Origin of the sequence: Pseudomonas sp. PB103 (assembly GCF_009764635.1) — a bacterium.
Classification (GTDB): Bacteria; Pseudomonadota; Gammaproteobacteria; order Pseudomonadales; family Pseudomonadaceae; genus Aquipseudomonas.
This window is the reverse complement of the sequence record NZ_RWIL01000172.1, coordinates 1-43820: the sequence shown is the minus strand read 5'-3', so window position 1 is coordinate 43820 and position 43820 is coordinate 1. Positions and strand designations below refer to the sequence as shown.

Sequence of the window (43820 nt, the reverse complement as noted above, 5' to 3'; positions counted from 1 at the left end):
AGGCTGCGATCTTTTGATTTTCAAAACCAACATCAAAAGATCGCAGCCTTCGGCAGCTCCTACGAAAATTTGTCAAACGATCACAAACAGGCCATCCACAACCTGAGCTTGAGCGAGACGCGCGCGCAGATCGTCATCAATGGCGCAATCATCAGGTTTGTACAACCGGACACGACGATAGGCCGCGACCCGATCAATTTCCTGTCCCAGATAATCCCAGACAACTCTTGAACAGGAAGGGGCGCGATGATCAGCAGCCGAAACGCCAAGCTTCAATCCATTTAACCGTGTAATGCAGCTTTTGAAACTTGGAATGAGAATAGTTTGACTGATCTCGTTTAAAGTCAGCGATTCATAATCTACGAAAAAAAGGCGATCTCGCAGGTAATAAGCAACACCTTTATATCGATATCGTTCAAACCCGCCTTCTACCCCAGACATCTGTAACTGCTCATTTCGTTCATACACTATGTCATCGCCTTCTTCCCGCACATGCACAAGTGAACACAGAATGGAACCCGGTTCAGTCATCGCATGGTAGTACTCGTGGTAATACCCCGTGTGAGCCTTCAGTTCTGGTGAGGATTGTTTGCGCAGATGTTTCAAAACTCTTTGTGACACTGTTTCTTCATCGAAGAGCCTGGCTTTGCTGGTTTTTACGCCAATCAATGCAATGAACTGCTCGCTTGGCAGGCGCATTTCAAACTCTTCCACACCAAAAAAATCGCAAATCCGCTTGAGGTTAAAAGGTGCGGGCATACTATTCCCACAAAGATACTTATTAAATTGCCCACGATTAATACGAACCTTCCTACAGACCTCTGCGACAGATCTGTAGTGACTACACAGAAACCTCAAGTTTGCGGAAAAAAATTCACACATAAATCACTCAGCAAGAAACCCAGGAGAACTCACCATAGCAGCAACCAGCATCACATTTGAGCAACTTGCGAAATTGCATCGGATGAAATATGGCTGGATATTACGACTCCTGAAAGGCTTCAGGACTGGCGACACCATTAATTCGCCAGCACTTACAAAGCAAGGAGCTTGGAATGCTAGACATCATCAACGACTTTCTGTCAGGCAAGGTATTAATACCTTTAGTGCTTGGCTTGGGAAGCTACTTCACTGTCCGATCCGGATTTGTTCAGTTGAGGTATTTCCCCCATATGTTTGGCGTATTACACGGCAGTTGGCGCGGCAACAGCCATCACTTGAGTTCATTTCAGGCGCTTATGCTCAGCCTTGCCGGGCGAGTCGGCACGGGTAACATCGTCGGCGTCGGGATCGCGGTAAATATGGGCGGGCCTGGTGCGGTGTTCTGGATGTGGATGACTGCTCTCTTGGGCATGTCGAGTAGCTTTTTCGAATGTACGCTGGGACAGCTCTATAAGCGTAGCGATGGCAAAGGCCTCTATCGAGGGGGCCCGTCCTGGTACATCCAGCACGGTCTGGACAAGCGCTGGCTCGGCATGATCGCAGCCGTACTATTGCTGGTGACTTTTGGATTTGCGATCAACGGCCTCGAATCGCATGCGGTATCTCATTCACTAAAAGATGCGTTTGGCGTAGCACCGATCTGGTCAGGGCTTGCACTTGCGCTGATGCTGGGGGGCGTTTTCATTGGCGGGATAAAGCGCATTGCGGCAGTTGCTGACCTTCTGGTACCTATTAAAGTTCTCGCCTACATCAGCGTGACGGCCTACGTAATGGTTCTGCAGTTCGACCAAGTTCCGGCGATGCTCATGACCATTATTAACAGCGCGTTCGGGCTGGATCAGGCTTATGGCGGGCTGGTTGGCAGCGCAATCATCATGGGGGTGAGACGCGGAGTGTTTTCCAACGAGGCAGGACTGGGAAGCGCCCCCAATGTCGCGTCAGTGGCGAAGATCGGCCACCCGGTTGCACAAGGCGTAGTACAAGCACTGAGTGTTTTCATCGATACTTTCATAATCTGCACCTGTACCGCACTACTGATTTTGCTATCGGGTTTCTACACACCAGGATTTGAAGGTGACGGGATTGCGCTGGCACAAAACTCGCTGGCAGCAGTCGTTGGGGAATGGGGACGAATGTTTATCAGCGTAACACTTGCGCTCTTCGTATTCACGGCGATGCTTTACAACTATTACCTGGGAGAAAACAGCTTGCGGTTCATGTTGGGTGAGCCTCGTAAGACGCTGCTCTTGTACCGTGCGCTAGTACTGATATTAGTCTACTGGGGCTCCGTCGAAGACCTGTCCACTGTTCTGGCTTTTGCAGACATCACCATGACGCTGCTCGCGCTTGTCAACTTGGTAGCGATGTTCTTGCTCTTCAAAATAAGCATGCGTGTTGTGCGCGACTATGACGAACAACGCCGCGCCGGAATCAAGAAGCCCATTTTCGACTCAAGCAAATTCCCGGATCTGGATATCGATCTTTTGGCATGGCCGCCGGGATATAGCTGCCCAGACATAAATACTCATAGCGAGAACGTTATTTCTTCGAGCACCCGCAAACAGACTGCCAAACGTTAAACAGAACATGCAAAGTCATTAAATCAATTAATGGCTTTGCAGCTATTGCATCAAATGTACCTAAGAATAAAATCTCAAGAACCATGCTTTCTTCGAGCCGTCACGCCCAGAACAAACAGAAGGACTTTATCCCATGAATCGCTTTTACCCCCTCAAGGCAAATGCAACTAATACTCCAACATACTTTATAGACTCGCATGCCACACCCAATCAGTTATTTGAAGACGCTTGTTTCAGAATTCGCGCTTCCGCGGGCCTTTTGGAGGCTTTCACATTAGTCACCATCAAGGGCACCAACGATTCTGATTTTTATAAACTAATACTTTCAGCGTACGTGCTACTTCAGGACGGCGTCGACACGCTGGAACAGATCACCTTCAAAGGAGGAGTCATTCATGTATAAAATCGTGACCCAAGAAATGCTCAGAGCTGCTTTGGTTAAAGCAGTTGAAATCAAGCTGATACCCAAGCACTCGTTGCTGGCCGATTATTTAAAAAGCGGGGTACAACTCGAACAAGTCATTCAAGCGGCACTTGAGGCGCAACCGAAAATAGCCAAGTTTTGTGGGCTGAGATGTATGGCCTCAGAGGATCTTTCACCCGAGAGTAAAAAAGCGCTGGCAATCCCCACCGCTGATATGCGCCACTAGCGCCATTGATTGAGACCGCGCCACAGCGCGGCGCACCTGGAGACCCCGTTATGAGCGAGAGCGTGTTTGCCGATCGCATCGTGCAGAACCTGCTCGACACCGACTTCTACAAATTGACGATGATGCAGGCGGTGCTGCACAACTACCCCAACGTCGAAGTCGAATGGGAGTTTCGTTGCCGTAACAGCGAGGATCTGCGCCCGTATCTGGCCGAGATCCGCTACCAGATCGAGCGACTGGCCGAGTTGAGCCTGAGCGCCGACCAGTTGAATTTCCTTGAACGCATCAGCTTCCTGAAACCGGACTTCCTGCGTTTCCTCGGGCTGTTCCGCTTCAACCTGCGCTACGTGCACACCGGCATCGAGAACGGCGAGCTGTTCATCCGTCTGCGCGGGCCATGGCTGCATGTAATCCTTTACGAAGTGCCACTGCTGGCGATCGTCAGCGAAGTGCGCAACCGCTATCGCTACCGCGAAACCGTGCTCGAACAGGCGCGCGAGCAGCTCTATCGCAAGTTCGACTGGCTGACCGCCAACGCCTCGGCCGACGAATTGTCGCAACTGCAGGTCGCCGATTTCGGCACCCGCCGCCGGTTTTCCTATCGCGTGCAGGAAGAAGTGGTGAACGTGCTCAAGCACGATTTCCCCGGGCGTTTTGTCGGCACCAGTAACGTGCATCTTTCCCGCGAACTGGACATGAAACCGCTGGGCACCATGGCCCATGAATGGATCATGGCCCACCAGCAACTCGGCCCACGGCTGATCGACAGCCAGATCGCTGCGCTTGATTGCTGGGTGCGCGAGTACCGAGGTTTGCTGGGGATCGCCCTCACCGACTGCATCACCACCGATGCCTTCCTCGGCGATTTCGATCTGTTTTTCGCCAAGCTGTTCGATGGCCTGCGCCACGACTCCGGGGATCCGGTGGTGTGGGGCGAAAAATGCATCGCGCATTACCACAAGCTCGGCATCGACCCGATGAGCAAGACGCTGGTGTTCTCCGACAGCCTGACCCTGCCCAAGTCGCTGGAGATCTTCCGCGCGCTGCACGGTCGGATCAACGTCAGCTTCGGCATCGGTACCAACCTCACCTGTGACATTCCGGGTGTCGAACCGATGAGCATCGTGCTTAAAATGACCGCCTGCAACGGCCAACCGGTGGCGAAGATCTCCGACGAGCCAGGCAAGTCCCACTGCAAAGACCCGAATTTCGTCGCCTATTTGCGACACGTGTTCCAGGTTCCTGCCGATTCCCGTCTATCTAGCAAGGAGTGAATTCATGCAAGCCGTACAGCGTGAGATTGCGCAGCAGCTCAAGGTGCAACCGCCGTTCGCCGACTACCAGGCCCTGCAGGCCGAAGTCGCCCGGCGCATCGCCTTTATTCAGGATTGCCTGGTCAATTCCGGGCTCAAGACGCTGGTGTTGGGCATCAGCGGCGGCGTCGACTCACTGACCGCAGGCTTGCTGGCCCAGCGCGCGATGCGCGAACTGCGTGACCAGACCGGCGACAACGACTACAAATTCATCGCCGTGCGCCTGCCGTACGAAACCCAGTTCGACGAGCACGACGCCCAGGCCTCGGTGGATTTCATCGCCCCCGACGAACGCCACACCGTCAACATCGGCCCGGCCGTGAAGTCGCTGGCCAGTGAAGTCGCAGCCTTTGAAGGCAAGCACGCGGTTTCGGTGGATTTCGTCCTCGGCAACACCAAGGCGCGGATGCGCATGGTTGCTCAGTACACCATCGCCGGCGCGGCGCACGGTCTGGTGATCGGCACCGACCACGCGGCGGAAGCGGTGATGGGCTTCTTCACCAAGTTCGGCGACGGTGCCTGCGATCTGGCGCCGCTGAGCGGTCTGGTGAAAAATCAGGTGCGCGCGGTTGCCCGCAGCTTTGGCGCGCCGGAGTCGCTGGTCGAGAAAGTCCCGACGGCGGATCTGGAAGACCTGTCGCCGGGCAAACCCGACGAAGCGTCCCACGGCGTGACCTATGCCGAAATCGACGCCTTCCTGCATGGCGAGCCGGTGCGCCAAGAAGCGTTCGACATCATCGTCGCAACCTACAACAAAACCCATCACAAACGCGTAATGCCATTCGCCCCGTAAGTTGCAAGCCCCTGTAGGAGCTGTCGAGTGAAACGAGGCTGCGATCTTTTGATCCGGCTTTGAAGATCAAGAGCAAAAGATCGCAGCCTGCGGCAGCTCCTACAGAAAACAAAAAAGCGTCCCGAGGGACGCTTTTTTTATGCCTGACTCAATTACTTGACGGTAATCGTGCCTTTCATCATCGAGATGTGGCCAGGGAACGAGCAGAAGAAGCCGTAGCCGCCGTCTGCAATCTTCGCCACGTCGAAGGTAAGCGAGTCGGTTTCCTTGGCGCCGATGATCTTGGTGTGAGCAATGATGCGCGCGTCACCTTCCGGCAGGTAGTTCTTGTCGATACCGGCGGCCAGGCCAGCGGTAGCGATTGGCTGCATGTCAGCTTCTTTGCTGATCACCAGGTTATGGCCCATGACGTTCTTCGGCAGGCTGCCGGAGTGGGTCAGTTCGACGGTGAAGGTCTTGCAGCTCTTGTCGATCACGATTTCCTTGGTGTTGAAGGACATCTGATCGGTGGAGTCAACGGTGGTTTTGCACTCGGCAGCCATCAATTGGCTGCTGGCCAGGGCCAGCAGGGATACCGCAACAACTTTGGAAAACATGGTGAATCTCCAAGGCAGGGTTAACAAAAACACTAATGGTGGAAAGACTGCCTGAAATCTTCGCAAGTTCCTATGACTTGAGTCAAAAATTGTATACAACTTTCAGGCTATGACACTCATCGAGACAATCTAACGGCCAGATTCCCCGGCCCGCCCTATGATCGGCGCATCTACTGAGACGGAGTGCCTGTCATGTTCTTTAACGGTCTGTTGTGCAGTTTGCTCGCCGCCTACGCCTGTGGCGCCAGCGGTACCTTTGAATCACCGGAGCGCGAAGTTTAGTCCTTGGATCGAGGCCTGCCAGCCATTACCCTGTGACGGATTGACCCAGGAGGAAGGCATGTCTGTGAAATCCGTGTGTGTATTTTGTGGTGCCAACGCCGGCACCGTCCCGGCTTACACCGAAGCCGCCATCGCCCTTGGCCAAGCCCTCGCCGAGCGTAAGCTGACGCTGGTTTACGGCGGTGGCGCCGTGGGTTTGATGGGAATTGTCGCCGACGCTGCCCTGGCCGCCGGCGGCGAAGTGATCGGCATCATTCCGCAGAGCCTGATGGACAAAGAGATTGGCCATAAAAGCCTGACACGCCTGGAAGTGGTCGACGGCATGCACGCGCGCAAGGCGCGGATGGCTGAACTCAGCGATGCGTTCATCGCCCTGCCCGGCGGCCTCGGCACGCTGGAAGAGTTGTTCGAAGTCTGGACCTGGGGCCAGCTCGGTTACCACGGCAAACCGCTGGGGCTGCTGGAAGTGAACGGTTTTTACAGCAAACTCACTGCTTTTCTTGACCACATCGTCGGCGAAGGCTTCGTTCGTGCGCCACACCGTGACATGCTGCAAGTGAGCGAATCGCCGCAAACGCTGCTCGATGCCCTGGATAACTGGAAGCCGACCGTCACGCCAAAATGGGTCGACCAAAAACCCGGCTAACCGCAAGGCACCGATACAGGGCAGAATACGCGCCGCTCAACCTCACCTTCGACCAAGAGGAACGCCCATGGCCAAACCCAATTACTCCTTCGCCAAACGTCAACGAGACCTGGCAAAGGAACAGAAGAAAGAGGAAAAGCTTCAGCGCAAGAAACAAACAGCTGAAGAAGCAGCACTGAACCCTGAGGGTGAAGTGGCAACAGAAGATGATGTTGATGCAACTGAAGCACCGAAAGATCAGGCGCCCGACGCCTGAGCCCCACCGGGTTTGATGATCGAATCAGACCCTGCGGATTTGTGACGGGGCTGGCGGTTTCACCGCCGGCCCTCACAGCCCTTCCCCTCAGAATTTGCCACAAAACCCTGTGGGAGCAGGCTTGCCCGCGATGATTGCGGCACAGCCAAAAAAGTCATCACAGACACTCCGCCATCGCGGGCAAGCCCGCTCCCACAGGGTGCTTTATCACTCATTGATTGGCATTACGGTGACGCGCACTTCCGGGTCGTGATTGCCGCCGCCAAGGATCACCCCGCGCAACGGCGATACATCGGAAAAATCCCGCCCCCACGCCAATGTGATGTGTTCCAGCGCCGGTTGCACATTGTTGGTCGGATCAAAATCCACCCAACCCGACACCGGACAAAACACCGATACCCAGGCATGCGACGCATCGGCGCCGATCAAGCGTGGCTGCCCCGGTGGCGGCTGAGTCAGTAGATAACCACTGACGTAACGCGCCGCCAAACCTCGCGAGCGCACACACGCCAGCATCAAATGAGCAAAGTCCTGACAGACCCCGCGACGCCGCTCCAGCACTTCCACCAGCGGCGTCGCCACCTGGGTCGCTTCGGCATCAAAAGTGAATTCGCTGAAAATCTTCTGCATCAAGGCTTGCACGCCGAGCATCAATGGCTGCCCAGGTGGAAAGCAGCTTTGCGAGAACTCGACGAAGCTGCGCTTCAAATGTACATACGGTGACTGGAACCGATAGCGACACGCCTCAAGTATTTCGGCGGACAACGGCTGGCTGCTGTAGGTCAACGCATCGCGGGTCTGCTCCCATGCCGGCGACTGCTTGAAATCCAGTGCAGGCCGCGCCAGCACTTCCACGGTCAGCCGTGCATTGACCTGCAATTCATCGTGCGGCCGTTCGAAGGCCAATCGGGTCAGCGGATTGCCAAACACATCCAGTTCATCTCGCCGCGCCGTCGGCTCCGGACTGATCAACAACGCTTGTTCAGTGCAGCGCTGCCAGGCGCACTCGCGCGGCCACAGGTGCGCCAGTTGCTGCGCCAGCGATACCGGGCTGTCGTAGTGATAACAGGTGTCGTGGAAGATCTGGTAATGCGCACTCATCAGACGGACACCGTACGCTGGCTGACATCATCGACATGGGCAAAATGTCTCAACGCCAGACGATCCGAGACTTGGCCGCTGGCCTCGGCGATGGCTTGCAACAGATCCGCCAGGCCATCGAGGGCCGCACGCACACTGTTCTCGCCGAACAACGGGTTTTCCAGGCAGCCCAGATCGAACCGCGCCAGACGCTCGACCAACTGCGGCAATCCCGCCTCCCTTGGCGCACCGAAATCATCGTTCAAACGTTTCAAGGTACGCGTCACCAATTTCAACTGGAACAACACCGCGTGCGGGTTTTGCTCATCGAGCAGCAATAGATCAAGCACTGGAATCAATTGCGCCACCGCCAGATAACGCGAGCGATAGGTGATGCTGCTGTTGCCCAGTTCCAGCAGCCATTCGAGCCCCGACTGATCGAACGCGCCGGCGCCGCGCAGAAATGCCGCCAGACTGCTGCTGAGAAATTGCAGACGCTCAATACGTCGACCAATCATCAGAAAGCGCCAGCCTTCGTCGCGGGTCATGTCATCCAGGGCAAAACCGGACAACGCCGCCAGCGACATTACCAGACGGTTGAGAAAATCCAGCAACTCGCCGAAATCCGGCTCGTCGGTGTCCAGCTCAGTGGCTTCGCGCTGCAATTCGACCAGTGCCTGCCAGTTCTCCCGCGAAAGCTTGCCGCGCACCTGCGAGGCGGCCCACTGCAAGCGTTGCAGGTTGGAGCGCAGGCTGAACGACCAGTCATCGCCGAGCAGTGCGGCCAGCAAACGTTCAGGCAACTCACCTTCGTCCGGTAATAGCGTCAGTCGCTCGCCGAGGTCGACGGCTGCCTGCAAGGCTTGCGGGTCATCGCCATCGACATACCGCGCGAGCATGATCCGCAGCAGCCGCGCACTGTCGTCGCAGCGTTCGCAATAACGGCCGAACCAGAACAGGTTTTCCACCACCCGCGACGGCAGATAGGGATCGCGCCTCACAAGATCATGCACGCCAACATTGCGCTGGGTTTTCCATTGTTCGCCGCTCGGCGCCCGCTCGCCCAGCACCCAGGTGTCCTTGCTTGCGCCGCCGCGCTGCATCGACACCACCTCGGCATCAGCCTCGGCGGCCACCCGGGTCAGGCCACCGGGCAGCACACGATAACCGTCGCGACTGGCGACGGCGTACATGCGCATGCCGATCGCCCGGGGTTGCAGTTGACCGTTCTCGGCCTGCCAGATCGGCGCGTGGGACAGTTGCGCCAATTCTTGCGCCACGTAGGCATAAGGCCGCGCTTGCATGCGCAAAGCCAGATCCTGGCGCTGTTTTTCGCTCAGATCCCGGCCAAATACGGGCGCAAAAGTCTGTGAGGGAAACGCCGGTTTGATCAACAGTTCCGGAAGTTTTTCCAGCGCCTGTGCCAGCACCGGCGCCTCGCCGCACCACCACGTGGCAATCGACGGCAGGATCAGTTCTTCGCCGAACAGGTATTGGTTGATCTTCGGCAGAAACCCCAGCAAACCCGGCGACTCCAGCACCCCGCTACCCAATGCGTTGGTCACCAGCACGCGGCCCTGACGCACCGCTTCGAGCAGACCGGGAACGCCGAGCGCCGAGTCCGTGCGCAGCTCCAGCGGATCGCAGAAGTCATCGTCGAGTCGGCGCATGATCGCGTGTACGCGGCGCAATCCGCTGAGGGTTTTCAGGTAGACCGTGGCATCGCGCACGGTCAGGTCGCCGCCCTCGACCAGGGGATAACCGAGCTGGCGGGCGAGATACAAATGTTCGAAGTAGCTTTCGTTGAAGCGTCCCGGCGTGAGCAAGACCACCAGCGGCGCGTCATCGCCGCTCGGCGCCTGACGCACGAGGGTTTCCTGCAAGGTGCGAAAGAAACCGGCCAGGTGCTGCACCTTCAGATCGCGGTACAACTCGGGAAAGGCACGGGAGACAATGGTGCGATTTTCCAGCGCATAACCGGCACCCGAGGGTGCCTGGGTGCGATCAGCCGTCACCCACCAGCGGCCGTCTGGCGTGCGCGCCAGATCCACCGCGTAAAGATGCAGAAAAGCCCCTTCCGGCGGCGCAATGCCCTGACACGGCCAGAGAAAATTGTTGTGGCCGAAGACCAGTTCCGCCGGCAGCAACCCTTCGCTGATCAGCTTTTGCGGGCCGTAGAGATCGGCCAACACGGCATTCAGAAGACGCGCACGCTGAGCGATGCCGGCCGACAGCTGCTGCCACTCATCCGCCGCAATCACATGCGGCAGCAAATCCAGTTCCCACGGCCGATCTGCGCCTTTGGGGTCGGCATAAACGTTATAGGTGACGCCGTTTTCCTGAATCTGTCGCGCCAGCAACGCCTGCCGCTGCATCAACTGCGCCGGGGTGCTGCGCTGCAACTGATCGAACAGCCGCTGCCAGTGCGGGCGCACCGCGCCACTGCCGTCGAGCAGTTCATGATAAGTGCCCGCCGTCAGCGGGTAGCGGTCTAGCAGGTCAGGCATGGAAAGCTCGGCAGACAGCAGGGAACGGTCAGACTAACGCAGGCACATGACGTGCGGATAGACGAAAAATCCGCATGTCGTGTAGGCCTTAGAAACGTCGTAAATCGATTGTCATTGGCAGCTCGTCACTGATTTCCACGTTCGGTATAGGAAGTTTCCCCGGCGTGTGTCCGACGCGGAAGAATCGCGCCATACGCCGGCTCTCTGCTTCGTTGGCATTGACCGGCAACGTCTCGTAATTACGCCCGCCGGGATGAGCGACGTGGTACTGACAGCCGCCCAGCGAGCGTCCCATCCAGGTATCGAGCAGGTCGAACACCAGCGGTGCGTGGACAGGTATCGTCGGTTGCAGGCAGTTGGCCGGTTGCCAGGCGCGGTAACGCACACCGGCGACGAATTCACCGACGCGCCCGCTCGGGTGCAACGGCACCGCGACGCCATTACAGGTCAGCAGATAACGCTGCGGCGGCAGCCCTTTGACCTTGACCTGCAAGCGCTCCAGCGATGAATCGACATAACGCACCGTGCCGCCTGCCGCGCCCTCCTCGCCCAACACGTGCCAAGGCTCCAGCGCCTGACGCAATTCCAGTTCAATGCCGTTGACGGCGTAATCGCCAACCTTGGGGAACCGAAACTCCAGGTGCGCGGCGAACCATTCGGCCCGCAGCGGATAACCGGCGTTGTTCAGTTCGACGATAACGTCAGCGAAATCCTGCTCGATAAAGTGCGGCAACAAGAAGCGATCGTGTAGCTCGGTGCCCCAGCGCGCCAGTTTCGGCGGCGCATAAGGTTCACGCCAGAATCGTGCGACCAACGCCCGCAGCAATAACTGTTGAGCCAGGCTCATGCGCGCATGCGGCGGCATTTCGAATGCACGCAACTCCAGCAAGCCGAGACGCCCGGTGGCGCCATCCGGCGAATACAGTTTGTCGATGCAGAACTCGGCACGATGAGTGTTGCCAGTGACGTCGATCAGCAAATTGCGCAGCAGTCGATCGACCAGCCACGGCGCGCACTCCTCGCCCGGTTCCGGCATCTGCGCGAAAGCGATTTCCAGCTCATACAGCGCATCATTGCGCGCCTCGTCAACGCGTGGCGCCTGCGACGTCGGGCCGATGAACAAACCGGAAAACAGATACGACAGCGAAGGATGGTTGTGCCAGTAGCTGATCAGACTGCGCAGCAGATCAGGGCGGCGCAGGAACGGCGAATCCGCCGGCGTCGCGCCACCGAGCACAAAGTGGTTACCGCCGCCGGTACCGGTGTGGCGGCCGTCGATCATGAACTTCTCGGTGGTGAGCCGCGTCTGCCGCGCTTCTTCATAGAGGAATTCGGTGCGCTCGACCAACTCGTCCCAGGTCGCCGACGGCTGTACGTTGACCTCGATCACGCCAGGGTCCGGGGTGATGCGGAAGTTGCTCAGGCGCGGGTCGCTCGGCGGCTCGTAGCCTTCCAGCAGTACCGGACAATGCAGTTCTTCGGCGGTGGCCTCGATCGCTGCAACCAGCTCTAGATAATCCTCGACCCGCTCCAGCGGTGGCATGAACAGGTACAACCGCCCCTCGCGGGCTTCGGCACAGAACGCGGTGCGGGTCAGCCAATCGGCGGATTCGTCGATTTTTGGGGCCCGCTCGTCAACCAGCGCCGGTTCGCCGTGACGGTTGAGCTGCGCGGTTTTCGGCAGCTCGGGAAAATCCTGATTCGGATCCTGTGGATGAATAAACGGGTATTCGGCAGCCTTTACCCACGGCTGCGAACCGAGCGGCAGACGATGGCCCAGTGGCGAATCCCCCGGCACCAAGCGGCAATGCTCGTCTCGCAGGTACCAGCGTCCGCTTTGCCATTGATCGCCCTTGGCTGTGCGCGCTAACGGCAGCACTTGGCCGATCACCTTGTTCAGGCCCTGACTGAAGACCTTGCGCAGGCGTGCGCGCTCCAGCGGTTCCTCCAGACGTGAATCTTCGGCACTGACGTTGCTCGGCAACGTGCCCTCGCGCCAGAGGTAATAGAAGTTGTCTTCGTAGGCCGGGAACACAAAACGTGTAGGCAGTTTCAGGCGTTCGGCGACACTGGCGAGAAAACGCCCGGCCAACTCACCCGTGGCACCGTAATCCTGTTGTTCGTCAGCAATCAGCGCGTCGTTGTGCCAGATCGGTATGCCGTCGCGGCGCCAATAGCAATTGAGCGACCAGCGCGGCAGTTGCTCGCCGGGATACCACTTGCCCTGACCGAAATGCACCAGGCCCTCCGGCGCGTAGTGCTTGCGCATGCGCTGGAACAGTTCGGCGGAGAGCCGGCGTTTATCGTCACCCAATGCAGCGGTGTTCCACTCGGCGCCATCGGGGTCATCGATAGAGACGAAAGTCGGCTCGCCGCCCATGGTCAGGCGTACGTCGTCTGCCAGTAGATCGGCATCGATCTGCCGGCCCAGTGCCTGAATCGCCAGCCATTGCTCATCGGTGTAAGGCTTGGTGACGCGCGGCGCCTCCCATATTCGTTCCACCGACATTTCGTGGCTGAACACGCATTCGCACGGTTCGACCAAGCCACTGATCGGCGCCGCCGAGGACGGATCGGGACTACAGGCCAACGGGATATGCCCTTCACCGGCGAACAACCCGGACGTGGCGTCCAGACCAATCCAGCCAGCACCCGGCAAGTACACCTCACACCAGGCGTGCAGGTCGGTGAAATCCACGTCGGTGCCGGACGGCCCGTCGAGACTTTTCACGTCGGCCGTCAGTTGAATCAGATAGCCGGAGACAAATCGCGCAGCCAAGCCGAGGTTGCGCAGCAATTGCACCAGCAACCACGCCGAGTCGCGGCACGAGCCGGACGCATGTTCGAGGGTGTGCTCCGGGGTTTGCACGCCGGGCTCCATGCGAATCAGGTAGCCGATGTCTTCGCTCAGGCGCTGATTGAGCGCCACAAGGAAGTCCACTGCCGGCAGCGGCGTGCGGTCGATGGCGTCCAGATACGCTTTGAATTTCGGTGTCAGCGGCAGGGTTTCGAGGTACGGCGCCAGTTCCTTGCGCTCATCGGCGGCGTAGGCGAAGGGGATTTTCTCGGCGTAGGGTTCGAGGAAGAAGTCGAAGGGATTGAACACGGCCATTTCGGCCAGCAGATCGACTTCGATGCGCAATTCATCGGTTTTCTCCGGGAACACCAGCCGCGCGAGGTAGTTGCCCTGCGGGTCTTGCTGCCAGTTGATGAAATGCTGCTCGGGCGAGACTTTCAGCGCATACGACAGAATCCGCGTGCGGCTGTGGGCGGCCGGGCGCAGGCGAACGATCTGCGGGCCGAGTTCGACAGCGCGGTCGTAGCGGTAATGCGTGACGTGATGCAATGCGACATGAATCGACACGGCGTGCCTCCTGCGAGCCTAAGCGTATTCGAAAGCGCGCAAGACTTATGCCATGCAGAGGCTTGGGCGCTTTCCCGGAATGCTCAGGGCAGTACAGCACCAAAATCGGGCGATGCGGGGAAATGGTTGGGCGAAGTTGCGCCTAAATGTGGCGAGCAGGTGTTGATGAGGTGTTTGAGCTGGCCCCATCGCTGGCAAGCCAGCTCCCACAGGTATCTCTGTCGCTCAGAGATCGGCGGCCATTAAAAATCCCTGTGGGAGCTGGCTTGCCAGCGATGGGGCCAGTTGAATCACCACATTTCCTGAGGCCTGAAACGCAAAACGCCAACCCGAAGGTTGGCGTTTGCTTTAGCGCGGTACGACCGGCTTGCGGGTCGGCTTCGGCCCTTTGCCTTTCGCGGCGTCCTTACGTTCCTTGGCCGCCTGCTGGTTGCGGGCGAACGCCGCAGCCTTGGCCTGTTCACGCTTGTCCCAAGGATTACCACCATCACTGGCACGTGGCGGCAAGCCGGTGTGCTGGGTGAGGATCTTGGTGGTCTTCTCTTTGCCTTCCTTCGCCACTTTATGGCTGCCGGCCGGCGTCGAGTTCTTGCGACGGGCGCTCTGGTAGCTGTCGGTGGTCGGCTGGTGCGTCGGGATCAACTGATCCTTGCCCGAACCGATCAAGTCGGCGCGACCCATGCGGATCAACGCTTCACGCAGCATCGGCCAGCCTTTCGGGTCGTGATAACGCAAAAACGCCTTGTGCAGACGACGCTGCTCTTCGCTCTTGACGATGGTCACGCCGTCGCTCTTGTAAGTGACCTTGCGCAGCGGGTTCTTGCCCGAGTGGTACATCGCGGTGGCGGTGGCCATCGGCGACGGGTAGAACGCCTGCACCTGGTCAGCGCGGAAGCCATTGCCCTTGAGCCACAGGGCGAGGTTCATCATGTCTTCGTCGGTGGTGCCCGGGTGGGCGGCGATGAAGTACGGAATCAGGTACTGCTCTTTGCCCGCTTCCTTGGTGTACTTCTCGAACATGCGCTTGAACTTGTCATAGCTGCCAATGCCCGGTTTCATCATCTGGTTGAGCGGACCTTCCTCGGTGTGTTCCGGGGCGATCTTCAGGTAACCACCGACGTGGTGGGTCACCAGCTCTTTGACGTACTCCGGCGACTCGACCGCGAGGTCGTAACGCAGGCCGGAAGCGATCAGAATCTTCTTCACACCCGGCAAGGCACGGGCGCTGCGGTACAGCTGAATCAGCGACGAGTGGTCGGTGTTCAGGTTAGGGCAGATGCCCGGGAACACGCAGGACGGCTTGCGGCACGCCGATTCGATTTCCGGCGTCTTGCAGGCGATGCGGTACATGTTCGCGGTCGGGCCGCCGAGGTCGGAGATGACGCCGGTGAAGCCCGGGACCTTGTCGCGAATCTCTTCGATTTCGCGAATGATCGACTCTTCGGAACGGTTCTGGATGATCCGGCCCTCGTGCTCGGTGATCGAGCAGAAGGTGCAGCCACCGAAGCAGCCACGCATGATGTTCACCGAGAAACGGATCATGTCGTAAGCCGGAATCTTCTCTTTGCCGTACGCCGGGTGCGGAACACGGGCGTAAGGCATGCCGAACACGTAGTCCATTTCTTCGGTGGTCATCGGAATCGGCGGCGGGTTGAACCAGACGTCGACTTCGCCGTGCTTCTGCACCAGCGCACGGGCGTTGCCCGGGTTGGTTTCCAGGTGCAACACGCGGTTGGCGTGGGCATACAGAACGGCGTCGCCACGCACTTTTTCAACCGACGGCAGACGAATCACGGTCTTGTCGCGGGTCATGCGCGGGCTGGCCAGAATCTGTACGACCTTGGCTTCCTGCGGATCTTCAACCGGACCTTTTTCCTGCTCGATGGCGCAGGCCTGGGTGTCCTGGGTATTCACGTACGGGTTGATGATCTTGTCGACCTTGCCCGGACGGTCGATGCGCGTCGAGTCGACTTCGTACCAGTCTTTCGGCGTATCGCGACGGATGAACGCGGTGCCGCGGACGTCGGTGATGTCTTCGATCTTGTGACCGTAGGACAGACGCTGGGCGACTTCGACAATCGCACGCTCGGCGTTGCCGTACAGCAGAATGTCGGCGCAGGCGTCGATCAGGATCGAGTTACGCACGCGATCCTGCCAGTAGTCATAGTGGGCGATGCGACGCAGGGAAGCTTCAATGCCGCCGAGGACGATCGGCACATTTTTGTAAGCCTCTTTGCAGCGCTGGCTGTAGACCAGGCTCGCGCGGTCCGGACGCTTGCCGGCCATGCCGCCAGGCGTGTAGGCGTCGTCGGAACGGATTTTCTTGTCGGCGGTGTAGCGGTTGATCATCGAGTCCATGTTGCCGGCCGCGACGCCGAAGAACAGGTTCGGCTCGCCGAGCTTCATGAAGTCGTCTTTGGACTGCCAGTTTGGCTGGGCGATGATCCCGACGCGGAAGCCTTGCGACTCCAGCAGCCGGCCGATGATCGCCATGCCGAACGAGGGGTGATCGACGTAGGCATCACCGGTGACGATGATGATGTCGCAGGAATCCCAGCCAAGCTGATCCATCTCCTCCCTGCTCATCGGCAGGAATGGCGCTGGCCCGAAACATTCGGCCCAGTACTTTGGATAGTCAAATAACGGCTTGGCTGCTTGCATGTCGATAACCGGTGTTGGCTTTCATTGAATTTCGCGGGCGCGGAATATAGCACAAATTTTGACCAATTCCGACGGCTGTGGTCGGAAATTGGTGGCGACCCTATCGCTGGCAAGCCAGCTCCCACAGGACCGATGCGATCCCTGTGGAAGCTGGCTTGCCAGCGATGGGGCCCTTCAGGACGCTAAATTACTCGTCGTCGTCGAAGTTATAGCTGCCCGGCGCAAGGTTTTCGAAACGGGTGTACTTACCGATAAACGCCAGGCGGATAAAGCCGATTGGCCCGTTCCGTTGCTTACCGATAATGATTTCGGCGATGCCTTTATGCTCGGTTTCCGGGTGATACACCTCGTCCCGGTATACGAACATGATCACGTCAGCATCCTGCTCGATCGCTCCGGATTCCCGGAGGTCGGAGTTGATTGGACGTTTGTTCGGCCGCTGCTCCAAGGAACGGTTGAGCTGCGACAACGCCACCACCGGGCAGTTGAATTCCTTGGCCAAGGCTTTCAGGGAACGCGAGATCTCAGAAATCTCGTTGGTCCGGTTGTCGCCGCCGGAACCCGGGATCTGCATCAACTGCAGGTAGTCGATCATGATCAGGCCGATCTCACCGTGTTCACGCGCCAGGCGCCGGGTCCGCGCACGCATTTCCGACGGGCTGATACCAGCCGTGTCGTCGATGAACAGTTTGCGGTCATTGAGCAGGTTGACCGCCGAGGTCAGGCGCGGCCAGTCGTCGTCTTCCAGTTGGCCGGAACGCACCTTGGTCTGGTCGATGCGGCCCAGCGAGGAGAGCATACGCATGACCAGCGATTCGCCTGGCATCTCGAGGGAATACACCAGAACGGCTTTGTCGCTGCGCAATACGGCGTTTTCCACCAGGTTCATCGCGAAGGTGGTTTTACCCATCGACGGACGACCGGCGACGATGATCAGGTCGGACGGTTGCAGGCCGCTGGTTTTCTCATCGAGGTCGGTATAACCGGTGGACAGGCCGGTAATGGCGTTGTCGGTGTTGAACAAGGTGTCGATGCGATCGATGGCCTTGGTCAGCAATTCGTTCACACCCACCGGGCCACCGGTTTTCGGCCGGGCCTCGGCAATTGCGAAGATCTGGCGCTCGGCTTCGTCGAGGATTTCCTCGGCGGTGCGCCCTTCCGGGTTGAAGGCACTGTCGGCGATCTCGGTGCTGATGCCGATCAGTTGGCGCAACGTCGCACGCTGGCGGACGATCTGCGCATAGGCCTTAATGTTGGCGACGGACGGCGTGTTTTTCGCCAGTTCACCAAGGTAACCGAGACCGCCGACTTGCGAGGTCTGACCTTCCTTGTCCAATTGCTCGGCAAGGGTCACGACGTCGATCGGCGAGTTCTGATCGGCCAGTTTGGCGATCGCACGGAAGATCAGGCGGTGGTCATGTCGATAGAAATCGCCGTCGGAGACTTGATCGAGCACACGTTCCCAGGCGTTGTTGTCCAGCATCAGACCACCGAGTACGGCCTGTTCGGCCTCGATGGAATGCGGCGGCACCTTCAGGGCAGCGGTTTGCAGATCGTATTGCTCGGGAGCGGAGATATCGTTCATGGCCACTTGAGTTTGGTTGAAAATCAGGAATTGCAGAAAGACAAAGGGCACGACCTGTAAACAGGATCGTGCCCGATGTTAACCGTCTGACGGACAAGCCGCCAGCCGATCAGGTGTTGCTTAAGCTGCTACCACGACAACGCGTACGGTGGCTTCAACTTCGGCGTGCAGGTGCACAGCCACGTCGAATTCACCCACGTTGCGGATGGTGCCGTTCGGCAGACGAACTTCGCTTTTCGCAACTTCAACGCCGGAGGCGGTCAGTGCGTCAGCGATGTCGTGAGTACCGATCGAACCGAACAGCTTGCCTTCGTCGCCAGCGGTGGCAGTGATGGTCACTTCCAGCTCGGCCAGTTGGGCAGCACGGCTTTCAGCCGATGCTTTACGGTCTGCAGCAGCTTTTTCCAGCTCGGCACGACGCTCTTCGAACGCAGCGATGTTCGCTGGGGTCGCGGCGGTAGCTTTACCGTAAGGCAGCAGGTAGTTACGACCGTAACCGGCCTTAACGTTTACTTTGTCACCCAGGTTGCCCAGGTTGGTGACTTTTTCCAGAAGGATCAGTTGCATGTGAAAATCCTCTAACTTTTAACCTTCACCGTTCGCGCTGTCGGTGTCTTTCGACACGTGACGACCGCGAAAATCAATCAGGCTGTCGACAATGGCCAAGACCACGAGCAACGGATAGATCAGCTGCATGAACAGCAACAGCGTGACGTACAACCCCACCAGCCAGAAACCGGCCAGTCGCTTCTGCCCGACCAGCCCGTGAATCAGGGCCAGTCCGGCGAACACCAGCGGTACACTGCACAACGGCGTCAACATGGCCATCTGTGCACCGAGATTCGGGCCCAGAAGCATCAACGCCAGCAGTAACATCGCCGGCCCCAGCGGGATCCGGATGGCGCGAAACTCGCGACCAAAACCACCCGGGTTGTACAACAACGCCTGCCAATGACGCCCGACAATCAGGCTCAGCACGCTGACGATCTGCAACAAAGCCGCAATCAGTCCGGTCAGGACTGGCGCAATCAGGGACGCGAAACGCGCTTGCTCTTCGACCGACAATTGCTTGTAGGTCTCACCGAGAAGCGCAGGCATGACCTTTATCAAGGCTTGCGCGAGCATCTCGATCTGGGCTGCAAACGCTGCCCCGAGCACCACCGAAAACACCACCCCTACCGCCACGCTGACCAGCAGCGTGCGAACCCAGGATTCACTTGCGCGCAAAACCAACGCAAGTCCCGAAGACCCCAGCAGCACCAGAAGTGCCCGTGGATCATCGGCGTACAACCACCAGACCAAGGCCGGCAGCAGTCCCAGGGACAGAACGCCAAGAGCGTCCGTCAATCCGCGCCGCAGCAGCACAAGGCTCCCGGCGGCAGCGCCCAACCAATACAACAACGGCAATGTTGCACATCCGGCCACTACAAGAGTGGCCTGCATGCGGCCGCGCATGATGAACTCAGCTAAGGCACGCATGCATTCAATCCTTTGCTACTTGTCGACTGCCCGGTCTCAGCGGCCGTGGCTGTCGGTGTAGGCCAGCAGGGCCAGGAAGCGGGCGCGCTTGATAGCGGTGGCCAGCTGACGCTGATAACGAGCTTTGGTACCGGTGATGCGGCTTGGAACGATTTTGCCGGTCTCGGATACGTAGGCTTTCAGAGTGTTGAGATCTTTGTAATCGATCTCCTTCACGTCTTCAGCGGTGAAGCGGCAGAATTTACGACGACGGAAGAAACGTGCCATTTGATAGGCTCCTTAAAAGGTCCGTGGATTACTCGTCAGCGTTATCGCTGTTGTCGCTGTCATCACTATCAGCGCTATCAGCGCCTTCGTGCTCAGGACGGTCGCGACGCTCACGGCGCTCACTGCGGTTTTCTTCAGCCTTGAGCATCTCGGATTGGCCGGTAACGGCTTCTTCGCGACGGATGACCAGGTTACGGATCACTGCATCGTTGTAGCGGAAGTTGTCTTCCAGCTCGGCCAGGGCCTTGCCAGTGCACTCAACGTTCAGCATCACGTAGTGAGCCTTGTGAACATTGTTGATTGCGTAGGCCAGTTGACGACGGCCCCAATCTTCCAGACGGTGGATTTTGCCGCCGTCTTCTTCGATCAGCTTGGTGTAACGCTCAACCATGCCGCCGACTTGCTCGCTTTGATCCGGGTGGACCAAAAAGATGATTTCGTAATGACGCATGAATGCTCCTTACGGGTTGTAGCCTGCCGCTCAAAAACGGTCAGACAAGGAGTGAATGACACTTATGGACTTGCTGGCGCGGGGCACATGCGTGCCTGCCGTCACAGCAAGGGGCGCAATTGTAGAGAAGGGACAGAAGAGGTGCAAGGCAATTGGCGATTATTTGAACAATCACCAAAGAACAGCTGTAGGAGCTGCCGAAGGCTGCGATCTTTTGATTTTGTTTGTAAAGACAAGATCAAAAGATCGCAGCCTGCGGCAGCTCCTACAGGGGGCTTATTTCTTGGCAGCAGGCTTGGCTTTTACGCCGCGTTGGCGCTGGGCTTCGAACAGGCACACGCCGGTGGCGACCGAGACGTTGAGGCTGCTGACGCTACCGGCCATCGGCAGTTTCACCAGGTAGTCACAGTGCTCGCGAGTCAGGCGACGCATGCCTTTGCCTTCGGCGCCCATGATCAGAATGGTCGGGCCCGTCAGATCCTGGTCGTAAATGCTGACTTCAGCTTCGCCTGCCGTGCCGACAACCCACAGACCGCGCTGCTGAAGTTTTTCCAGCGTACGCGCAAGGTTGGTTACAGCGACCAACGGAATCACTTCCGCCGCGCCGCAAGCGACTTTACGCACCACCGGAGTCAAGGTTGCCGACTTGTCTTTCGGCACGATCACCGCCAGCGCACCGGCCGCATCGGCCGAGCGCAGGCAGGCACCGAGGTTGTGCGGATCGGTCACGCCGTCGAGCACCAGCAGCAACGGTGCGCCGTCAGTGCGATCAAGTAGCTCGTCGAGCATCGCTTCGCCCCAGACCTGGCTCGGGCTGACTTCCGCGACCACGCCCTGATGCACGCCTTCAACCCAGGCATCCATTTCGCGGCGCTCGGCCTGACCGACCTGGACACGATTTTCGTTGGCCAGCTCAACCAGCGTCTGCACGCGCGGATCGTTGCGGCTTTCCGCCAGCCAGATCTGTTTGACGCGCTTCGGGTGGTGACGCAGCAACGCTTCTACCGCGTGAACGCCGTAGATTTTTTCCAACTGACTCATGACTTCGCCTTCGGTTTACGTGCCCCGCCACTTTTGGCTGGAGCAGAACCCGCTTTTGGCGGGCCTTTACGGTGTTTGCTCGGTTTTGCTGGCTTGCTGCCGGAGGCCTTTTCAGGCGCCGACCGCCCGGTCTTTCCCCCAGGCGCCGCTTTACCACCGTTTTTGGCGTCGGAAAGCAGAGCCTTCTTCATTTCACGGCTTTTACGCAGCTCGGCGTTTTTCGCCACAGCGTCGCTTGGGCGATAGGCTTCAGCAGCTTTCTCTTTGGCCGGACGACGACCAGCGGTTTTCGCTGGCGCCGCTTCGGCTTTTTCCTTCGCGGCTGGCGCGGCAGTTTCAGCACCACGCTTCTTGCGACCGATCGGCGCGCTGATGGTTTTTTCAGCCATCTCGAAGTCGATCTTGCGTTCGTCGAGGTCAACGCGCATGACGCGCACTTCAACGGTATCGCCAAGACGGAAGCTACGACCGGTGCGCTCGCCCGCCAGGCGGTGATGCACAGGATCGAAGTGGTAGTAATCGCCCGGCAGCGCGGTGACGTGCACCAGGCCTTCGACGTAGATATCGGTCAGTTCAACGAACAGACCAAAACCGGTCACCGCCGTGATCACGCCAGGGAACGACTCGCCCACGCGATCCTTCATGAACTCGCACTTGAGCCAGTTCACCACGTCGCGGGTCGCTTCGTCGGCACGGCGCTCGCTCATCGAGCACTGCTCGCCGAGTTGCTCCAGCGCCGCTTCGTCGTACGGATAGATGCGCGCTTTCGGAATGGTCATCGCGCCGGCACGGCGAACGTGCGGGGTGTCCTGTTTCGAATGGATCACGCTGCGGATCGCGCGGTGCGTGAGCAAATCCGGGTAACGACGGATCGGCGAAGTGAAGTGGGTATAGGCTTCGTAATTCAGGCCGAAGTGGCCCTGATTGTCAGCGCTGTACACCGCTTGGCTCAGCGATCGCAGCATCACGGTCTGGATCAAGTGGAAATCCGGACGATCCTTGATGCTCGCCAGCAGTGCCTGGTAGTCCTTCGGCGAAGGACCGTCCTTGCCTTTGTGCAGGGAAAGACCGAGTTCGCCGAGGAAGGCGCGGAGTTTTTCCAGACGCTCCGGTGGCGGGCCGTCGTGGACGCGGTACAGCGCAGGAATTTCGTGCTTCTTGAGGAATTCGGCGGTGGCCACGTTGGCCGCCAGCATGCATTCTTCGATCAGCTTGTGCGCATCGTTACGGGTGGTCGGACGGATTTCGGCAATCTTGCGCTCGGTACCGAAGATGATCCGGGTTTCCTGCGTTTCGAAATCGATCGCGCCACGTACGTGACGAGCAGCCAACAGAACCTTGTACAGCGCATACAGCTGTTTGAGGTGCGGCAGAACGTCGTTGTACTCACCGCGAAGCTGACGCGCCTCGGTGATTTTCGGCGTTTCCAGCATCGCGCTGACTTTGTTGTACGTCAGACGAGCGTGGGAGTGGATCACCGCCTCATAGAAGCAGTAGTCGGTCATTTCGCCGGACTTGGAGATGGTCATCTCGCAAACCATGGCCAGACGATCGACGTGCGGGTTCAGAGAGCACAGGCCGTTGGACAACTGCTCAGGCAGCATCGGCACCACGCGCTCGGGGAAATACACCGAGTTGCCGCGCACTTGCGCTTCGTTGTCCAGCGCCGAACCGATTTTCACGTAACTGGAAACGTCGGCAATCGCCACGTACAACTTCCAGCCGCCGGAGAACAGGCGCAGCTTGCCCGGTTTGGCTTCGCAGTAAACAGCATCGTCGAAGTCGCGGGCATCTTCGCCGTCGATGGTGACGAACGGCAGATGGCGCAGGTCGACGCGCTTCTCTTTGTCTTTTTCTTCGACTTCCGGCTTGAGCTTGGCCGCTTCTTTCAGTACGGCTTCAGGCCAGACGTGCGGAATGTCGTAGGTGCGCAGGGCGACATCGATTTCCATGCCCGGCGCCATGTAGTTGCCGACCACTTCGACCACGTCGCCTTGTGGCTGGAAGCGCGGCGTCGGCCAGTGGGTGATTTTCACCTCGACGAACTGACCGATCTGCGCGTTGGCGTTGCGACCCGGCGTGACCAGCACTTCTTGCTGGATCTTCGGGTTGTCGGCAACGACGAAACCGATGCCGCCTTCTTCAAAGTAGCGACCGACGATGGTTTCGTGAGCACGCGACACAACTTCGACGATAACGCCTTCACGGCGACCACGACGATCAAGACCGGAAACACGGGCCAGCGCACGATCACCGTCGAACACCAGACGCATTTGCGCCGGGCTCATGAACAGGTCATCGCTGCCGTCGTCCGGCACCAGGAAGCCGAAACCGTCACGGTGACCGCTGATGCGACCGAGGATCAGGTCAAGCTTGTCGACCGGCGCGTAGGTGCCACGACGGGTGTAGATCAGTTGTGCGTCGCGCTCCATGGCGCGCAGACGGCGGCGCAGGGCTTCGATCTGGTCTTCGGTGGTCAGACCGAACTCTTCGACCAGTTGCTCGCGGGCAGCAGGCGAACCCCGATCGGCGAGGTGCGCCAGGATCAGTTCGCGGCTAGGAATAGGGTTTTCATATTTTTCCGCTTCACGAGCGGCCTCGGGATCGAGGGACTGCCAATCGGCCATTAGAGAGTTTTCACCTTGTCTATATGCGGGTTAGTTTGGCATAGGCGCCATGAAACGGGAAATTTCCGACTCTATAAGGCCCATATCAGGGCCTGCAGCGTCACTTGGAAGCCGTTTTGAACACCGCCGGTAAAAAAAATCATGTTTTTTGCTGAGAGGGGTTTACAGTTAAAAAGACGCTCCGTATAGTGCGCGCCATCGACGACGCACAGCGTTGCCGATACTGCCCAGATGGTGAAATTGGTAGACACGCCAGCTTCAGGTGCTGGTGACCGCAAGGTCGTGGAAGTTCGAGTCTTCTTCTGGGCACCAATTTCGAGATTGAGACTAGATCAGTTTCAAGGCTCACACAAAAACCCGCGAAAGCGGGTTTTTTGCATTCTAAGCCCGGGTTTTCTTAAAACTGATTTATTAAAATTAAATCAGGGGTTTACAGATCAAAAGACGCTCCGTATAGTGCGCCACATCAACAGCGGCAACGCTGGCGATGATTGCCCAGATGGTGAAATTGGTAGACACGCCAGCTTCAGGTGCTGGTGACCGCAAGGTCGTGGAAGTTCGAGTCTTCTTCTGGGCACCAATTCAAATCCAAGGTTACGACCATGGATTTCACAAAAACCCGCGAAAGCGGGTTTTTGCGTTTCTGCCTTCCCGAAAACCAGAATCCCCCTGTAGGAGCTGCCGAAGGCTGCGATCTCTTGATCTTGTTTTTCCAAAGAGCAAGATCAAAAGATCGCAGCCTTCGGCAGCTCCTACATTTCAGCGTAGCCCGCCGTATCAGAGCTGGCCGCCTCTCGCAAGGCGCACTTGAGAAACAATATCGTTTATCATTGTTGCAAGTTTTTGCAATGCGACAGTGAGGAACCCTGCGAATGACGTTTCGAAATACCCTGCGCCGAGGCCTGACCTTCACCCTCCTCGGCCTGGCGCTCGCCACTCCCCTCACCCAGGCTGCCGATGCGGTTTCCCTGACTCTCTATAACGGCCAGCACAAGGAAGTCGGCGACGCGATCGCCAAAGCCTTCGAAGCCAAGACCGGCATTCACGTCAATGTCCGCAAAGGCAGCAGCAACCAGCTCGCCAGCCAGGTCATCGAAGAGGGCAACCGCTCCCCCGCCGACGTGATCTACACCGAAGAATCGCCGCCACTGAACAATCTCGGCGAACTCGGCCTGCTGGCAAAAACCGATGACGCCACTTTGGCCGTCCTGCCGGAAAAATACGTGGCCGGCAACGGCACCTGGATCGGCGTCACAGCGCGCGTTCGCGTGGTTGCCTACAACCCGAAACTGGTCGATGAAAAAGACCTGCCGAAATCGGTGATGGAATTCTCTGATCCGCAGTGGCAAGGCAAAGTCGGCTTCGTACCGACCAGCGGCGCATTCCAGGAACAGGCCGTCGCCATCATCAAGATGCACGGTCGCGACGCCGCCGAAGAATGGCTGACTGGCCTGCGCGCGTTCGGCAAGACCTACAGCAACAACATGGTCGCCCTCAAAGCCGTGGAAAACGGCGAAGTCGCTACCGTGCTGGTGAACAACTACTACTGGTTCGCCCTGCAACGCGAGAAAGGCAAACTCGACTCGAAACTGCATTACTTCACTGGCGGCGACGTCGGTGGCTTGATCACCGTATCCAGTGCTGCCGTGCTGAAATCCAGCAAACATCCAAAAGAAGCCCAGCAATTTCTTGCCTACATGGCCAGCGAAGAAGGTCAGCGCGTGATCACTCAGACCACCGCCGAATACCCGCTGCACAAAGGCATGGAATCGGATCGCGGGCTCAAGCCGTTCAGCGAACTGGAAGCACCGAACGTAACCCCGGCCGACTTGGGTAATGCCGAAGAAGCGCTGGAACTGGAACGTGAAGTTGGCTTGAACTGATGGCCGCATCGTTATCCGCCCCCGCCGCGCGCGGGGGTTACGTACCAAAGCGCAAGCGGCCATCGATCTGGCTGGTAATGCCGGTGTTGCTGCTGGTAGTACTGAGCTTGCTGCCGCTGGCCTACGTCGGACTGAAAGCCTGGCAGGCCGGCTGGGCCGAGGCGCTGCACTTGTTGTGGCGCCCGTATGTGTTCGGCCTGCTGCGCAATACCTTGGCATTGATGGTTGGCGTAACCCTCACCTGCGGCGTGATTGGTCTGTCGCTCGCCTGGCTGCTGGAGCGCAGCAATTTGCCCGGCCGGCGTCTATGGGGCGTGATTCTGTGCCTGCCGTTCGCAGTACCGGCATTTGTCAGCAGTTTCACCTGGGTTTCGCTGAGCGCGCAGTTCGAAGGGCTGGGCGGGGCGATTCTGGTGATGAGCCTGTCGAAATACCCGCTGATCTTTCTGCCGGTAGCGGCAACCCTGCGCAATCTTGATCCGTCGCTTGAAGAGTCTGCCCGCACGCTGGGGCAGAATCGCTGGGGGGTGTTTTTCCGCGTCACCCTGCCGCTGCTTTGGCCGTCGTTGTTGGCCGGTTCGCTGTTGATTGCTTTGCACATGCTGGTGGAATTCGGCGCGCTGTCGATCATCGGCCTGCAAACCTTCACCACGGCGATCTATCAACAGTTCGAACTGGAATTCAGTAACGCCAACGCGGCGATGCTTTCGGCGGTGCTGCTGGCGCTGTGCCTGGTGTTGTTGTGGCTGGAGCTGCGTGTGCGCGGCAAAGGCCGGCATGTGCGCACCGGCCAAGGCGCAGCGCGTCAGGCTGAACAGGTTCGGCTGGGGCCATGGGCCACGGTCGGTCAGTTGTATTGCCTGATGCTGGCGATTGTCGGCAGCGGGATTCCACTGGGCATGCTGGCCTACTGGCTCGCGGTCGGTTCGTCGGCAGCGTTTCCGGTGGCGGCGATTACTGAAGCATTGCTGTCGTCGCTGGCACTGTCGCTCGGTGGCGCGGCGCTGTGCCTGGTACTGGCGGTGCCGGTCGGGTTGTTGGTGGTGCGTTACAAAGGCCAACTGGCGATCTGGGCCGAACGCCTGCCATATCTGTTACACGCGTTGCCGGGCCTGGTGATTGCGCTGACGCTGGTGTATTTCGCCCTGCATTACGTGCCGGCGCTGTACCAGACTTCAGGATTGCTGCTGATCGCTTATGCGCTGCTGTTTCTGCCATTGGCGCAGGCACCGATCCGTACGGCGCTGAACAAAGCTGCGCCGCAGCTGGAAGAGGCTGCACGCACGCTGGGCGCTTCGTCGTTCACGGCGTTTTGCCGAGTGACGCTGCCGATCATCTTCCCGGCATTGGGCGCGGCGTTTGCGCTGGTGTTTCTCGATGCGATGAAGGAATTGACGGCGACGCTGCTGTTGAGTCCGACCGGGCTTAATACGCTGGCGACCGAGGTCTGGGCACATACCGCGAACGTCGAGTTTGCGGCGGCGGCGCCTTATGCGGCGTTGTTGATTTTGGTTTCCGGGTTGCCGGTTTATCTGTTGACGACGCGGATGTATTTGAGCCGCTAAAAGATCGCAGCCTGCGGCAGCTCCTAAATGGGATTAATGTAGGAGCTGCCGCAGGCTGCGATCTTTTAATCTTAAGCCCTGAACTGCCCCAGGCTTGCCTTCAGTTGCGCCGCCAGACCATCCAGCACCTTGCCACTGGCCGTAGTTTCCACCACTGCCTGCGCCGCCTTCTCGGCCTGCGCATGAATCGTCTCGACTCGCCCGCGCACCGCCTGCGCACCCTGCGCCTGATGCGCTGCAGCCTGCGTCGCCAGGCCAATCGCCGCGTGCACCTGCTCGACCGACGTCTGCACCGATTGCTGCAACCGCGCGCTGTCACGCAACACCAGCAAACCTTCGCTGGCCTGACGCCCGGCCTGACCGATCGCCTCGACCGCCTCACGCGCGCCCTGCTGCAAAGCGACGATGTGCGCCTGAATATCGCCGGTAGAACTTTGCGTCTTGCTCGCGAGCGCCCGAACCTCGTCCGCTACCACGGCAAAACCACGCCCGGTTTCGCCAGCGCGCGCCGCTTCGATCGCAGCGTTCAGCGCTAGCAGATTGGTCTGCTCGGCAATCCCGTGGATCACCGTCAGCACCACTTCGATCTGCTCACTCTGCTGCGCCAGTCGCTCAATGACTTTCGCCCCGGTATCAACCTGCCCCGCCAGCGCCTCGATCAGGCTGCCGACCTTGGCGGAGGTGCGAGTGTTTTCATCCGTGGCCTGACGAATATCCACCACCTGCTTCAGCGCCGCCTGCATGGCATGGCTTTCCGATTGCGCCTCATCAGCCATTTGCGACAGCGCGCGCAGACTTTCCGCCACTTCGTCACGCTGCATCCCGGCCGCCGCATCGGCACCGGCATTGCGCAGAGTCATTGCGCCAATTTCGACGCCGGTGCGCTGCGCGACATCGCCCGCCTCGCGCACGATCGGCTGCAACTTATCCACAAAGCGATTGACCGCCGCGGCCATGTCGCCGATTTCGTCCTTGCTGTTGATCTGCACACGCTTGGTCAGATCGCCCTCGCCCGCCGCCAGGTCATCCATGGCCGCGTTAAGCATCTTCAGGCGATTGACCACGCGATGGCCCAACACCACGGCCAGCAACAGCAGCACGCCGCAGCCAACCAGCGCCAGGCCCAAGCCGATTCTCCAGCGCAGGGTCGCCGCTGCTTCTTGCACCGTGCTCGCGGTATTGGCCTTCATCTCGGCGGCGGTGGATTGCGCCGACTGCAGACGCGCCTGCATCGCCGTGGCGCTGTCCGCTGCAGCGCCTTTGAGGCTGTCGCCGACCAGTTGATCGCTGCTGGCGATCAGCGCCGAGAAACGCTTGTCCAGCGCTGCCAGATCAGTTTCCACCGAAGCCGTGGAAACGCCCATCAGCACCTTGCCGATTTCCACGCCATTGGGGTTGATCGAGGCTTCGAGGTAGTAGACCGACGGATCGTTTTTCGCCGCATCCAGCACTTTATCCAGCGCACGCTCGCCCTGGCCTTTTTCCAGCAAGGCCTTGTTGATCGGGTTTTCGCGATTGAGATAACGGGTCAAGTGCTGGCCGGTGGCGTCGTCGTAGACCACGAACAGCACATTGGGATTGCGCTGGGCCCGGCGGGCGAATTCAGACAGGGTCGGCACGTCGCTGTCCCACATGGCGCGCGGTGCGACAGAGGCCAGCAACTGCGCCATGTCATTGGCCGAATCCTTCAGATCCTTTTCCAATGTCGTACGCAGTTGCGCCTGCTCGTCCTTCAGCCGCGAGGACAGACCAGCAGTCAGGCGCTGTCGGGTACTGGCGGACAACGCGTCGAGGCTCGACGTGACTTCACGCCCCGCCTGCTCCAACTCGCCCGAGAGTTTCTGGCTGTCGGCGCCGAGGCGCACAGCCAAATCAGCTTCCAGCGCCGTGACGGTGCTCCGTGTCAGGGCGACGGCCACCAACACTTGCACCAAAAGAGCGATACCAAGGGTAACGAATACCGGGCGCAACAAACGGCTTTGTAACAGTGAGAGAACGGCCGACACTGTGAATACCTCTACTTCTGACGCCATTAATTTGATGGCACTCTTGTAGGAAGATTCACAGCAAAGGTCATGCCGTCCAACAGGCATAAACGACAAAGGCCCCGATTAAGGGGCCTTTGTTTTTTACATCAACGACTTATCAAGCGAACGGATGGCGCAGAACGATGGTTTCGTTGCGGTCCGGGCCCGTCGAAATAATGTCGATCGGTGCGCCGATCAACTCTTCGACGCGTTTGATGTAGGCACGAGCGTTAGCTGGCAGCTCTTCCAGGGTCTTGGCGCCCACGGTCGATTCGGTCCAGCCCGGCACTTCTTCGTACACAGGCTGCAGGCCTACGTAGCTGTCAGCGTCGGTCGGAGCAACTGCATTGCCTTCGGCGTCTTTGTAGCCGACGCAGATGTTGATGGTTTCCAGGCCGTCGAGTACGTCCAGCTTGGTCAGGCAGATGCCCGAGATGCTGTTCACATCGATCGCGCGACGCAGGATAACGGCGTCGAACCAGCCGCAACGACGGGCACGGCCGGTGGTAGCACCGAACTCGTGACCTTGCTTGGCCAAGTGTGCACCGACGTCGTCGAACAGCTCAGTCGGGAACGGGCCCGAACCGACGCGAGTGGTGTAAGCCTTGGTGATGCCCAGGATGTAGTCCAGGAACATCGGGCCAACGCCCGAACCGGTCGCCACGCCACCAGCGGTGGTGTTGGAGCTGGTCACGTACGGGTAGGTGCCGTGGTCGATGTCGAGCAACGAACCCTGGGCACCTTCGAACATGATGTCTTTGCCGGCGCGACGCAGGTCGTGCAGCTCGGCAGTGACGTCGAGCATCAGCGGCTTGAGCAGCTCAGCGTATTCCTTGCACTCGGCCAGGGTCTTTTCGAACTCGATGGCCGGCTCTTTGTAGTAACCGACCAGCATGAAGTTGTGGTAATCCACCAGTTCACGCAGCTTGTCTTCAAAGCGCGGCATGTTCAGCAGGTCGCCGACACGCAGGCCACGACGAGCGACCTTGTCTTCGTAAGCCGGGCCGATGCCGCGACCGGTTGTACCGATCTTCAGCTCGCCACGGGCCTTTTCACGGGCCTGGTCCAGCGCCACGTGGAAGGACAGGATCAGCGGGCAGGACGGGCTGATACGCAGACGCTCGCGCACCGGTACGCCTTTCTCTTCCAGCTTGGTGATCTCGCGCAGCAGGGCGTCAGGTGCAACCACCACGCCGTTGCCGATCAGGCACTGCACGCCTTCGCGCAGCACGCCCGACGGGATCAGGTGCAGGACGGTTTTTTCGCCGTCGATCACCAATGTGTGACCAGCGTTGTGGCCACCTTGGTAGCGCACTACGGCGGCAGCATGTTCGGTCAGCAGATCAACGATCTTGCCTTTGCCCTCATCACCCCATTGGGTGCCCAGGACTACGACATTCTTACCCATAACACTTGTCCTCATTCGCGCAAACTTGGTGCCGGCGATGGCCGGCAGGAAAACTCAAGAAGCCAGTGGCGATACTTGCCAAAGCCCGTTCTGCTGAATCAATTGCCGGTCGCAGTCCGCATCACGGGCGGCGGCCAAAGGTTGCCCAGGCAAAGCCTGAACGACACGCTGACCCTCACTGCGCAACTGGCAAACCTGCTGCCAGAGTGCCGCATCCGTACTGTCAGGCATCCAGATACCGCCAGACGGTAGCTCGATCTCAGCACGCCCCAGGGTCACCAGGGTTTTCAAATCGGTGGAGAAGCCTGTCGCCGGACGGGCGCGACCAAAATCCGCGCCGATGTCGTCGTAGCGACCGCCCTGAGCGATGGACTGGCCAACGCCCGGCACGAACACCGCGAACACCACACCGGTGTGGTAGTGGTAGCCACGCAGCTCGCCCAGATCAAAGTACAGCGGCAGCTCCGGGAAACGTGCCGACAGACGCTCGGCGATCGCCAGCAAATCTTCCAGTGCCGCCAGCACCGGCGCCGGCGCATTGGCCAGACGCTCGCGCGCAGCGCTCAACACTTCACGGCCGCCGCACAGATCAACCAGCGCACGTAACATGCCGGACAGGTCGGCCGGCAGGCCTTCGGTCAAGGTAATGACCTCGTCGATGGCCTTGCGTTGCAACGCATCGAACAACTGCTGCTCGACTTCACCGGACAGACCGGCGGCGCGCGCCAGACCACGGTAGATACCGACATGACCGAGGTCCATGTGCACATCCGGCACATCGGCCAGTTGCAACATGGCCAGCATCAGGCTGATCACTTCAACGTCGCTGCTCGGGCTGGCGTCGCCGTACAACTCGGCGCCCAACTGGATCGGGCTGCGCGAGGACGACAATGCCCGCGGCTGCGCATGCAGCACGCTGCCGGCATAGCACAGACGGCTAGGGCCTTCGCGACGCAGGGTGTGCGCATCAATGCGCGCCACTTGCGGCGTGATGTCGGCACGGAAACCCATCTGCCGGCCCGATTGCGGGTCAATGACCTTGAAGGTACGCAGATCCAGGTCCTGGCCCGCGCCGGTCAGCAGGGATTCCAGGTACTCGATATGGGGAGTCACGACAAACTCGTAACCCCAGCTCTGGAACAGATCCAACACCTGACGACGCGCGACTTCAATGCGCGCCGCTTCCGGTGGCAGTACTTCTTCGATGCCATCTGGCAGCAGCCAGCGGTCTACCGTTGCCATTACGCCATTCCCCTTTGATCCGGGCGGCCAGCCTGCGGGCGAGCCTTGAGTGAAGCAGAAAATGACCGATCCGTTCAAAACGCACGCGCATGAACGACGCGGCGAAAGGCCTGTTACCGGCTTCGCCCATCACTTTCCTCGAAATACTCTCGGGCCATTCAACCCGATGCCTGCAACAAAAAACAGCAATCAAACGTGCAGACGCAAAAAAGCCGGGAATTTCCCGGCTGCCGCATCATACACACGTTTTCCCAAAGGATCACCCCGCCCGAGGTTTTAGCCGCCGGGCGGAATGATTCAGGTCAACGCCGTATCAAGGCTTGGACTTTTCCAGGTAACGGAAGAAGTCGCTGCTTGGGTCGAGGACCAGGACGTCGGATTTGTTCGCGAAGCTTTCACGGTAGGCGCGCAGGCTACGGTAGAAACCGTAGAACTCCTGATCCTGACCATAGGCCTTGGAGTAGATCGCAGCGGCCTGGGCATCACCGTCACCGCGAATCTCTTCGGATTCACGATAGGCTTCAGCCAGCAGCACGCGGCGTTGACGATCAGCGTCGGCACGGATGCCTTCAGCCAGCTCGTTACCCTTGGCGCGGTGCTCGCGAGCTTCACGCTCACGCTCGGTGCTCATACGTTCGAACACGCTGCGGTTGACTTCTTTTGGCAGATCGATGGCCTTGACCCGGACATCGACGACTTCGATACCCAGCTCTTTTTCCGCCATTTTGTTCAGCGAGGCAGTGATGTCAGCCATCAGCGCGTCACGCTCACCCGACACCACTTCGTGCAGGGTGCGCTTGCCGAACTGGTCACGCAGACCGGATTCCAGACGACGCGACAGACGCTCGTCGGCGATTTGCTTGAGGCCGGAAGTTGCGGTGTAGAAGCGCTCGGCATCTTTCACGCGCCACTTGGCGTAGGCATCGACCATGACGGCTTTCTTTTCCAGCGTCAGGAAGCGCTGCGTCGGTGCATCCAGCGTCATCAGCCGTGCGTCGAATTTACGCACCTGGTTAACGTAAGGCACTTTCACATGCAGGCCCGGCTGAACATCGGCCTGAACCACACGACCGAATTGCAGCAGCACCGCACGCTCGGTCTGAGCGACGATGTAGAAGCAGTTCCAGCCAACCAGTAGCACGACGACGCCAACAATAAGGGCGATCAGCGATTTATTGCTCATCAGCGGGTCTCCCTTGTGCGCGACTGCGGCAGGTCAGTGACGTGCGGCGTGACATCCGTGTTGCTGGCGGCAGCCGAACCGGTGACCGGCGCATTGCTGCCCGAGCTGTTCTGAATCATTTTGTCCAACGGCAGGTAAAGCAGGTTGCTCTGGCCGTTCTTGTTACCGGTCACGAGTACCTTGCTGGTGTTGCTGAAGACTTCCTGCATGGTGTCCAGGTACAGACGCTGACGGGTCACTTCAGGGGCCTTGCGATACTCGGCGACCAGTTTAGTGAAGCGATCAGCCTCACCCTTGGCGCGCGAGACCGTTTCGTCGCGGTAACCGTTGGCATCCTCAAGGATACGCTGGGCCTGACCACGGGCTTCCGGCACGACGCCGTTGGCGTAGGTTTCAGCCTGGTTGCGCGAACGCTGCTCGTCTTCACGGGCGCGGATCACGTCATCGAAGGCTTCTTGCACTTCACGCGGTGCCGCTGCGCTCTGTACGTTGACCTGAGTGACGGTGATACCGGTGCGATAGGTATCGAGGAAGCGTTGCAGACGCTCCTTGATTTCGCTGGCCATCAGCTCACGACCTTCGGTCAGCACCTGGTCCATGGCGGTGGAACCCACCACGTGGCGCAGGGCGCTGTCGGTCGCGTGCTGCAGGCTGATTTCCGGCTGATCAACGTTCAGCACGAAATCCTGCAGATTGCTGATCTTGTACTGCACGGTCAGCGGCACTTCGACGATGTTCTCGTCTTCGGTCAGCATCTGGCCCTGCTTGGTGTACGCCCGCTCACGCGTGACGTTTTCCATGTACTTCTTGTCGATCGGCGGGAAATAGATGTTCAGGCCCGGACCAACCGTCTCGTAGTACTTGCCGAAGCGCAGCACCACGGCTTGCTCCTGCTCGTCGACCACATACACCGCGCTGTACAGCCAGACAGCCGCGAGCACGACCAGGCCGATGCCGAGCAGGGCGCCGAAGCCACCACCACTGCGACCCGAACCACCGCCGTCATCACCGCGTTTCTTACCACCACCGAACAACCCGTTCAGGCTTTCCTGCAGCTTTCGGAAGGCCTCGTCGAGATCCGGTGGCCCCTTGCGGTCGCCGTTATTGCGGCGCTTGCCACCCCAAGGATCCTGATTATTCGAGTTGCCACCCGGCTCATTCCAAGCCATAGCGCTCTCCATCTGATAAAGCAAAGACGCACCCACGGCGCGCCGACCAATGCTACAGAATGCCTGCCGTTACGGCACAACCGCTTCTTCAGGCTTTTATTGCAAAGTGTGTTGCTCGATGAATTCCATCGGCTGCAATCCTTCGCGGCTTACCAGTCGATTCAACTCGACACGGGGCAAACGAACGGCCAGCAAACTGATGCCTTCTTCGTCGTGTTCTTCTTTCTGCACCGCACCGAGTTCGAAAAACTGCGCACGCAGTCGCGCGAATCGTTGCGGCAAGCGCAAGGTACCGATAAACAAATCACCGCCGAGCAACTCGGCAATGGCTTGCTCAAGCAATTCCAGACCACTGCCATCACGCGCCGACAGCCAGACCCGCTGGGGCTTGCCGTTTTCGTCGCGCTGGATTTGTGGCTCAACGCCTTCAAGCAAATCGAGTTTGTTATAGACCTCGAGGATCGGCAAGTCCTGGGCTCCGATCTCGCCCAGCACCAGCATCACCTGCTCGATCTGCAACATGCGATCCGGTTCGGCCGCATCGATCACGTGCAACAGCAGGTCGGAATTGCTCGACTCTTCGAGCGTAGACCGAAATGCCTCGACCAGCTTGTGCGGCAAGTGACGAATGAAGCCCACCGTGTCCGCCAGGACAATCGGCCCCAAGTCGTCCAGATCCAGACGGCGCAGGGTCGGATCGAGCGTGGCGAACAACTGGTCGGCTGCGTACACGTCGGATTTCGTCACGTTGTTGAAGAGTGTGGATTTGCCGGCGTTGGTATAGCCCACCAGCGACACGGTAGGAATGTCCGCACGGGAGCGGCCGCGACGCGATTGCTCGCGCTGGCTGCGCACTTTCTCCAGCCGGCCCTTGATCTGACGCAGGCGCACCCGCAGCAGACGACGGTCGGTTTCGAGTTGGGTTTCACCCGGGCCGCGCATGCCAATACCGCCACCTTGACGCTCAAGGTGAGTCCAGCCACGAACCAGGCGGGTGCTCATGTGGTCAAGCTGGGCCAGTTCGACCTGGAGCTTGCCTTCATGGGTACGGGCGCGTTGGGCGAAGATATCGAGAATCAGACCGGTACGGTCGATCACGCGACACTCGAAAACACGTTCGAGGTTACGTTCCTGACTGGGCGTGAGGATGTGATTGAAAATCACCAGATCGGCTTCTTCAGCCTTGACCAGGTCGCGCAGCTCCTCGACCTTGCCGCTGCCGATCAGGAATTTGGCGGTTGGCCGATGACGCGGCACGTTAAAAAACGCAACGGTCTCGGCGCCCGCCGAATTAGCCAATTCCTGAAACTCCTGCGGATCTTCGCGCGCCTCAGGGTCCTGTCCATCCAAGTGAACGAGGATCACTCGTTCACCACCACCGTGGCGCTCAAAGAACAAAGGAGACTCCTATCAGGCGTTACCTGGCTCAGCGTCACCTGCTTCGGATTCGGTTGCGCTAGGCAGACGAATTGGACGAACCGGCACGACTGTCGAGATAGCGTGTTTGTAAACCATCTGGCTCACGGTGTTCTTCAGCAGGATCACGAACTGGTCGAACGACTCGATCGTGCCTTGCAGTTTGATACCGTTGACCAGGTAGATGGAAACCCCAACTTTCTCTTTACGTAAAGTATTCAAGTAAGGGTCTTGTAGCGAATGCCCTTTTGACATGTGCCGCACTCCTTTAAGGATTCAATAATAAAAAATAGGTAATTCAGATGGCTTTGGCCGTCACACCCCCAAGGATAGACGGCAATTGCAAGGACTCAGCTCAATATGGAGATGGTCCCAAGGTATTTCAAGGCGCGTGGCAGATTGTCGCAATCAAGACTGTCCAGCCAGTGTAAATCTTCCCAGCTGCGCAGCCAGGTGAACTGGCGTTTGGCCAATTGGCGCGTGGCGATGATGCCGCGCTCTTGCATTTCGGCCAACGTCAGCTTGCCATCCAGGTAATCCCAGACTTGGCGGTAACCTACTGCACGTATAGACGGCAACCCGGCATGCAGGTCACTTCTTTTACGCAGGGCTACGACCTCGTCGATGAATCCCTGTTCCAACATATTTGTGAATCTTTGTTTAATGCGCTCGTGCAATACCTGACGATTTGCCGGGGCAATGGCCAAGTTCGCGACAGTATAGGGCAATTGTTGCAGTCCCGAAGCGGCTGCTTCAGTACTTTGCGCAGATTGTTGCTGACGCAGGGCGGTCATGCTCTGACCGCTGACCCGATAAACTTCCAGCGCCCGACTCAAGCGCTGCGGATCGTTCGGGTGAATCCGCGCCGCCGACACCGGGTCGATGATCGCCAATTGATCGTGCAAGGCTTGCCAGCCAAGGCGTGCAGCTTCTTCTTCGATCTGCGCGCGGATCTCCGCATCGGCCGCTGGCATATCCGCCAGACCTTCAACCAAAGCCTTGTAATAGAGCATCGTGCCGCCGACCAGCAGCGGAATTTTTCCGCGTGCGGTGATTTCAGCCATGGCTTGCAGGGCATCGCGACGGAAATCCGCAGCCGAATAGGCTTCGGCCGGGTCGAGGATGTCGATCAAACGGTGCGGATATTCGGCCAGCAGTTCTTTCGAAGGCTTGGCGGTACCGATGTCCATGCCGCGATAGACCAACGCCGAATCGACACTGATCAGCTCGCACGGCAGCACCTTGGTCAGCTCGATGGCCAGATCGGTCTTGCCCGCAGCGGTCGGGCCCATCAGAAAAATCGCTGGAGGGAGCTGATTCATCAACGACCGCGCAGGAACAGTTTGTCCAGATCGTCCAGGCCCAGTTGGGTCCAGGTCGGTCGGCCATGGTTGCATTGACCGCTGCGCTCGGTGTTTTCCATGTCGCGCAGCAGGCCGTTCATTTCCGGCAGGGCCAGGCGCCGGTTGGCGCGGATCGCGCCGTGGCAGGCCATGGTGCCGAGCAATTCGTTGAGGTGTGCCTGAATCCGGTCGCTGGTGCCGTATTCCATCAAGTCCGACAGCACGTCACCGACCAGGCGGTTGGCTTCGGCCTGCTTCAACAAGGCCGGAATCTGACGGATCGCCAGGGTTTCCGGGCCCAGACGCTGTAATTCAAAGCCCAGACGCTGGAACCATGCCGCGTGCTCTTCAGCACAATCGGCTTCGCGCTGACTGACGGCCAGCGACTCCGGCACCAGCAATGGCTGGCCGCTCAAGCCTTCGCTGGCCATGGCGATCTTCAAGCGTTCATACATGATTCGCTCGTGCGCGGCGTGCATGTCCACCAAAACCAGGCCTTGAGCGTTCTCAGACAGAATGTAGATGCCCTTGAGTTGCGCCAATGCGTAACCAAGCGGTGGAATGTCTTCCTGACCGGCGGGCAGCGCGTTGGCGTTGGCTTCAGGCAACGGCGCGAAAAACTCGCGATATGCCGCCTGCGCCTCGGCAGCCGGCGGCATGCCTGACTGCGGCCGCGGCGTGTACTGATACTGGTAAGCGCCGCCAGCGCTGGCACCGGACGAGGTATTGAACGCCGGTTGCGCCTGCGATTGCTCCAGCAGCGCATTGGCCGCCAGACGCATTTCACCTTGCGGGCCGAATTCCCCGGCATCGAGGCCGCTTGGACGAACGATGGCGGTGGTTACTGAGCCGGCCAGTTGGTCTTCCGGACGCACATCACCCAACGCGCGATGCAGCGTGCCATACAGGAAGTCATGCACCATGCGCCCGTCACGGAAGCGCACTTCGTGTTTGGTCGGGTGCACGTTGACGTCGACGGCTGCCGGATCGACCTCGAAAAACAACGCAAACGTCGGGTGGCGACCATTGAACAGCACGTCGCGATAGGCCTGGCGCACCGCATGGGCGACCAGTTTGTCGCGCACTGCCCGGCCATTCACAAAGAAATACTGCAAATCCGCTTGGCTGCGGTTGAAGGTCGGCAAACCGACCCAGCCCCACAGGTGCAAGCCGTTGCGCTCGATCTCGATGGGCAGTGCCTGCTCAAGGAACCCCGAGCCGCAGATCGCCGCCACACGCCGGGCGCGGGCCGCATCATCGTGGGCCTCGTGCAGGCTGAGGATGGTTTTGCCGTTGTGGCGTAGATGGAACGCGACGTCAAAACGCGCCAGCGCCAGACGCTTGATCACTTCTTGCAGGTGATCGAATTCGGTTTTTTCGGTCTTGAGGAATTTGCGCCGCGCCGGAGTGTTGAAGAACAGGTCACGGACTTCCACCGAGGTGCCGACCGGATGCGCCGCCGGTTGCACCCGCGGCGCCATGTCACGGCCTTCGGTTTCGACCTGCCAGGCTTGCTCGGCATCGCGGGTACGCGAGGTCAGCGTCAGCCGCGCCACGGAGCTGATCGACGCCAGTGCCTCACCCCGGAAACCGAGGCTCATCACTTGTTCGAGGTCTTCGAGGTTGCGGATCTTGCTGGTGGCGTGACGGGCCAGCGCCAGCGGCAGGTCATCGGCGGAAATGCCGCTGCCATCGTCGCGTACGCGCAGCAGTTTGACGCCGCCCTGCTCGACGTCGACATCAATGCGCTTGGCGCCGGAGTCGAGGCTGTTTTCCAGCAACTCCTTGATCACCGAAGCCGGACGTTCAACCACCTCACCGGCGGCAATCTGGTTCGCCAGCCGTGGGCTGAGCAGTTCGATGCGCGCGGCAGCGTTCAGCACTTCGTTCATTCTTTGGACGCCAGTTCGGTGCCAGGAATGGTCAGGTGCTGGCCGACTTTCAGCTCATCGCTTTTCAGGTTGTTCGCACTGCGCAATGTGGCCGGCGACACCTGATAGCGCACACCGATCATCGCCAGCGTTTCACCCGGGCCGACGCGGTGATCACGCGGGCCTTGGGCGATCTTGCCGGAGTCACGCAGCCAGGCAATGTAGGTGCCCGGTGGCGGATTCTGCTGGAAGAACTGCCGCACGCCGCTGCTGATCGAGCGCGCCAGCGCTTGCTGGTGGCCCGAGGCCGAGAGCTTGTTGGCTTCGTTGGCGTTGGAGATGAAGCCGGTTTCGACCAGGATCGACGGGATGTCCGGCGACTTCAGCACCATGAACCCGGCCTGCTCCACACGCTGTTTGTGCAGCGGCGTGACGCGACCGATGTTGGTCAGGACTTTCTGGCCGACGTTAAGGCTGGAGGTCAGCGAGGCAGTCATCGACAGATCGAGCAGCACGCCCGCGAGCATGCGGTCCTTGTCGTCGAGGCTGACGTTGCCGGCACCACCGATCAGGTCGGAACGGTTTTCGCTGTCGGCCAGCCAACGCGCGGTCTCCGAGGTGGCGCCGCGATCAGACAGGGCAAACACCGAGGCGCCAAAAGCGGCCGCCGAAGGCGCGGCGTCGGCGTGAATCGATACGAACAGGTCAGCGCCCTTCTTGCGGGCGATTTCGGTACGGCCACGCAACGGGATGAAGTAGTCGCCAGTACGGGTCAGTTCGGCGCGGAAGCCTTTCATGCCGTTGACCTGACGCTGCAATTCGCGAGCGATCTGCAACACCACATCTTTCTCACGCTGACCGCGCGAGCCGGATGCACCCGGGTCTTCGCCACCGTGGCCGGCGTCGATCACCACAATAATGTCGCGCTTGCCGGCCGGGGCTGGCGGCAACTTGATCGCCGGCTCTGTCGGGGTCACTGGCACGGCTGGTACGGTTGCGACCGAAGGTGTCGGCGCAGGTGCAGGTTCGGCATCGGCTGCGTTATCGAACAGATCGACCACCAGACGGTTGCCGTATTGGCCATTCGGCGCCAGCGAGAAGCTTTTCGGGGTGACGGCTTTCTTCAGGTCAATGACCACCCGCAGATCGGTCGGCGTGCGCTGAGCCGAACGCATCGCGGTGATCGGCGTGTTGGCGGTCTGCACATTCAATGGCGCACCGAGGGTCGCACCATTGATGTCGATCACCAGCCGATCCGGCGCGGTCAGGGTGAAGACGCTGTGCTGCACCGGTCCACTGAGGTCGAAGACCAGTCGCGTGTTATCCGGCGCTCGCCACAAGCGCACGCTGTTGACCTTTGAATCGGCCACAGCGTTGACGGTTACTGCCATCAACAACAGTCCAACGGCAGCCACCAACGCGCGAAAGCGCATACCTAACCCCATCATTTAATTGGATTCCAATGCCAAAGCGGCACACCAGGCCTCGCCACGCGAGCCCTGGGATAAAATTTTCAGCGAACGCCCGCTGTCTTGCGGGCTAATGGTAATGGTCAGGTCAGGCTTTGGCAAAAAGCCTGCACCTTTATCGGGCCACTCGATCAGGCACAGGGCATCGTCTTCGAAATAGTCGCGGATGCCGAGAAACTCAAGTTCTTCCGGATCGACCAATCGATACAGGTCGAAGTGGAAGGCGCGGACGTCGCCGATCTCGTAGGGCTCAACCAGGGTGAAGGTCGGACTTTTTACTGCGCCGACATGACCGAGCCCACGAATGATGCCCCGCGACAGCGTGGTTTTGCCCATCCCCAGATTGCCTTCAAGAAAAATCAGGCCATGGCCCTGGGTCACGCGGGCGATCCGTGCGCCAAAGTCGCTCATGGCCTGTTCATCGGCCAGGTACAGGGTTACTTCAGACACGGTGCTTGCTCCTCCAACAACTGACGAATGGCTGGAATCAGATCACTGGCCGCCAGCCCACGGCCCAATTTGCCTTGTTGCATCCCCGCATTGGCGTGCAGCCAGACCGCCAGGCAAGCGGCATCAAAACCGTCCATGCCTTGCGCCAGCAGCGCACCGGTCACACCGGCCAACACATCACCGAGTCCCGCAGTGGCCATGGCGGGATGCCCTTGGTGACACAACGCCAGACGGCCATCGGGATGAGCAATCAGGCTGCCCGCGCCTTTGAGCACGACCACCGCTGAATATTTTTTGCTCAATGCCAGCGCCGCCGCCGGTCGATCCGCCTGCACCTGCGCGGTGCTGATTCCCAGCAACCGCGCCGCTTCACCCGGATGCGGCGTGATCACGCAGTCCTTGGGCAGATCAACGAAACCACTAGCGAGCAGGTTCAGTGCGTCGGCGTCCCACACTTGCGGCAATGCCGCATTGGCTGCCGCCGACAACAACGCACGCCCCCAACTGGCCTGCCCCAACCCCGGCCCCACCACCAGCACAGAGACTTTCTCCAGCAAAGCCATCAACTGATTGGCTGAAGAAGTCCCGAGCGCCATCCCTTCTGGCACTCGCGTCAACGCTGCCGGGACATGTTCAGGACGGGTCGCCAGCGAAACCATGCCCGCGCCGCTGCGCAGGGCCGTTTCGGTGCTGAGTAAAATCGCCCCGCCAAAACCGTGATCGCCACCGATCAACAGCACGTGGCCGAAACGGCCCTTGTGCGCAGCCGGCGCACGCGTCGCCAACTTTGGAAGATTAGCCGCGTTAAGCCGCTGAGCGATGAGCGGTAGGTCACGATAGATGTCGGCACTGGCCTGTAAATCGTTAAACAGCAATTCACCGATATGATCCGCCGCGTCCCCGGTGAACAGGCCGATTTTCAGGCCAATGAAGGTCACCGTCAGATCGGCTCGCACGGCGACACCCCGCACGTGACCGGTGTCAGCGCTCAGTCCGGAAGGGATATCGACGGCCGTCACCGGCAGACCGCTGGCGTTGATGGCCTTGATCGCCGACACGTAAGGCTCGCGCACATCCCCGCTCAGACCCGTACCGAGCAATGCATCGAGAATGATCCCGCGCAGTTCGCTCTGAGCCTGCCAGCCCTGGACCGCGACACCTTCCGCCAATGCCTCGGCATGGGCCAGTGCAGCATCGCCCTGCAGGCGCTGCGGATCGCCGACCGCCAAAACGTGTACGTTCCACCCGGCTCGCCGGGCCATGGCCGCGACCAGGTAACCGTCACCGGCATTGTTGCCATGTCCGGTCAGCACCGTCAGCTCAGTCGCCGATGGCCATTGCCGAACCAATGCTCGCCAGGTCGCATGCGCGGCGCGCTGCATCAATTCGAAGCCCGGCGTGCCGGCGGCAATCAGCCGTGCATCGAGTTCGCGCACCTGTGCGGCGCCATACAGCGCGTCGGGTAATTGATCTTTCGTGTGCGGCATGCGTCTTCGGGCTCCGATGTCTGGCAGAATTATACGCATCTCAGCTCCGGTTTCTCTCGCCTCATGTCCGCCATCACCACAGACCTGCCCGCCCTCGCCCAATCGATCAAGGATTGGGGCCGCGAGCTGGGCTTTCAGCAAGTCGGCATCAGCGGTCTGGATCTCGCCGAGCACGAGCAACACCTCGCGCGCTGGCTCGAGGCCGGCTACCACGGCGAAATGGATTACATGGGCGCCCACGGCAGCAAACGTTCGCACCCGGAAGAACTGGTGCCGGGCACCTTGCGCGTGGTTTCGCTGCGCATGGACTACCTGCCCGGCGACACCGAAATGGCCAAACGCCTGGCCCAACCGGAAAAAGCCTACGTCTCGCGTTATGCCTTGGGCCGCGATTACCACAAATTGATCCGTAAACGCGTTCAACAATTGGCCGACAAGATTCAATCCGAGATCGGTCCGTTCGGTTTCCGTGCCTTTGTCGACAGCGCGCCGGTGCTGGAAAAAGCCATCGCCGAACAGGCTGGACTGGGCTGGATCGGTAAAAACACCTTGGTATTGAATCGCAAGGCTGGCAGTTATTTCTTCCTCAGCGAATTGTTCGTCGATCTGCCGTTACCGGTGGATGAGCCGCACAGCACTGAACATTGCGGCCGCTGCACCGCGTGCCTCGACATCTGCCCGACCAACGCGTTCGTCGGCCCGTATGTGCTGGACGCGCGCCGCTGCATTTCGTACCTGACCATCGAACTGAAAAACGCAATTCCTGAAGACCTGCGCCCGCTGATCGGCAACCGCGTGTTCGGCTGCGACGACTGCCAGATCGCCTGCCCGTGGAACCGCTTCGCCAAACCTTCCGGCGAAAGCGACTTCAAGCCACGGCACAATCTCGACAACGCGGAACTGGCTGAGTTGTTTATGTGGGACGAGGATAAATTCCTCAGCAGCACCGAAGGCTCACCGCTGCGCCGCGCCGGGTATGAGCGCTGGTTGCGTAATCTGGCAGTGGGGCTCGGTAACGCGCCGTCGAGCATTCCGGTGCTGGAAGCGTTGAAGGCGCGGCGGGACTATCCGTCAGAGCTGGTACAAGAACACGTCGAATGGGCCCTGAAACAACACGGAGTCATGTAGGAGCTGCCGCAGGCTGCGATCTTTTGATCTTGAACGTCAAAAGATCGCAGCCTGCGGCA

At 59.4% G+C, this 43820-nt stretch carries 36 protein-coding genes and 2 tRNA genes; 13 read left to right on the top strand and 25 right to left on the bottom strand.

Annotation, left to right across the window (positions count from 1 at the left end):
• Window positions 1–72 precede the first annotated feature (72 nt).
• Window positions 73–882 (bottom strand): helix-turn-helix transcriptional regulator, encoded by an 810-nt coding sequence (locus EJA70_RS29790; protein WP_158836131.1) that lies wholly within the window; start codon window positions 880–882, stop codon window positions 73–75.
• 173 nt (window positions 883–1055) lie between these two features.
• Here EJA70_RS29790 and EJA70_RS29785 point away from each other — a divergent pair, with 173 nt between their 5' ends.
• The 5 genes from EJA70_RS29785 to nadE all read left to right on the top strand — a co-directional run bounded on the left by EJA70_RS29785 (window position 1056) and on the right by nadE (window position 5278).
• On the top strand, window positions 1056–2522 hold the full coding sequence (locus EJA70_RS29785) for a sodium:alanine symporter family protein (RefSeq protein WP_158836129.1): 1467 nt from the start codon (window positions 1056–1058) through the stop codon (window positions 2520–2522).
• A gap of 133 nt (window positions 2523–2655) precedes the next feature.
• A complete protein-coding gene (locus tag EJA70_RS29780) occupies window positions 2656–2925 on the top strand; it encodes a hypothetical protein (RefSeq protein ID WP_158836127.1) in 270 nt (89 codons plus the stop codon).
• Entirely contained in the window at window positions 2918–3172 is a 255-nt protein-coding gene (locus EJA70_RS29775) for a hypothetical protein (RefSeq protein ID WP_008078293.1), read from the top strand. Before EJA70_RS29780 ends, EJA70_RS29775 begins: the two co-directional genes overlap by 8 nt.
• A gap of 50 nt (window positions 3173–3222) precedes the next feature.
• The gene (gene pncB, locus EJA70_RS29770) at window positions 3223–4446 is read left to right on the top strand and encodes a nicotinate phosphoribosyltransferase (RefSeq protein WP_008078294.1); all 1224 of its coding nucleotides are present in this window, start codon (window positions 3223–3225) and stop codon (window positions 4444–4446) included.
• Between the two features lie 4 nt (window positions 4447–4450).
• Window positions 4451–5278 carry an ammonia-dependent NAD(+) synthetase gene (gene nadE / locus EJA70_RS29765; RefSeq protein WP_158836125.1) on the top strand — a complete coding sequence of 276 codons (828 nt, stop codon included), beginning with the start codon at window positions 4451–4453 and terminating at the stop codon, window positions 5276–5278.
• Between the two features lie 152 nt (window positions 5279–5430).
• Here the strand turns inward: nadE and azu are convergent, their stop codons facing one another.
• Window positions 5431–5874 (bottom strand): azurin, encoded by a 444-nt coding sequence (gene azu / locus EJA70_RS29760; RefSeq protein WP_008078296.1) that lies wholly within the window; start codon window positions 5872–5874, stop codon window positions 5431–5433.
• A 340-nt stretch (window positions 5875–6214) separates the two neighbouring features.
• Between azu and EJA70_RS29755 the strand changes: the two genes are divergently transcribed.
• Entirely contained in the window at window positions 6215–6802 is a 588-nt protein-coding gene (locus EJA70_RS29755) for a TIGR00730 family Rossman fold protein (protein ID WP_008078297.1), read from the top strand.
• Between the two features lie 67 nt (window positions 6803–6869).
• A complete protein-coding gene (locus EJA70_RS29750) occupies window positions 6870–7058 on the top strand; it encodes a hypothetical protein (RefSeq protein WP_158836123.1) in 189 nt (62 codons plus the stop codon).
• A gap of 207 nt (window positions 7059–7265) precedes the next feature.
• Here EJA70_RS29750 and EJA70_RS29745 read toward each other — a convergent pair whose 3' ends face one another.
• From EJA70_RS29745 to rnr, 11 genes are all read right to left on the bottom strand, one after another.
• Window positions 7266–8159, bottom strand: a complete 894-nt coding sequence (locus tag EJA70_RS29745) for a transglutaminase family protein (RefSeq protein ID WP_158836121.1) — start codon at window positions 8157–8159, stop codon at window positions 7266–7268.
• Window positions 8159–10645, bottom strand: a complete 2487-nt coding sequence (locus EJA70_RS29740; RefSeq protein WP_158836119.1) for a circularly permuted type 2 ATP-grasp protein — start codon at window positions 10643–10645, stop codon at window positions 8159–8161. Before EJA70_RS29740 ends, EJA70_RS29745 begins: the two co-directional genes overlap by 1 nt.
• Window positions 10646–10733: 88 nt before the next feature.
• Window positions 10734–14009, bottom strand: a complete 3276-nt coding sequence (locus EJA70_RS29735) for a DUF2126 domain-containing protein (protein ID WP_158836117.1) — start codon at window positions 14007–14009, stop codon at window positions 10734–10736.
• Between the two features lie 348 nt (window positions 14010–14357).
• Entirely contained in the window at window positions 14358–16670 is a 2313-nt protein-coding gene (locus tag EJA70_RS29730) for a YgiQ family radical SAM protein (RefSeq protein ID WP_158836115.1), read from the bottom strand.
• Between the two features lie 187 nt (window positions 16671–16857).
• Window positions 16858–18255, bottom strand: a complete 1398-nt coding sequence (gene dnaB, locus EJA70_RS29725; protein ID WP_158836112.1) for a replicative DNA helicase — start codon at window positions 18253–18255, stop codon at window positions 16858–16860.
• 120 nt (window positions 18256–18375) lie between these two features.
• Window positions 18376–18822: a 50S ribosomal protein L9 gene (rplI, locus tag EJA70_RS29720; RefSeq protein WP_008078307.1), complete on the bottom strand. Its 447-nt coding sequence runs from the start codon at window positions 18820–18822 to the stop codon at window positions 18376–18378.
• 18 nt (window positions 18823–18840) lie between these two features.
• Complete coding sequence (locus tag EJA70_RS29715; RefSeq protein ID WP_008078309.1) at window positions 18841–19734, bottom strand: hypothetical protein; 894 nt, start codon at window positions 19732–19734, stop codon at window positions 18841–18843.
• Between the two features lie 36 nt (window positions 19735–19770).
• Window positions 19771–20001, bottom strand: coding sequence for a 30S ribosomal protein S18 (gene rpsR / locus EJA70_RS29710; protein WP_002551829.1), 231 nt, complete (start codon window positions 19999–20001; stop codon window positions 19771–19773).
• 28 nt (window positions 20002–20029) lie between these two features.
• Window positions 20030–20452, bottom strand: a complete 423-nt coding sequence (gene rpsF / locus EJA70_RS29705) for a 30S ribosomal protein S6 (protein ID WP_003236224.1) — start codon at window positions 20450–20452, stop codon at window positions 20030–20032.
• Between the two features lie 276 nt (window positions 20453–20728).
• Complete coding sequence (gene rlmB / locus EJA70_RS29700) at window positions 20729–21493, bottom strand: 23S rRNA (guanosine(2251)-2'-O)-methyltransferase RlmB (RefSeq protein WP_008078316.1); 765 nt, start codon at window positions 21491–21493, stop codon at window positions 20729–20731.
• Window positions 21490–24120: a ribonuclease R gene (gene rnr / locus EJA70_RS29695; protein ID WP_064388637.1), complete on the bottom strand. Its 2631-nt coding sequence runs from the start codon at window positions 24118–24120 to the stop codon at window positions 21490–21492. Before rnr ends, rlmB begins: the two co-directional genes overlap by 4 nt.
• Window positions 24121–24345: 225 nt before the next feature.
• On the opposite strand from rnr, the gene EJA70_RS29690 reads away from it, so the two are divergent.
• The 5 genes from EJA70_RS29690 (at window position 24346) to EJA70_RS29670 (ending at window position 27568) form a co-directional block, all read left to right on the top strand.
• Window positions 24346–24432: transfer RNA gene (locus tag EJA70_RS29690), tRNA-Leu, on the top strand.
• A gap of 181 nt (window positions 24433–24613) precedes the next feature.
• Window positions 24614–24700: transfer RNA gene (locus EJA70_RS29685), tRNA-Leu, on the top strand.
• A 22-nt stretch (window positions 24701–24722) separates the two neighbouring features.
• Window positions 24723–24980 (top strand): hypothetical protein, encoded by a 258-nt coding sequence (locus EJA70_RS29680; RefSeq protein WP_158836110.1) that lies wholly within the window; start codon window positions 24723–24725, stop codon window positions 24978–24980.
• A gap of 12 nt (window positions 24981–24992) precedes the next feature.
• Complete coding sequence (locus EJA70_RS29675) at window positions 24993–26003, top strand: extracellular solute-binding protein (RefSeq protein WP_158836108.1); 1011 nt, start codon at window positions 24993–24995, stop codon at window positions 26001–26003.
• Window positions 26003–27568 carry an iron ABC transporter permease gene (locus tag EJA70_RS29670; RefSeq protein ID WP_158836106.1) on the top strand — a complete coding sequence of 522 codons (1566 nt, stop codon included), beginning with the start codon at window positions 26003–26005 and terminating at the stop codon, window positions 27566–27568. Before EJA70_RS29675 ends, EJA70_RS29670 begins: the two co-directional genes overlap by 1 nt.
• A 71-nt stretch (window positions 27569–27639) precedes the next feature.
• Here the strand turns inward: EJA70_RS29670 and EJA70_RS29665 are convergent, their stop codons facing one another.
• The 12 genes from EJA70_RS29665 to EJA70_RS29610 form a co-directional block, all read right to left on the bottom strand.
• Window positions 27640–29574 (bottom strand): methyl-accepting chemotaxis protein, encoded by a 1935-nt coding sequence (locus tag EJA70_RS29665; protein WP_158836104.1) that lies wholly within the window; start codon window positions 29572–29574, stop codon window positions 27640–27642.
• Between the two features lie 139 nt (window positions 29575–29713).
• Window positions 29714–31003 carry an adenylosuccinate synthase gene (locus tag EJA70_RS29660; protein ID WP_007915835.1) on the bottom strand — a complete coding sequence of 430 codons (1290 nt, stop codon included), beginning with the start codon at window positions 31001–31003 and terminating at the stop codon, window positions 29714–29716.
• A 54-nt stretch (window positions 31004–31057) separates the two neighbouring features.
• Window positions 31058–32245 carry an ATP phosphoribosyltransferase regulatory subunit gene (locus EJA70_RS29655; protein ID WP_007915833.1) on the bottom strand — a complete coding sequence of 396 codons (1188 nt, stop codon included), beginning with the start codon at window positions 32243–32245 and terminating at the stop codon, window positions 31058–31060.
• A gap of 313 nt (window positions 32246–32558) precedes the next feature.
• A complete protein-coding gene (gene hflC / locus EJA70_RS29650) occupies window positions 32559–33428 on the bottom strand; it encodes a protease modulator HflC (RefSeq protein WP_008078329.1) in 870 nt (289 codons plus the stop codon).
• Window positions 33428–34597 (bottom strand): FtsH protease activity modulator HflK, encoded by a 1170-nt coding sequence (hflK, locus tag EJA70_RS29645; protein ID WP_008078330.1) that lies wholly within the window; start codon window positions 34595–34597, stop codon window positions 33428–33430. Before hflK ends, hflC begins: the two co-directional genes overlap by 1 nt.
• 96 nt (window positions 34598–34693) lie before the next feature.
• Window positions 34694–35995 carry a ribosome rescue GTPase HflX gene (gene hflX / locus EJA70_RS29640; protein ID WP_158836102.1) on the bottom strand — a complete coding sequence of 434 codons (1302 nt, stop codon included), beginning with the start codon at window positions 35993–35995 and terminating at the stop codon, window positions 34694–34696.
• A gap of 12 nt (window positions 35996–36007) precedes the next feature.
• On the bottom strand, window positions 36008–36268 hold the full coding sequence (gene hfq, locus EJA70_RS29635) for an RNA chaperone Hfq (protein WP_007902656.1): 261 nt from the start codon (window positions 36266–36268) through the stop codon (window positions 36008–36010).
• 95 nt (window positions 36269–36363) lie between these two features.
• Window positions 36364–37335 carry a tRNA (adenosine(37)-N6)-dimethylallyltransferase MiaA gene (gene miaA, locus EJA70_RS29630; RefSeq protein WP_158836100.1) on the bottom strand — a complete coding sequence of 324 codons (972 nt, stop codon included), beginning with the start codon at window positions 37333–37335 and terminating at the stop codon, window positions 36364–36366.
• The gene (mutL, locus tag EJA70_RS29625; protein ID WP_178117043.1) at window positions 37335–39236 is read right to left on the bottom strand and encodes a DNA mismatch repair endonuclease MutL; all 1902 of its coding nucleotides are present in this window, start codon (window positions 39234–39236) and stop codon (window positions 37335–37337) included. Before mutL ends, miaA begins: the two co-directional genes overlap by 1 nt.
• An 8-nt stretch (window positions 39237–39244) precedes the next feature.
• Window positions 39245–40672: an N-acetylmuramoyl-L-alanine amidase gene (locus tag EJA70_RS29620; RefSeq protein ID WP_202949183.1), complete on the bottom strand. Its 1428-nt coding sequence runs from the start codon at window positions 40670–40672 to the stop codon at window positions 39245–39247.
• Window positions 40673–40675: 3 nt separating this feature from the next.
• The gene (gene tsaE, locus EJA70_RS29615) at window positions 40676–41146 is read right to left on the bottom strand and encodes a tRNA (adenosine(37)-N6)-threonylcarbamoyltransferase complex ATPase subunit type 1 TsaE (protein ID WP_007967425.1); all 471 of its coding nucleotides are present in this window, start codon (window positions 41144–41146) and stop codon (window positions 40676–40678) included.
• Window positions 41134–42633, bottom strand: coding sequence for an NAD(P)H-hydrate dehydratase (locus tag EJA70_RS29610; RefSeq protein WP_158836096.1), 1500 nt, complete (start codon window positions 42631–42633; stop codon window positions 41134–41136). The genes tsaE and EJA70_RS29610 overlap by 13 nt, the downstream gene beginning before the upstream one ends.
• Before the next feature lie 63 nt (window positions 42634–42696).
• Between EJA70_RS29610 and queG the strand changes: the two genes are divergently transcribed.
• Complete coding sequence (gene queG, locus EJA70_RS29605; RefSeq protein WP_158836094.1) at window positions 42697–43761, top strand: tRNA epoxyqueuosine(34) reductase QueG; 1065 nt, start codon at window positions 42697–42699, stop codon at window positions 43759–43761.
• The last annotated feature ends 59 nt before the right edge of the window (window positions 43762–43820 follow it).

Excerpts from the sequence above, each read along its gene's own strand:
- EJA70_RS29620 (WP_202949183.1), bottom strand. The coding sequence starts at position 40,672 with ATGGGGTTAGGTATGCGCTTTCGCGCGTTGGTGGCTGCCGTTGGACTG.
- hflC (WP_008078329.1), bottom strand. The coding sequence starts at position 33,428 with ATGAGCAATAAATCGCTGATCGCCCTTATTGTTGGCGTCGTCGTGCTA.
- nadE (WP_158836125.1), top strand. The coding sequence starts at position 4,451 with ATGCAAGCCGTACAGCGTGAGATTGCGCAGCAGCTCAAGGTGCAACCG.
- dnaB (WP_158836112.1), bottom strand. The coding sequence starts at position 18,255 with ATGAACGATATCTCCGCTCCCGAGCAATACGATCTGCAAACCGCTGCC.
- EJA70_RS29745 (WP_158836121.1), bottom strand. The coding sequence starts at position 8,159 with ATGAGTGCGCATTACCAGATCTTCCACGACACCTGTTATCACTACGAC.
- EJA70_RS29680 (WP_158836110.1), top strand. The coding sequence starts at position 24,723 with ATGGATTTCACAAAAACCCGCGAAAGCGGGTTTTTGCGTTTCTGCCTT.
- EJA70_RS29730 (WP_158836115.1), bottom strand. The coding sequence starts at position 16,670 with ATGCAAGCAGCCAAGCCGTTATTTGACTATCCAAAGTACTGGGCCGAA.
- EJA70_RS29675 (WP_158836108.1), top strand. The coding sequence starts at position 24,993 with ATGACGTTTCGAAATACCCTGCGCCGAGGCCTGACCTTCACCCTCCTC.
- EJA70_RS29750 (WP_158836123.1), top strand. The coding sequence starts at position 6,870 with ATGGCCAAACCCAATTACTCCTTCGCCAAACGTCAACGAGACCTGGCA.
- azu (WP_008078296.1), bottom strand. The coding sequence starts at position 5,874 with ATGTTTTCCAAAGTTGTTGCGGTATCCCTGCTGGCCCTGGCCAGCAGC.
- rnr (WP_064388637.1), bottom strand. The coding sequence starts at position 24,120 with ATGGCCGATTGGCAGTCCCTCGATCCCGAGGCCGCTCGTGAAGCGGAA.
- EJA70_RS29780 (WP_158836127.1), top strand. The coding sequence starts at position 2,656 with ATGAATCGCTTTTACCCCCTCAAGGCAAATGCAACTAATACTCCAACA.
- EJA70_RS29670 (WP_158836106.1), top strand. The coding sequence starts at position 26,003 with ATGGCCGCATCGTTATCCGCCCCCGCCGCGCGCGGGGGTTACGTACCA.
- hflK (WP_008078330.1), bottom strand. The coding sequence starts at position 34,597 with ATGGCTTGGAATGAGCCGGGTGGCAACTCGAATAATCAGGATCCTTGG.
- rlmB (WP_008078316.1), bottom strand. The coding sequence starts at position 21,493 with ATGAGTCAGTTGGAAAAAATCTACGGCGTTCACGCGGTAGAAGCGTTG.
- EJA70_RS29790 (WP_158836131.1), bottom strand. The coding sequence starts at position 882 with ATGTGTGAATTTTTTTCCGCAAACTTGAGGTTTCTGTGTAGTCACTAC.
- queG (WP_158836094.1), top strand. The coding sequence starts at position 42,697 with ATGTCCGCCATCACCACAGACCTGCCCGCCCTCGCCCAATCGATCAAG.
- rplI (WP_008078307.1), bottom strand. The coding sequence starts at position 18,822 with ATGCAACTGATCCTTCTGGAAAAAGTCACCAACCTGGGCAACCTGGGT.
- hfq (WP_007902656.1), bottom strand. The coding sequence starts at position 36,268 with ATGTCAAAAGGGCATTCGCTACAAGACCCTTACTTGAATACTTTACGT.
- EJA70_RS29740 (WP_158836119.1), bottom strand. The coding sequence starts at position 10,645 with ATGCCTGACCTGCTAGACCGCTACCCGCTGACGGCGGGCACTTATCAT.
- EJA70_RS29785 (WP_158836129.1), top strand. The coding sequence starts at position 1,056 with ATGCTAGACATCATCAACGACTTTCTGTCAGGCAAGGTATTAATACCT.
- EJA70_RS29655 (WP_007915833.1), bottom strand. The coding sequence starts at position 32,245 with ATGGCAACGGTAGACCGCTGGCTGCTGCCAGATGGCATCGAAGAAGTA.
- miaA (WP_158836100.1), bottom strand. The coding sequence starts at position 37,335 with ATGAATCAGCTCCCTCCAGCGATTTTTCTGATGGGCCCGACCGCTGCG.
- EJA70_RS29610 (WP_158836096.1), bottom strand. The coding sequence starts at position 42,633 with ATGCCGCACACGAAAGATCAATTACCCGACGCGCTGTATGGCGCCGCA.
- EJA70_RS29660 (WP_007915835.1), bottom strand. The coding sequence starts at position 31,003 with ATGGGTAAGAATGTCGTAGTCCTGGGCACCCAATGGGGTGATGAGGGC.
- EJA70_RS29755 (WP_008078297.1), top strand. The coding sequence starts at position 6,215 with ATGTCTGTGAAATCCGTGTGTGTATTTTGTGGTGCCAACGCCGGCACC.
- EJA70_RS29715 (WP_008078309.1), bottom strand. The coding sequence starts at position 19,734 with ATGCGTGCCTTAGCTGAGTTCATCATGCGCGGCCGCATGCAGGCCACT.
- rpsR (WP_002551829.1), bottom strand. The coding sequence starts at position 20,001 with ATGGCACGTTTCTTCCGTCGTCGTAAATTCTGCCGCTTCACCGCTGAA.
- rpsF (WP_003236224.1), bottom strand. The coding sequence starts at position 20,452 with ATGCGTCATTACGAAATCATCTTTTTGGTCCACCCGGATCAAAGCGAG.
- pncB (WP_008078294.1), top strand. The coding sequence starts at position 3,223 with ATGAGCGAGAGCGTGTTTGCCGATCGCATCGTGCAGAACCTGCTCGAC.
- EJA70_RS29775 (WP_008078293.1), top strand. The coding sequence starts at position 2,918 with ATGTATAAAATCGTGACCCAAGAAATGCTCAGAGCTGCTTTGGTTAAA.